We start from the raw sequence: 41,223 nt of genomic DNA on the forward strand, positions 1-41,223 counted from the left end.
AATTACGCAACAAAGCCTTTTCGCACCGCTCACAGGAGCGTCAAAAACGTTACCTGAGATGCTTCCGGTATTCCTAGCTGGCGGGGTGTTATCACCTCCACCTTCCCCACCGCCACATGCGCTTAAGATAAGCGACGTAACAATAAGACCTAATGTTGATTTCAGCGTATTTTTAGTGAACATAGTATTCTGGCAGAGTATATTTTGCCGCGATTATATTATCGTCTAAAATTTTCTCAACATGACATAATAACTACTTGTAAAGTACAATTTAGCTAAATCAAAAGGTGAAAGGTTTGTTTTTTATCACTCTAGAAACACACCCTATGCCTTTAGCCAGTCATTAAGAAGGAATGAACTAAAATAACATGCAAAAAAAACAAATAAATATTATGATCTAATTCTTATTTTTATCCATTAACCGAATTTTATTGATAATTTATGTATTTGAAAATAAATAGCCATTTAAGTCGCCGCACCCTTTCCTTTGGCCTTTTGATGGTTTTTTTGATCGTTTCAACAGCTATATCACTAAGCTACAACCATTCAAATACTGATAAAAAACAGGCATCTAAAATAGCCAAGCCCAAAAACATTCATATTCCAACTACAGCTCCGACATCTGAAATGGTTTCAGGGGTTGTGAAATACTCTTTTGTCAGTTCCATACTATCCTCTGGTTTGACGAACAATGAATTAAAATCACTATTGAGTCTATTAGGTGATAATTTTGACATTATTAAATCAGTTAACAACGGTGATAAGTTTTCAATAAAAACCCAACATGATGGTACAAACACAGAATATGTCAGTGCTTTTTACTATTTAGGCAGTGATATAGAATTTTTTGCTATGAGAGGGGCGGATGATAATATCTATAACGAAAATGGATATAAAATAAATAATGATTATGTATTCCCTCTTTCTCAGCATTATCGAGTAAGTTCATCATTCGATTTAAACAGGAAACACCCTATAACGAATCGAATTGCACCTCATTTTGGAACGGATTACGCGACACCTATTGGCACAGAGATTCATTCGTTGTCCGACGGTGTCGTTTTGAAGTCTCGATATAACCGTTTCGCAGGTAACTACCTAACCATAAAACACACTGATGGCAACTATGCGCGCTACCTTCATCTTTCAGAAAGACATGTCTTAGTTGGGGAATACATCACTAAAGGTCAGATAATCGGTCTTACTGGTAATTCAGGCCGAACAACTGGACCTCACTTGCATTTAGAGTTGTCGGTTGCTGGAGTACCGGTTAACTTCGAACAATATATCAACGCAGACAAAAGCTACAACGACCAATTTATATACATTGCTCAAGCTGAACGTAAGCAGCTAATAAAAAGCCTAGCTCAATCGGTACAATCAAACCAACCTCCAACATAGAGTTCCCTAGTAATATTCGATTTACTTTTGAGGCAAACCAAGCAAATACTCGCATTATTTGTGTCCAAATAGGCGACTCAAATAACGCGTTCTCTCACTAACTCATTTCAAGTTGCTAGCAGTTGAATCAAAGGCTTAGCCGCATAAGTACCGCGTTCTAAATTGTAACTTAATAGTCAATTTCAATTGAACTCCCAAGAATCTTTGCGCAAATGTCTTTTTCTGTAGTTCTTCTAGGCGATATAGCGCTTTACACGCCCTAGCGAACCCTTACAATGTGCAGCAAATATATTTATCAAGGTTTATCTCTATGTCTATTCAATGGTTTCCGGGTCACATGCATAAAGCCCGCAAAGAAATCGAAGAAGTTATCCCACAGGTTGATGTGATCATCGAAGTACTGGACGCTCGTATCCCGTTCAGTAGTGAAAACCCAATGATCTCTTCACTGCGCGGCGATAAGCCTTGTGTAAAAGTGTTGAACAAGCGCGACCTTGCCGATCCAGAGCTTACTGAGCGTTGGATTGAGCACTTCGAAAAAGAGCAAGGCGTTAAAGCGATTGCGATTACCACCAGCGCTAAAGAAGAAGTTAACCACGTTATGGAGCTAGTACGTAAATTAGCACCGCATCGTGAACAAATGGGTAAGAACATTCGAACGATGATTATGGGTATCCCTAACGTGGGTAAATCAACCATCATCAACTGCTTGGCCGGACGTACGATTGCGGTAACGGGTAACCAACCGGCAGTAACTCGTCGCCAACAACGTATCAATCTGCAAAACGGCGTGATCCTTTCAGATACTCCTGGGATCCTTTGGCCTAAAGTAGAGAATCCACACAGTGGTTTCCGCCTAGCCGCTACTGGCGCGGTGAAAGATACGGCAATGGAATACGACGAAGTAGCATTCTACACAGTCGAGTACTTGGCTAAGCAGTACCCTCACCTGTTGAAAGAGCGCTACCAAATTGAAGAGCTGCCTGAGTCTGACATCGAATTGATGGAAGCAATTGGCCGTAAGCGCGGTGCACTTCGTGCAGGCGGTCATATAGACATCCACAAATGTTCTGAAATCCTTCTTCATGAGCTTCGCAACGGTACTTTAGGTAAAGTAACGCTAGAGCTACCAGAGATGATTACTAAAGAGTTAGTCGAAGTTGAAGAAGCGGCGGCACTGAAAGCTGAACAGCAGATTAAGAAGAAAGAAGAGCGTCGCAAGCGTTACTTGAAAAACAAACGCTAACGTCTTTAAACGAACGTTATTTTCACGCTCTAGCCACGAAAAGTTAGAGCGTGAGCATAAAAAAGCCCTACAGTTGATGTTAGAACTAACATATTGTCACATAAATAAAAACTTCCATTTACAAGTACCAAACTCGTAGACATACTTGCACAAAATTAATGCGACACAGTAGCGATTTACCTCCAATGCGTTCATACCCCGGATTTCAAAACCAACGATTTAAGACTTATTTCGACAATGAAATCTATCTACCGTACGTAAAATTCATTTATGTACCTATCACCATTTTCTTTACTTTCATTATCTCCGATTACATCAATTTCGGTACACAATGCATTTTCCCTGTAGTTTTAAGAACGGTACTTTTCGTCATCATGATGTTCGTTGCAGCTTACTGTATCAAACATAAACCGAGCCACTTACAACAGCTCGAAGCTTGTCTTCTGATCATCAGCGCCCTATTTCTCGTCTATGTTGGCCGTATCGCCATTGATTTTGGGAACTTGGATTACCAAGGTGGCATCATCCTCGTAATGATCTATGTGGGGACATTTTCTAGAATGTCCGCTCGATACAGTTTAAGCGCACTGACCATTATATTCTTGTGCTATATCGTTGGCTTGGCGCCATCACTTTACGCAGCAGAGCCTAGTCACGAAATAGAAACGATTTCCGTATACGCTTCAGCTTATATTCTTATTGCAGCCTCTTGTTTAAGACGAGATTTCGAAGTGCACAAACGCTTTACTCAATCCGAGCAGCTTCGTAAACAAGCCATTCAGCTACGTAAACAATCTAACCTGTTTGAAGCTCTCTCTTATCAAGATGCACTCACCGGATGTTACAACCGCTTATACCTGCATCAGGTTATCGAACCGAACATTGACCGCCAGCTGTCGATGACCGCAATCATGATCGATGTAGACCACTTTAAATCAATCAATGACACCTTCGGACATCAGACCGGTGATGCGGTCATCAAGGAATTAGCCGAGGCAATCCAAAACGCGTTGCCAGAACACAGCACCTGCTTTAGGTACGGAGGTGAAGAGTTTTTGATTATTATTCAGAACGAAAGTGAAGCTGGCATCAGAGTGCTCGCCGATGATCTACTAGCATGTCCAACTCAGCTTAGGTTTGAGGTGACCGTTTCAATCGGTATCAAGCACGCCACACAAGCATTGGGGTCGGTTGAACAGCTCATTAATGACGCAGACCAAGCTTTATACTCATCGAAGAAGAAAGGCCGAAACTGCGTCTCTTGGTCTGAATAGACCTATTCGGATCTCAAAGCAACAGCATTCAAAGTAACAACAACATAACCAAAAAGCCCTCAAACTGACTCAGTTTGAGGGCTTTCATATCTTTATTTATAAGAAGGTTTATACAAAAATCTTCTTACAAAGGAAACTCGCGACAGTGATACGTTTATGAATACGCAATACTCGCAGTCTTGTGTTCAAGCTCTTGTGGAGAAGCCCAAGAAATCACTTTCTCTTTGACTTGGCTACCACATGGCGCGTTCCAGGTTTGCTCAAGTTCTTCTTTGCCACCAATCGCCTGATAAAAAGCGATGGCTTGGTGGTTCTCGGACATCACCTCTAGGTAGAGCCCCGAATCAGAATAATATTGCTGTAACCATTTAGTGAGTTCAGACAATAGGCGCTTACCTACACCTCGACCTCGATAATTGCTGTCGACATGTAACGCATCAATGAAGGTTCCGCGATCAAAGTTGTGATTTCCGAACGCACAGACAAAACCAACCAGTAAACCACCTTCTTCAAGCAATAAAACATGTTGGTTGAAAGGAGGATTAATCAAACGAGTCTGCCAAATAACAGATCTGTCCTCCAAAACATCATTTTCTAAGTAATCATCAGCAAGAATGCCACGGTAATATAGCTTCCAGCTATCCGCGTGTAATTGGGCAATCCGCTCATAATCTTTATATTCAGCTACCTTAATTTCCATTTATTAGCCCTTAGTACTTCCATTTATGACTTGCTACTACATTTCACACTACCTTTATACAATATTTAAGCAAAACATACTAATACACGTTTACACTTTCAATATTGACTTACACGTGTACGCTGATATTCTAGCGCACAGATGTAAGCCCAATGGAAATTTGCTAATGAATAGTGCTGACAAACCATCAACAAAAAAGCCACCATTAATCTGGCTCAATATTTTTGTTTTTTCTTCTAGTATGCTGCTTGCTGTTGTTGCGGCTCCCGTTTATGGCTACTTTTTTGGCTATGGTATGGAGCACTGGATATGGCTAGCGATCTGTTTTACTTTTTGTAACCTCTCTATCACGACAGGCTATCACCGCTTATGGTCTCATAAAGCGTTTGAAGCGCATTCAAGCCTAAGATTCCTGTTTGCTTTGGGCGGTGCATTTGCCCTCCAGAACAGCGCGCTACACTGGTCTTCTGACCACCGTGTGCACCACAAGCATGTCGACAACAACGACAAAGACCCATACTCAGCCAAACGTGGCTTCTGGTATTCACACATTGGTTGGATGATCCGTAATTACAACACAGCAATGTATACTGATTACGAGAACTGTCGCGACCTGAAGAAAGACAAGATCTTGATGTGGCAGCACAAGCACTACGTTCTGCTAGCGTTGCTCATGAACATTGGTGTTCCTATTGCATTAGGCGTAATTTACGGCGATGTGATTGGTATGTTGTTAATCGTGGGTGCGGTTCGTTTGGTACTTAACCACCACACAACCTTCTTCATTAATTCTCTTGCTCATATCTGGGGTAGCCAACCTTTTACTGACAAAAACACAGCTCGTGATAACGGTGTGTTAGCAGTACTCACTTTTGGCGAAGGCTACCATAACTTCCACCACATCTTTGAGAACGACTACCGTAATGGCATTTACTGGTGGCAATACGATCCAACGAAATGGTTGATTAAGAGTGCTTCATTGATGGGCCTAGCGAGTAAGCTTAAGAAAACGCCTCAAGCGCGCATTGAAAAAGCAGAAGCGACAATGCTACTTAAGCGCACACAGCAAAAAATCATGCACCGTGCCGACAAGCAACAAATCGCAGACAAGCTTCAGCAAGAGTTCGATGCACTCGTGTCAAATATGAACGAATATTACGAAGTTAAAAAGCAACTACTTGAAAGCAAGCGCGAAAACGTTGTGAAAAAATACGAACACTCTGTACTTAAAGTTCGTTACCAACAAATCAAAATGAACTTCGAACAACAGAAGAAAAATTGGGCAATGACAGTGGAACAATATGCTTAAGACAATACCATACGCTTAACACCCAAATAACAAAGCTGCTTGCTTCTTATGCGAAAGCCCTCATATTGCCATGAGGGCTTTTTTAATTCACAGTTCTAATTAAATTTATGAATTTTAAGTCTTTATTCTAATTACAGACACTAGTTCCAAATGTCACACTTCCAATGCAACAAGATGTCACTACAGAACCCTTCCTGTGACAAGTGTCACTTACAGAATGATATCCATCTCATAACATGCGCGTCCCAAAATTCTTTCAGCAATCAGCGGACCCATTTTATGAAAATGTTAAAAACATCTATCGCTTTCGCCATCTCTTCTGCGCTTTTGATTGGTTGCAGCAGCGACACTGATTACATTCAACCTGAAGAAGTAAAGATCGCTACTTATAACTTGTCTTTTGATCGTGCCACCTTCCAAGACCTTGTAACGGAAATGCAGATTGAGCCAAGTGTTCAAGCAACGCTAGTAACCGATTATTTAAACAATACGATTGATGCCGCTGACAAAGAAACAGCTGCTAAAGTTATTCAGATCCGCAACGTAGCAGCCGTGATTCAAAAGAATCGCCCTGATGTGCTTATGATGGCTGAGTTTAACAACGACGGAACAGGTACTGACAAATCAGCGCTCGAAGGCTTCCAGAAAAACTACCTTTCTGTCGCTCAAAGTATTGAAGGTGCAGGTGGCGACGCGAACCTAGAACCAATCTCATATCCGTATTTTGAAAGCTATTCGACCAATACCGGTTTGCTGAACGAATTTGGTTTTGATTTAGACAATGACGGCACTCCTGGGACATTGCCTGGAGATGCTTGGGGTTTCGGTTTCTATCACGGACAATACGCCTTCGCTCTAATGTCTAAATACGAAATCGACACGGCCAACACTCGTACATTCCAAGAGTTCAAATGGAAAGATCTTGAAGGTGCAACCATCCCAACAATCACAGTGTGTGATGATCCTAGTAAGTTCCCTATCGGCATGGACTGTGGCGACGAGTGGTACACAGCTGAAGAGTGGGCAGAAGTTCGTCTATCGTCAAAAAACCACGTTGATGCTCCAATACTTATTCCTACCAAAGATGGAACAGAAACCGTTCACTTGCTGATGTCTCACCCTACTCCTCCTGCTTTTGATGTGGGTAAGAACATTGAGCAGAATGCAGCAGAAGTCGACTTCTGGCACCAATACATCCAAAACAAATCGTTCATCTATGATGATTCTGGAAAAACTGGCGGTTTAGAACAAGGCAAACACTTTGTCATGATGGGTGACCAAAACTTAGATCCGGTTGATGGCGACGGTATTAGTTCTGTGATGCAAGACTTGCACAACGACTCGTTAGTTAACCAAGAAGTCACTAACGGCAGTTTATACCCTACAAGTTATGGTGCTGCTGAACATGCCGTTGATAAATCATCGTTTCACCCCCAGCCAAACCGCATTACTTCTACATTCGGGCTTGCTGTTGATTACGCTCTGCCTTCTTCAACTCTGAACATCGTTGATTCTGGTGTGTATTGGGCTGCTTCGTACGAAGAAGGGCGTAAGCTATTCAATGACTCAAGAATTGGTGACTATGGTAACGGAAAGGATGTCTCTTCAGATCACCGTATGATCTGGGTGAAAGCGGACTTCAGTAACTAACCCATTCAATTGAGATCTAAGAAGCCCTCATATTGCTATGAGGGCTTTTTTATGAGCGAAACCGATTGTCACTAGCTTTATGTTCTCAAACTCGAATTGTGGATGCTAAGAACCATAGTTATTGGATTCCAGAGCTCTTTCTTCAATCTGAAATATGACTATATTACTGGAACTTATCGAGTTTACAGCTTAGAAATTGAAAATGAGCAAACTGACTATTATTGCAACGATCGTCTCTAAAGAAGACAAAACTGAGCTTGTTAAATCAGAGATGATTAAATTGATCGATAAAACCCGTGTTGAAGACGGCTGTATTAACTACGATCTGCACCAAGATAACAACAACCCTGCTCACTTTGTTTTTCATGAGAATTGGGAGTCGGAAGCTCACTTAGAGAAACACTTAGCGAGCCAACACATCGCTGACTACATGGCTGCGACTGAAGGTTGTATTGAAACCTTTATGCTTAACAAAATGACGCATATTGCTTAGCCAGTCACTCCATCCTGATTCAATAAAAAACCCTGCTCTGATTGCAGTGTTTATTTTTTCTACAAGCTTATATCTGCTCATTCTAATAATGAAAAAACCCGCCAGAGTAGCGGGTATGGTCAATAATCATGACTGTCAACGACAGATAGGTAACAACCATCAATCCAATATTGAGTACCACTTTACAGTGGCACTCTGACATTTCTTTTGCTGATCACTAGCACGGGGGACTAATTAAAAGCACGAGCCAAAATGCCATTCCCTTGATATTGGTAAACACTTGAATTACTACTTACAAAGACCGACTCTCCGGGCTTAAGAGAAACTGACCGTCCTTCTGAAGTGACGGTCGCCTCTCCTTCCACACAGAACAAGATCTCTGCGCTACGTAGATACTGTGACTTGCTCTCATCAGTCGCAGACAAGATATCAAAGCCAAAGTCATCCACTGGAATCGGATAGCTCATTTTGCCCTCTTTCAATACAGGCTTAAGGCGGATATCTTCTGGCTTAATCGGCTCAAAGATTGTGTTGTCGATAAGCTCAGGGACATCGATATATTTGGGAGTGAGACCGGCACGCAACACGTTGTCTGAGTTTGCCATGATCTCTAAACCCGTACCTTGAACATAAGCGTGTGGGGTCTCTGCGAATAGGAACATCGCTTCACCCGGTGCCAGTTCAACCGTGTTAAGCATCAATGGTGCAAACAAACCAATATCACCTGGATAATGCTGTTTGAACTCTTTGCTGTATTGCAGAGCTTCACGCCCCATAACCGTTTTAGCTGGTCGCGCATGCGCCGCATAAAGTTCATTAAGCGCAGACTCTTTACGGTCACTCTCAAGCGACATAATTGCGCTAAAGAAAGACTTCAGAGAATCACTGTCGGCATTGGCTTTAAGTACATTAAGCTCAATCGTTAACGAAGGGATATCCACTTCTTCGAACAAGGCAATAATATCGTCGATTGGACGAAAGCCATTCATCGCTTTGTAGAACGTCAACGCATAAACAAGTTCAGGCTTATGGTTTGGATCTTTGTAATTACGATTAGACGCATTCAAAGGGATACCAAGTGAATTCTCTCGCTCAAAACCTAACTCAGATTTACGCTTATTTGGGTGAACCTGAATCGACAACGGTGTTTCTGCTGCCAACACCTTAAATAAGAAAGGTAGTTCACCGAAACGTGCCGCCGTGTACCCGCCTAAAACATCGGTTTTGTTTTCATCAATCATGTGGGAAAGCGGCTCACCTGTGTCGCCTACTTTTGAGCAACCATTAGGATGAGCACCCATCCAAATTTCTGCTTGAGGTTCTTGGTTCGGGTTCACAATACCGAATAGTTGATTAATGGAGTCTTTGCTGCCCCATGCGTAGTTTTGGATAACGTTGTCGAGTTTAAATAGAGACATAATTACTTCTCATTAAAAATCTGGCCGCCAAGCTTGAGCGTGGCAGCGATATTACGGGCACTGCGAGTCAGATTTTGGCTCGCTTCTGATAAAACTTGGTCTAAGGACTGAGGTGAACGTACGGTTCCAAATAAGCTAGACATTGAGTCATAAAGCTTTTCAACGTCTTTGCCCAAAGAGCCAGCAATACCAATGGTTGGAATGTTCTGCTTAAGAGCTCGCTGTGCGATACCAAAAGGTGTTTTTCCTTGCAGAGTTTGGTTATCCATCTGTCCTTCACCCGTCACGACCAATGAAGCGCCTTCAAGTACCTTATCCGCATCCAACGCATCCAGTACCATCTCGATACCCGCTTTAATTTGGATATTGAATGCCAGGCTTAACCCTAGGGGTGTGCCACCAGCAGCACCAAAACCCTTGCTGTCGCGATGATTAACGCCTGTATGGGTTTGAGCAATATCGGCAAAATGTCCGATAGCAACATCAAGTTGTTGGACTTGAATTTGTGACGCCCCTTTCTGAGGACCAAACACAACACTTGCTCCGCTTTCGCCACACAATGGATTATTCACATCGCAAGCGACCACGAACGTGACTTCTTTGCATCTGGGGTGCAGCCCATCAAGATCGATGCTTGCTAGCTGACTTAATTCGGCGCCGCCACCAGATAACTCGTTGCCTTGCTTGTCTAATAACTTGCCTCCCAACGCTTGTAAAATGCCTGCACCTGCATCGTTAGTTGCGCTACCGCCCAAGCCGATAATGATTTGTTCAACGCCTTGATCTAACGCATCTTTAATCAATAGCCCTGTGCCAAACGAAGATGCGGTTAAAGGTGATCTTTCTTCTACCGTTAATCGGTCTAAGCCCGACGCTTGAGCAAATTCCAACAAGGCAGTTTTCACCTTAGTTCCATCAAAAGTCTGCTCTAACGATGCCCAGTAAGCCGCGCATTCACGTCCGATAGGATCCGTCGTTTGCAAGCTTTGCTTGTTACCATTGAGCGCTTCTAGCAACACATCTACCGTGCCTTCTCCGCCATCGGCGAGTGGCATTTTCACAAACTCTGCATGAGGGAAAACGTCGGCAAACCCACGCTCAATGCAAGACGCAACTTGATGAGCGTCGAGTGATTCTTTAAATGAATCAGGGGCAATTACAATTTTCATTGTCGTTCACCATTCCCGCCCACCAAGGTGAGCGGGTGATTAAAATTAGAATTTGATTTGGAATGTTTTTGCTTGGCAAGATGCCAATTCACCAAAAGATAAGTCGCCAAAAGACAAGTCACCGAAAGTTTCAGTTGCCATATCACCTTCACGAACGCGCTCGTCCATGCTTGTCTCTTTCCAGCTTGAAACCGCTTGAGTGAAAGAGATTGAATCCGATACTGAACCCGTTTCTGCTGGGTTGTAGACACGCATGATCAACGCATCTTCGTCTTCAGCTTTCTTCAGTACGCTTAGTACCGCACCTGCTTGTTGCTTCGATAGCAAACTGAAGCTCATTGGTAGGTTTTGCTCGCCTACGTTTAGCTTCATCGCGTTGTAAGGGATCTTGTTGTAGCATTCGATTTGAGTGACATTGTCACGTGCTTGCGCCATGATATTCGCGTCAATGTGGTTACCAGAGAAACCACACAGTGTGAATTCACATACCAACTTGCCGCGCACTTGTGAGTCTGGTGTCGGGATCTTAATACCTGAAGGACGACCCGGACGAAGCAATAGCTCTTCTTTACCCAACACGCCGATACCACGGAATAATGTCAGTGCGAAGGTATCTCTATTCTCATCGCCTTGAGATGCAATCACTTCAAATTCACGCAGACCATTCGACATAATAGCCATGCCCGCGTTGCCGTTTTCTAGCGCTGCAAAGTTCATTAACTGATACACAGGAACTGGTGCTTCTTTCCACTTCTCTTCTTCCCAAACCGCCATTGCAGGATCGTTAGTTGGTCGAGTAATACAACCGAATTGGTTATCAGCAACGACAGTTTCAGAAACAAATGGCGTTGGTACCAACACACGTACACGGTGGTCGTCGGCTTGGTTGTCTAGTTCCATGCGGACTTCGATGCGGCGAGAGCCTTGTTTCAATACCACTTGGCATTGCGCTTCAACAAAACCATTTTGACCCGTGCGCTCTTCACGCTCTGCAAGGTTTGCAGGCACGTTCATGCGGAAAGCGATGTTCGCTACTGATTGGAAGCCTTGGTGGTCAATCGATGTTTCTACCGGGAATTCGTCTGAATACAGTAACCACTCTTGACGAGATGGAGAGTAATCGTACTCATCACCGTCATCAGAACCGTCTTCTAAACGAAGTACTTGGTCGAATACTTGCTCTGTCTCTTTATCGAAAATAGTCAGAGTACCGTTGTCATTTACATTGATTCGGTAGTACTCGTTCTCTAGCAAGTATTCTTTTTGCTCAGCAACTTTTACTGCGCCCTTCTCGTTAGCTTGAATGTGTAACGTGGTGAAGCCCATCGCTGGCACAGTGCGTTTGATTTGAATATCAAACTCCATGAATGGGTCGTAGTTACCATAGTGAACGATTTGACGGTCTACTTTACCTGGGTCAATTTGGCGCTTGTCTTGAATGAAGTACTCAACTGGGGTTTCGTTTTCATCAAAGATTGAGAATTCTTGAGCACGGATAGTAATGGTTGTGTTCACCACTTCTTCACGCTCGTACGGAGAAAGGTTAAACATCGCCAATTTGTCGCAACCTTCGCGATCCGGCATATGGTCAACGATTTTACGTTTGTAGAAGTGGATTAGGTTTGTCGCCATGTCGTCCGCAAGGATGTAACGGTTTAGGATTTCAGCGTGAACTTTGTCTGAACAACAGCAACCAATCGAGTCATGAGCGTGGTTCTTCATGCTCTCTTTCCACATTTTCTCAATCAAACCGTGGTGGTATTCGAAACCTAATGTCCAAGCGATAGACGCTAGAGGTTCTAAGATGTTTACAATCTTGTTTTCGATTTCCGCGTGGATCAGTTTGATGTCCATACGAGTCGAAGAGATCGTACGGTGAACACGCATGTATTTACCGTCGTTGAATTCGCCTTTGATTGTGTCGAGTTGATCGCGTGCGGCTTCTACTTTTTCGAATACTTCTTCAAAGCGACTCATTGAGAATTCGCGATCTGGGTAGATTTCACGAAGCTTGTCCATCACTTCAAAGATGTCTTTTTGAATCGGCATTTGATCGTGGCCGTTCGGCAATAGGATGTCTTTCGTTACCGATGGTTTTTCTAGCACTGGGAAGTACTTATCTAAACGAGCACGCAGACCTTCTTCATCTTGTGGAAGATACTTACCAATCGCGTAACCCAAAGGAAGCACTTGTGCCGTTACTTCACTGCCGTCGTTAGACTGCCATAAGAATTCTGTTTTGTTGGTGCCATGACGCTCTGAACAACCACGCCAGAACATTGCACGTGTAATGTCAAAACCGTTGTAGATCATCGGCAGTTGAGAACTCATGCTGAATGAATCTGGTAGGTAACCAATCTTCATTGCATCGCCAAATTTCATACAGTCACGAATACCATACATCATGTTACGCACAATCGACTCACCAGAAACTTGCATTGTGTCGGTTTGAGAATACCAAGGGCCAATAATAAGCTTGCCCGCTTCAACCAATGCTTTTACGCGTTCTGTGTTCTCTGGTTTGATCGCAAAGTAGTCTTCTAGAACGGCTGTTTGACCATCTAGAACGTAGTATTTGTATTCTGGATCGTTCTCCAGACGGTTCATGATTTCTTCCATGTTGTTCACAAGAAGAATGCGAGACTCTTCTGTTGTGAAATACCATTCACGATCCCAGTGCATGTGTGGAGTAATATGTACGCGTGATGTAGTCATAATCATTTACCTAAATGTGTCGCTTCGAGTAAATCTAAAATTCGAACTCAAATACGACTAAATTAAAGTTTTTCAAGGGGTTAAAATTGGCTGCCACTAAATTTAGGGTGCAGAAAACCACGCCCAGAATCTGTGTGAATAAAACCGTTAAGAACACAGGTATTTAGGACAGCCAAGTTGTTCGTTATTTTTTATATGGTGTTTTTAATTACGAGCTAGAAGTGAGCTCAAAATTCAGTTAGTTCTGTGTTGCAGTACTTGCTTCAAACTTACCCTTTTTTACAGCGTGACCACGCCACATCAGAAGAGTAACCGTTGAAATCACTGTGCCGACAATCGCAGCACCGAACCAGATTGCAGCAGCAGAGAATGCGCCTAGACCTGAGTCGTGTAACAAGAAGATAGAGAAGATACCCGCGCCTGGAGTCGATAAACCAATACCTGCCGCACCAACCATTGCACCTGTAACAACAGAGCCTAATAAGAATGAGCCGATTACACGGATTGGATCTTCAATCGCCATTGGGATTGCACCTTCGGTAATACCCGCAAGGCCAAGTAGCCATGTCGATTTACCGGTTTCAATCTCAAAGTCTTTGAATAGGCGTGGAGCAATCATGGTTGAAGCCGTTACAGTGAACGCCGATACCATTTTTACTGAGCCAAAAATTGCGTAAGGACCATAAACACCGTTCGCCATTGCACCTAAACAGAATGCGTAAGCAGCTTTGTTTACCGGACCACCTAAGTCGAATGATACAAACAGACCTAGAATCGCACCCAGTAACAATGCATTAGTGCCTGACATACCGTTCAACCAGTCCGTTAGACCTTGGTTTAGGAACGCTACAGGTTTACCGATAACAAACAGCATCAAGCTACCTGCCACCAAAGTACCGATCACAGGGTAAAGGTAAAAAGTTAGGAAGCCGTTAAACGCAGGGCCTAAGCGAACATGCTCTTTTACCCAACGCATCACGTAACCAGCAATCAAACCACCAACAACACCGCCTAGGAAACCAGAGCCAATGATGTTTGCTGCAATACCTGCGGCAAAACCAGGACCCAGTGCGGGTTTGTCTGCCAATGAGTACGCTGTGTAAGCCGCCAGTACTGGCACCATTAATGTACCCAGTAGGCCGCCACCTAGTTTGCGATACATCCATAGCCAAGAATCTTTTGTTGCGTAGAGCTCTTGCAGGTCAAAAATTTGCGCGATAAGAACAGCAACCGCAAGAACAGTACCACCAGCAACGATAAGAGGAACTGCGTAAGAAATACCAGAAAGCAATGCTTGTTTAAGCTCAGTTTTCAACGGCAGTTTCTTCGGTTTGTCATCGGTAGCCACTTTACGTTCTGCACCGTTACCTTTTTTCGACTCTTCAATCGCTTCATTAAGAATGCGTTCACCGTGCTTAATCGGTTCTGCAACTGGGGTTTCAACACGAGGAATGCCATTAAAGCGCTCAGATTCTTTAATCGCAACTTCAGCAGCAAACACACACGCTACAGCATTATTAAGTTGTTCCGCAGTTAAGCGATCTTCAATACCGTTTGCGCCCTGCTTTTCAACATGAACCTTGTAGCCAAGCTTTTTGCCTGCTTTTTCTAGGTATTCTGCCGCCATATAAGTATGAGCAATACCTGCAGGGCAAGCAGTAACACATACAATTGTCGGCGCATTTGTATCTAAGTTGTCTTGTTTTTCTTCTTGTTGGTTGTCGCCATCAAGAAGCGCAAAGATTTCTTCAGCCGTTGTCGCTTTTAATACTGCTTCGCGAACATCGTCGTCAACCAATGTCGTTGTCAGTGCAGTGAGCAGATGCATGTGGGTAGAACCCGCTTCTGCATTTGGAATCGCAATTAGGAAGATAAGATTGACATCTTCGTCTTCATCCAAGCCTTTCCATTTCATGTCTTCTTTAAGCGTTGCTACAGCGAAGCCAGCTTCTTTAACCGCGTCTGTCTTGCCGTGCGGTACAGCTAGGCCTTCACCAAGCGCTGTCGGGCCTTGCTCTTCACGAGCAAATACTGCATCAAGATACTCTTGCTTGTTATGCAGCTTGCCTTGCTGATCCAGTTGGTCAGCAAGTGCGTAAATCGCTTCTTCTCGACTGCTAAACGTAGTTTGCAGATTTACGAGCGACTTATTCGTTAGAGTAGTAAGTTTCATAACCTTTGTCCCATAGTCACGGATTAGTACGACAGTCGTCCCTGTCGACGAGAAGAATAATACAACTTCAAGACATTTAATCCGTGATCACGATCTCATCAATACATATTTGTATTTAATTTGTATTTAAATAGTATTGGTAAATCCTTTAAGAAAGCTTGTTATGTATCGTTTAATTTGTATTATATGTACTACAAAATACCGATACGTTGCTCACACTAACCTTTAAAGCAAGGCTTATATAGAGCAAATTTACGTATTTAAGGTACAGGTTGTTAATCAAAGTCTAGTTGTCCTAGCGCACAAATGAGGCAAAAATGGCAAGACTCCCGATGTATCGCCAAATCGCCGATGCAATAAGAGAAAAGATCAGTTCTGGTGAATATAAAGTTGGAGAAGCACTTCCAACAGAAGCACAGCTACGTGAAGTCTTTTCTGTCAGCCGTGTCACCGTAAGACAAGCACTCAAGCTACTGATCGAAAACGATGAGCTTGAAAGTGTTCAAGGCAGCGGCACTTATGTGAAAGAGAACAAGATCAATTACGACATCTACAAACAGTCGAGCTTTCAAGAAAAGTGGGCGCATTTAGATGTGGTTACACACAGTGAGGTTTTGGCCTTTGAAATGAAACCCTGCTCTTTGGCGATGTCTGAACATCTAGATATCAAAGAAGGCGAATTGGTTTTCTACGTAAAGCGTGTTCGTTTCATAGACAACAACCCAATCACGGTTGAAGAAACCTGGTTGCCCGTTGCCCTATTCCCGGATCTTACCTATCAAGTGATGCAAACATCAAAATACGACTTTATTGAAAACACCAAAGGCATGGTGATTGATAGAAGTGAGCAAGAACTGGTTCCGATTCTTCCACCTGAAGACGTGGCTAAACAGTTGGATATCGACCCTGCTCAACCGATTATTGAAAAGCGCACTCGTGGTTATCTTGCCAATAATACGGTATTTGAATACAGCCGAAACTACTTCACATCTAACGATTACCGATTCACTTTGGTCGCAAGACGCCAAAGATAAAGCTCAATCAAGTATTGCTATGACTAACACAGAGGACGCCCGTCCTCTGTGAAAGCCCTCATTCCCTAAACAACAAACCTCAGTTCTACCACTCCAAATATTCCTAAACCAATATCAAACAACCTCACGAAAGATCATTCACATTCATTGAAATATTCCGAGCGTCATTTGGCCATAAAATGAACGCCAAATTACAAGAACAACAGTCGACAGGAATGTAGATGAATACCAAACAACTTGAGGACGCGGTAAGTGAAGTGACCTTGTTCAACCAGCACCTACACTTAATCCAATCCGTCCATACCATTCCGACACCAAAAGTAAATTGGGAGTCGATTGCCATGGAACCTGCGCCTGCAATGCCAACGGTTCGCTTCGATCATAAAGTCAAAGCCATGGAAGCGCTTGATGAATACAAGCCATACTGGCTCGATATACTGTTGGGTAACAAATCTAAGTTTCACACCCTCACAAACAATGTCGAGCGAGCAGCAGAGAAAGACATCGAACAATATAAAACGGAATTTGTACATTGGGTTCAGAACTGCAGCTATTGGGCAAAAGGCAATCAATTGTCGAAAGGCGTTTTGAATAACGATAGCGAATCAAAGTTGTCTGCTCTTTCTGAAGCTCAGCAGAACCCAATGAACGCGGCAGTGGTCGACACCAAACTGATAAACCACAACTTTAATACCTACAAGAATGGTCACCTGTTAGAAATCAACATTCAGGTTAATAAGCGCAGCGTCATTCCTAAAGAGAAAAAGGTATTGTGCCAAGGCGAAGTAAAGTTAGAAACCTTATCCCTTTCAGAAAGCAATACCTTATATCGTGAGTACGTGTGCAGTTGTATTCTTAAATGTGCGCAGGACTCTTTCAATGTCTTACCCGAGACAAGCGTCGTGATCAATGTTGAACAGGTTTCAGCAGACCATTCCAACGAAACCATTCTTTCGTGTCATATCGAAAAAGGGTTGCTGGAATTCTTATTGATTGAAGATGACAAACCCTCTGAGATCCTTGAATTCTTTGTGCATATTGAAGATTTCAACCCTCATAGAGGCAACGGGTTTTCCGCGATCAAAACCATCTTCTCGCCTTTGCCTATCGCGTCGTAACGCACTCGACCCTACGGTTCAATCATTGACTACTCATCACGACTAACCCTTGGTTGGTCGTGTTCAATCACTTATATACCTAACCATTATGTCGATAACCGCTATTTCAAAATCAACACACCAAGTAAGAGACACAGATTTATCCAAACGCAATTTCAACCCGTTGCCTCTAGTTGCGATGGTTCTGTCTGTGCAGGTATTCGCTGAAGAAACGGTACTGAAAGAAGAAACAACTCCAATTGAAGAACCTACGCTTACAGAACAGCACGAGCTTACAGAAGAGCAAACCTTCCAAGACGAAGCGATACTGGCAGAAAAGTCAGAATCGGAACAAGAAGATGAGTCGCCCTTCACTACGTTAACCAAACTGGGTTTTATCTACTCTCAAAACACCAGTTCATCGTTATCTATCAACTCTGGAATATCCGTTGGCTACAAGAAAGAAAACTGGGGGCAGCGCGTTCAGTTCGACACCTACTATACCGATGCTGAAAATGATGAAGATGGTACTAATCGCTATACCACCAACTATGGCATCAGTTATGACTTGAACGAAGTCACCTATTTGGTTGCAACAACACGTTTTGAACACGACCACTTTGGCACCTATCGTAAGCAGTTCATTGCTGCTACCGGACTAGGTCGTCACTTTTACGATACCGAAAGAATTAAGCTTCAAGGATCGGCGGGCCCGGGTTATCGAATCAGTAAACGACAATCCTCCGATGAAGAGTTCCCCAATAAAGAGAACTATGAACTGATCGTTAATGCTAGTGTTGATGGCTCGCTAACGCTCACAGAAACGTTCTCTATGGGTGCAACTGCAAACATGGCTTACGGTGAAGAGAACACCAACTACAACCTTAAGGGCTACCTAAAGAACATTCTGATGGGCAATTTGGCGCTAACCTTTGATACCGAGTACATTTACAACACGACAGTTGCATCAGACCAAAGCAACGCCGAAATCTACAGCTCAATGAACCTCAACTACGACTTTTAAGAAAGTTTCCCCCATCGAACATGCAAAAGGATTTGCATGATCGTCCAGGCTCCCATCACTCCGTAATTTGTTCATCAACCTATATTCCTGCCGCCTATTTACTTAAGCACAACCGCTAAGCCGTTATTTGATTATATAGAAAACGTTAATTCTGTTTTGCGTAACGCCCTGTTTATCTACAAACCTTGGTGTAATAGATTGGGCTCAAGCAAACAAAAGGAGCGAATACATTATGTTATCTAATCAACTAGAGCGTGCACGCGCCATCGATTTACCGACACGCGAAGCGATGCTTCAACGAGCTCCTTCTGTGCAACAATTTTGGGACAACAATAAAAGTTTGTTCAGTGAAGCTTGGAAAGAGTGGGAAGTGAGTGCCGAAGGCAACCAACTGAATTTCGATGATTCAATATTAGACGCTCGTCTGCGTAAGGCTGTTAAACAAGCGTGGCAAGACCCAACAAAAGAAATCGCAGTACAAGACTTGCTCGAAGAAGTCTCACCTGGTGTGTTTAAATTCCAGTTTTTTGACCCGGAGCGTTTGGCCGGACTGCGCGATTACTTAGAACAAGTATCTAAGGCTCAAATCCCGTTACGCCCGCCTTATGGCATAGTGCTCAACCGAGGTGGTGCAATGCTGGACAGCCGATCTGAAGGCTACTTAGCAGCGCCGAGTTTTCAAACGTTTTATCGTGATTTGCTCGACAGTTACATGCGTCCAATTGCTCGCTTGTTGTTCCCAGAAATTATGGGCTATGATACGCAAACTTTTGGATTCTCAATTCAGTATCAAGCGAACAAAGACACCTCTTTGCGCCTTCATACTGATGCGTCTTCTGTCACGCTCAATATCAATCTGAATTTACCCGATGAAGCGTTTTCAGGCTCTGCACTCAACTTTTATGACCCTATAACGGGCAAAATGAATGAGGCGACGTTTACCCCCGGAATGGCAATGATCCACCGAGGAAACGTAGCACACGCGGCATTGCCAATTACCAGTGGTGAGCGTTCTAACTTCGTGTTGTGGCTTTATGGTGATCGAGGTCAGATCCCACGGCACAACTCGGCATTGGAGCCGATAGACGCTCATCAGCGTTGGGCGGTACCAACGGTTATGACAGATAACTTTGCTCCGTTCTAAATAATTTCGCTCCGTTTTAATCGGTTCGATTCAGATTAGCTTGTTCAGACGGCTAATACAGTAAATAACAAAGCGCCCACCATGAATAATGGTAGGCGCTTTTTCGTTTCTTCAATTACGTGAACTGTAAACCGATTAGATAGACTATGCTGGTTTGGTTCTCAATCGAGTCAGCACATCCATTTGCTTTAGGTTCGCCATACCGACATACGCGACAGGCACTAAAAACAACGAGAAGAAAGTTCCGACAGACAAGCCACCGACCAGTACTAATCCAATATTGATGCGACCTAATGAACCCGGACCATCAGCCAGAGCTAAAGGCAGTGAACCTAGGATCATCGTTAATGACGTCATCAAGATAGGACGCAATCTCGAACGTGCACTGCTGATCGCCGCTTCCTGCGCGCTGGCGCCAGATTTACGTTTCTCGTTCGCGAACTCCACCAGCAAAATACCGTGTTTAGTCACTAAGCCAACCAAAGTCAGCAAGCCAATTTTTGAGTAGATATTAAGGCTTTGTCCAAATATCGATAACGTCAGAATCGCGCCCACGATACACAGTGGAACCGTTAGCAAGATGATCATTGGATCGACAAAGCTTTCAAATTGCGCCGCTAGAATCAGGAAGATGAAAATCAACGCCAATACAAACAACACCTGTGCACCGGCTGTTGAATCAACGAGGTCTTTTACACTTCCATTGAATTCGTAGCTCTGCGCTGGTTTCAATAGACTTGGAACGGTGTCATCAATATAAGCTTTCACATCACTAGCCGTATATCCAGGCATTAAATCTGCGGTAATCTCAGCGCTGTCTTTACCCATGAATGTCTTGAAGTTCGATTCTGATGTCACTTGTTTAATCGATACAAACTGAGATAAAGGAAGCCTTTGACCCGACTGTGAATCCACATACAGCTTATCAAGCACCTTGAAATCACCAAGATCACTCAGATTTACTTGCACTTGAATTGGGTACGTATAGCCGTCATCCGCTTGTAAATCTGCCGCTTTCACTGAACCTAAGAAAGTAGATAGCGCATTGGTGACATTACTGTAATCTACACCAGACAACACAATCGCATTGCGGTCAATCGACAAGTCATAACGCAATTGGTCACGCAACATTGAGTTTTTAATGTTGGTCACGCCTTCGTATTTCTCTAGAGCTTCTACTACTTCGTTCGCCGTTTCCGACAATACCGTGGTATCACGGTTAACCGTCGTTAACTCAAGGATCATATTAGTTGCAATGTTCAAGTTATCAGCAGAGCGAACCTTGAAAGACATGCCGTAGGCAGAGACTGAACTTTGCGCTTTAGCAATAAATTCATTCACCAACTCATCGGCAGATTGGTCGCGCTCTCCCCAGGGTTTTAATAGAACGTGGTTGGTCGGAGTGCCTTCAATGTAAGACAGGTTAGCTTCCACCGAGTCATCACCTTTGAACACGCTGTTGAGTTGTTCATTGTTGTCGAGATGATACTGACGTCCGACACCTGTAGGAGGCGTTGAAGTGACCTCAACAAAGCCAGTATCTTCCGTTGGTAGCAGCACTTGAGGCATCTTCCAAACCGCCAAAGCAGACAGTGCAATCAGCATCAAAGCGATACCACTCATCAGAGCTTTACGCTCAAACCATTTGCCTAGCTCATTGGTGTACACATCAGAGAGAATATTGAGTTTCGCATCGACCTTTTGGTACCACTTTGCGGGTGTTGAAACCGGCTTCATCAAATAGGCGCTCATCATTGGCGATAGCGTCAATGCCACAAAACCAGAGATGATCACCGCTGCCGCAAGCGTGAAAGCAAATTGTCTAAATAGGTCGGCGGTTAAGCCTGCCATTAGTCCAATTGGCAAATACACAACAGCTAAGGTAAGCGTCATTGCAATCACAGGGAATACGATCTCTCGACACCCTTTGATTGCTGCATTAAATGGGGTTTCACCCTCTTCAATATGTCGGTAGCAGTTTTCAGCGACAACAATCGCATCATCGACTACCAAACCAATCGCAAGGATGATCGCCAAAATCGTCAGTACATTGATACTAAAACCAAGTACATGCATCACTGCAAATACCCCAATCACACACACGGGAATGGTGATGATCGGAATCGAAGCCACACGAACAGAGCCTAAGAACAGAACCACGACAGCAGAAACGAGAACAATCGCTTCGACCAAAGTCATGAAGCCTTCATCAATCGCCGTTTTAATAAAGTCAGCTTGGTTGTAGACCATTTTCATTTCAATGCCTTCTGGCAACTGAGGTTGAATCAAGTCGATTTGCTTCTTTACTTTATTGGCGACGGTGACTGGGTTTTCACTTTTCAGTGGCAGTACCTGAATCGACATCGCAAGGTTGTCATCTACACGAAGAATACTCGGTGTTAGGCTTTCTTCCCCCATTTTGACTTCGGCAATATCACCGATACGAATGATCTTGCCGTTATCGACACGAACCACCAAGTCTCGAACATCATCAACGCTGGTCACTTGGTTGACTGGGTTAATTGAGAAATCTCGTACCTGACCTTTGATGGTGCCCGCGGTAAACGTCGCGTTGTATGAGCTTAATGTGCCCACAACGTCTGACGCGCTCATGTTAAGTGCCATCATGCGATCGGGTTGTAGCCAAACACGCACCGCCTTTTCACTGCCGCCGTACGGGCCCCAAATACCACCGACACCTTGAATATGCTTAAACTGCGGCACGACTTGTTGGCTAATGTAATCGTACATGTCTTGCTTAGACATCTTGCCAGTGTTCACAAAAGTAATGATATTACTCGGCATACTGGTGTCAGAAGAGTCGTCTGTGACCGTTGGCTTATCGGTCATACTTGGCGGGAAATCACCAATCGCTTCGACACTGCTGCGCAAGTTGTTCATCAGGCTTGTGTATTCAACTTCATCAATGTCGTCTTCAAAGATGATTTTAAGATTACACGTTCCTTCCTGACAGTCGGTGGTCATCGTTTTCACGCTATCAAGACCCGTTGCCGCAGTGATCAGTTTGTCTGCCACGTTACGTGACATAAACTCAGCACTCGCCCCATTAATCGCAGCCGTTACCGTTGCAGAAGGTGTTTTGTGATCAGGGAAATACTGAATCGATAATTTCTGAAATGACAACAGCCCAAGTAACACAATAGCGATACTCAGGACGGATGCAAAAACAGGATGCTTAATACAAATCTCAGGAAGCTTCATTCTCGTTCTCCTCGGTGGTCGCTTCCTTGCCTGAATTTACGGTATTTTTTGACTCATTAGTGGGTGCGCTTTCGACTTGCTCTTGCTTCACGTCGTTCGTTTTTGGAAGTTCTGTACTCGCTTCTTCGAGCAGTTCAGCTTTCACTTTTGGTGATTGCTTTGTCCAATCGACAGAAGGCTCGATTGGATGCTGTTCTTGGACTGACTTAATGGCTTTCACCTCAGCGTTTGGATTCATCACCTTAACCAGAGATTCAGCTTTGAGGTTCTGCTGTCCTGTTGCGACAACGCTTTCTCCTAGCTCAAGTCCCTTCTCGACCACCACATACCCATCATTAGTATTTACACCTAGCTCAACAATTCGTTGTTCGATGTTGTTACCGTTTACCACCCATACAAAGCGCTTAGTGTCCTTTGCTTGCACCGAGTTTTGAGACACGACCATTTGCATTGAATCTTCGCTGGTCATTTGACTCAACTTGGCAAACATACCCGGAACTAAACGATGTTTAGGGTTAGTGACATGCGCATGAACCTCAACACGACCGGAGCTTTCGTCAACGGCTGGCGCGATATAATCAACCACACCTTCGAACGATTCCTCGGGAAATGCGTCCACTTGAATCAAGACACTCTGACCGAGCTTTGCATTACCCAAGTCAGACTGGCCAATCGCGTATTGCACTTCAACAGGATCAAGTTTGATCAAGCTAACCAATGCCGTCGAACTGTCGATTTTACTTCCAACCGAATGGCTGAAGTTAGTTAGCTGCCCGTCAAATGGGGCAACCAACAGGTAATCGTTCATCAGTGCTTCTTTCTGACGGAAATCGGCCGCCGCTAGATTGGCTTGCTCTTTTAGCTCTTCTACGTCTTGTTGAGACATGGAATCAGGTTGCTTCTTTAGTAACTCACGCACTCGTTTTAACTTCGATTTCGCTAGCGCGAGTGAGCTTCTTGCTTTATCAAGATCGGCTTTAGCTTTGGTGTTATCGAGCTGAGCGATCAGTTCGCCTTTTTTAACAGAATCACCATCTTTGAAATGAATCGTAAGTATTTTGTCGGAAGCACTGAAAGTAAGCGCTGCAGAGTCTGTGGCTCTAATTTTGCCGACTTCTCGAATTGATGAGGTAAAAGCCTGTGTATGCGCTTTTTCGACCGTGACGGGCACCAATGGTGAGTCTTGTGCTAGCGTCGGTGTTGTATTTAAGGCGAATAGAGCCAAAGCAATGGTTTTACTAAGCTTTTTAAATTTCATGTTCAATAACCATAAGTCGCCACAATCATCTGATTTGAAGCGTTTTTCTGTGCAGCCGTTGTTAGCTAAATAAGCATCCAGCTATTTATATCAATGCTAACAACAGCCATAAGTTCGGAATAAGGCTCAATATTGCTAGTGAGCCTTACGATGTTTTTACTTGGCTAAACCAAGAACAAAGATGAATAATTAGGGTTTATGACTACCCGCTAAAAACGATGCTGATATTGAACACCAACGAGCAAAGCATCGGCGGTGACATCAGCGGATATATTGGATTGGCTTCCCGGAATGGTTGTTAAACTCTCATCAACGTGTTGCGATTCACCAATGATGAACCCTGCACCTAAATCAACAGAACTAGCGGCTGTAAGATGATAAGTGCCGCCCACGGTTAACCAGTGACGATTTACATCAGGGATAGATAAGGACGTCAGTTCATCGGTTGGAGAGATGTCATACATGTAGCCCGCTCGCAGAATGATGTCTTTTGACATGGTGTAAGTGCCGCCAACCGAAACGTGTCCCGCGTCTTTCCATTGGTAATCTTTAATAGAATCGTCATATGAATCAGACGTTAACGAGTCAAATTCAGACCAATTCACCCATTGCAGACTGTAGTGGAAAGCCCACTGTTCGTTGAGTTGGTGCCAGCCAGAAAACTCTAATGTGTCTGGCAACGGAACATTCATTTTGTCAGCCGCAACTCCTCCTTTCGTGATGTCACCTTCTACTTCGATATCTGGGCTATAACGGTAGGTAATACCAAATTTATTGCGTTCATTAACTTGATACGTTGCACCAACATTAGCGCCTAATCCGAAGCCGTCAGCGTCTACATTCAGAAGATTTTTACGCGAGATTTCGCCCTCTCCGTAGATAACATCAATACCCGCGCCTAAGTTGATTTTTTCAGACAACTCATAAGCAACAGCAAAACCAACATTGATACTTGAGAGTGCGGTTTTTCCTCCAAACTCATCCGCTTCAAACGAATCATCAAACTCAACATCCGTACCGAAATTGGAATGGACGGTTGCGCCCAAAGTAAATTTGGAACCTTGAATTGGATGCACGTAATGGATATTCGGTACTAGCGTACCCGCGCTGAGTTCTTGGTCACTGATTGATGTCGTATCACCTATCAAAGGTGTGTAACTGATATTCGATACATCAATCCCACTATCAATATAGATAGCGCCTACCGACAACATAGGTTGTTCGATGTAAGCCATCGCAGCACTGTTCTTAGCAACAATCGCTGCGCTATCTGCCATTACCGCGTCACCTGCGAATGCACGACCTAACCCTGTTGCTGACTGCGCGTTAAGTTGGAAGCCAGCTGCGTTAGTTAAACAAGGGATCAGAGCAGCTGCAGTGCCCAATAAAAGTTTATTCTTCATCTTGAGGCACCTCAGTTTCGATATGATCTTCGTTGTTTATAACTACGACTGAGCCGTCACTCATTACCATTGAAGCAACAGCAACTTGTTGAGTGTCCACAGCTTCAAGTACGTCAGACATGTTTTCTCCCTGCATACCCGGTAGCCCGTCTTCATCAACAGGACCTTCATACGGGAACAAATACGTACCGTGCCCACCAGTGGTGGTTCTAACAGCGCCACGTTTTGCATTTTTATCGTCTGATGTCCTTGTTACTGGGTCTAGCCCAAGTGCAGTAATAAGTGGTTCGGTACCAGTGCGAATGTTATCTGGTGCAGAGTTTGGAATAACGCTGTCTGACACGTAATCAACGCCGACATCACAGGTTTCACCACAATCTCCAACGGCAGCTAACAAAAGCGTTGGTTGATTAGCGTTTACTTGACGGGATATGAAGCTGGCAGGATCCGCACTATCAATCGTTGCTTGAACACCTTGTTTAAGATCGGTTACAACTAAATCAAAAATGTCATTCTCTAACTGACTCACAAGCAGCGCGTTATCAGTTGAAAGTGCTACGAACTCTCTAAGTGCTTCAATACATTGTTGATTCGTCGCTTCTGCTGTACATATATCGGGTATGACAGTTTCAGCTATACCTCTCTGAACATCTGGAGACTTCTTAACACCTTCAGACATTTCAGGGCCTAAGGTTTGAGAAGACAAAACCAAATTCGTTAGTCCCTGTCCCGGAACAACAAAGTTCACCGTGTTGAATGCAAAATCAGTGTTAGCTGGGAAACCATCTTTAATTTGGCTAAATTCACTGACCATCACCGACATGATTCCACCCAAGGATTGTCCAATTAAGTGAACATCATCTTTTTTCACCCAATGCTCTTGGCTCAACGCGTAACGAAGCCCCAAAAAGTCAGACACCGATTGCTGGAGGTTAGAACGAAGCGCTAAAGGAGAATCAATATTGATGAAGAACGCCTTGTTTGCTCTAGCGGAGATTTCCACATGTTCCGGGCTTGAGTCATAACGCATTCGCTCTCCGTGGTACGGCATGTCAATCGCAACAACGGCATACCCTTTTTTTGTATATTCCGCAGCCATTAAAGAAGCAGTACCGCGCTCCGCTGTCACACCGTGAATAAAGATTGCTGTAGGTAGCTGACTTCTTTTATCCCAGCCATCAGGGACATAGATATCTGCAGTTATATCTAACTCTTCGGTTACCTTCGGAGTTGGATCTCTTTCCGTAGGAAAACTATCATCGGTATTTGTAATCCACTCGTAAAGTGGCGGACAATTATCCTTCGGCTCAAATTCATCAATAATACACTCTGACTCTCTCGCTTTAGTAAAAGGTAAATAAGATGGGATTTTAAGTTGCTTGGTATACCAGTCGTAATCCTTCTTTCTTTCTGTAATCGGATTTAATTGACCAGTAAACGAAGTTCCAAATGACTCATGGTTGTATTTCATCGCATCAAGCTGAGAATAAGCGCTCTGAGTCTTAAACTGTGCCGCATAGACCGGAATACCTTTTCCAGAATATATGTCTTCATATGAGCTTATAGCGCTTATGACTTGTGTATGAAGATCTTGTTCTTTGTCGCTCTCGAATTGTGTATCCGAATATAATAGTTGCTCAAAGCTAGAATCGGCTTTTAAAGGCTCACCAAATTCAGTTTTGACTCCATCAGTAACAACAATTGAATAAACCCTGTTTTCAAACAACCCTGATTCACATTGAATTTTGATATTTGAACCATCGGCCGATATTCGAGTATCAACTTCATCGCCTGTTATTTCATCAATTAATACAACATGCCCAGCTAAGGTTTCGTTATTGAGTGGATAACGTTTATCTGAATTAACACTTTGTAGAGGAATTAAAATCGGTTCTGCACAAAGGCCCCAGCCGTCTAATGCTGCGTATGAATTATTGTAATCTTGATAGTAGACATCGCTAGTCGATGACATTGTTGCGACGTCTTCACCGACTCCGGTAATGGTTCCGTCCTCGTCATACCCATAGCCATCGTTCGGTTTTGGTAGTTCGTTAATATTGTAAGGAACCAAAACTGAAACAGGTTCTTGAGTAGAGTCTTCAGACTGACAGCCGAGTAAGGCAAGCGTAATTAGTCCACATAAATATGGCTTATTGAATTCTTTCAAAACAGCTCCTTCGTAGCTTTCGCATTTAACTGGTGTGGTCATGCGTTTTATTGTTATTTGAGTTGCCGGTTGAGTCGGAAGTAAGGTCGACTTTTATTCGCAGAGAGCAAGGCAACACAAAGATGGAATGACACGTTGATAGAACTACGTAAGAAATTTGAGCACTTTACCCACACCCACTAAATCAGCGTCACCAGTTAATGATCTAATAGCTACTAACACCAAGCACCTGAAACCGCATTAAACAACCTAAAAAAGGTTTATAAGGAAATCTAATCAGGTAAATAAAATCATTTAGGTCAGTGACTTAAACATCAAAGACGGTGAAATCAGTAAGTTTATATTTGTAGTGATATTTGTTATATTTAGGTTAGAACGCTTATAACAATGAGAACCCAGATGTCTGCTGAATTTATTATCAATGATGATATACAGGTCAATTTAGAAGAGAGTGAAATCCACCACTTTAAGACAGGTCGTACGTACCCAATAGGTTCTAATGAATCAGAGCTACTTAAGTTTTTTATCTCTAGACCTAATGAAGTGATCACTCGCCAAGTTCTGATAGAACAGGTGTGGGTGTCGAAAGGTATCTACGTTGAAGATGGCAGCTTAATGCAAACTATCTCTATCTGCCGAAAAGCGTTAGAAGATAAAAGTGGGATGATTATTGTCACTGAACGCGGTAAAGGGTACCGATTTGCAGGGCAAGTAACACAAGACAAAGAGCGCGCATTACGCAAGATGCAAGCGCAGCCAAAACCAGAAGTAGAACAACCGACAGAGGCCTCAGTACAAGGCAGCACAACGACAGAACAAGCAGCCCCAACAAAGAAGGCAAACAAAGCATTGGCGCTGATTGCTTTATTTATAGTAACCGCTGGCTTATCCCATTACCTGTTTTCTTATTTAGATAGAAACAACTTAGGTGAAGAGCTCGCTGGCCAACACTTTATCTCTTGTAAAATAGCAACCGACGAGTTCACTTTCAAAGAGCTCTACAACGTTACTCTTTACGAATATAAGGGTCGCAAAATCATCATCGATAATTCAGGAAAATCTTTGAGCTTCCCTAGCGAATTTAAAGGAGTTACTTGTGAATAAAGAAAAGCAGATATTTGTTGTCGTCGCACTATTGGGTGTTTTAGTCGGCTGGCTCACAACCTTTATTCCTCAAACTCACCTTAAAGGTCACTATTTGGCCAACACAGCATCGGTGGTCAATCTGCCTGAGAGAATAATTTACAATCAAGCTTCTGTGAATATTGAGTTTAAGAAGAATAATAGCTATGAATTGTTATATGTCTCTACCAAAGAAGCCGGCTTTACATCGTCAGGTACTTACGTTGTCACCCAACACGATATTTCATTAGATGAGACTCAACACGAGCAGATCATTCCAAATAGAGAACTCACGTTTTACGAGAAAGTGATGATCAGCGAAGGTGCCGTGCTCTCTTCGGACGCCATGACCTATATTCCATTAAATGATGAAGAACTCTTACTCGTTACTCAGCGTGGCATGATTCATTTTTGTAAAAAGGTAATATGTGGCGAGCTGCCAACGTATTCGAATGCGGAGCCTGAACTGAACATCAACTAATCGTACTATTCACTAACAAACTGATATTCGAAACGACTGTGTTACTGATTTCTGACGCTTACTTTTTTCATCATCAAGTAGGCGTCAGATCTTATCCCTTCGATAAAAGAAACACTCTCAGATATAAAAAACACTCTTCTCTAAGGTAAAAGCACCTTCCTCGAATGTAAGAAACAGCCCTTTCTCTTTGATTTACTCCACTAAGCTAGAAAAATCATAAATTTATAAATCAAGCCCTCTATATGCAACCTCTCACAACAAAAGTGATCCAAGCTATATTCTATCGAACGATATGATTTGTTTATTAACATCTAAACAACAGTAGTTATGCATGATTTACAACCACAATTAACATCGTAAAAAATGTTTGTCTTAGATCATATCAACCTCAACTATGCCTCGTGCCACAGTGCAGTTTTCTGTACATTCATTGTCATATTCTGAAACACTTTCTTATATTTTTTAAACTTTGTGGAGATTTCTATGTTAGAGCTCTTGATCGGATTAGTGATTACCATCGCTGTTGGTTACTTTATTGTGAAAGGCTATAAAGCAGCGGGTGTATTATTAACTGCTGGCCTTGCCCTACTTCTTATTACTGGCCTTATTGGTCACACAGTTTTACCAGCTAAGGTAGCTTCAACAGGTAACATGGTTACCGACTCACTAGAATTCGTTAAGTACATGCTTCAATACCGCGGGGGCGGCCTAGGTATGCAAATCATGCTTTTGTGTGGTTTCGCTTCATACATGACTCACATCGGCGCGAACAACGTGGTAGTAAAGCAATTTTCTAAACCACTTGCAGCGATCAAGTCTCCTTATGTACTTCTTGTTGCGGCTTACATCGTAGCGTGTCTAATGTCTCTAGCAGTAAGTTCTGCAACAGGCCTTGGTGTTCTATTGATGGCGACCCTATTCCCGATGATGACGGCAATGGGTATTTCTCGCCCAGCAGCAGTTGCAGTTTGTGCATCTCCTGCAGCAATCATTCTTTCACCAACCTCTGGTGACGTGGTTATCGCAGCTGAAAAATCAGGAATGTCTCTTGATGTGTTTGCCGTTCAAACGGTACTGCCTGTTTCTATCTGTGCAATCATCGTAATGGCAGCAGCCGCTTTCTTCTGGAACAAGTATCTGGATAAGAAAGAAAACACACCAATGGAAAAAGTAGACGTTTCTGACATTGAAACAACGGCTCCCGCTTTCTACGCAGCACTGCCATTCCTACCTATCATCGGTGTATTCCTATTTAACGGCCGTACGATTCCGGGCCTTTCACTTGATATCTACACCATCGTAGTGGGCTCTATCTTCGTGGGCGCTATCATCGATTACGTTGTGAAGAAATTCGATGGCGAAAAGACGCTAGAAGATCTAGACTCTTGCTACCAAGGCATGGCAGAAGCATTCAAAGGCGTGGTAATGCTGTTGGTTGCGGCGGGCGTATTTGCTCAAGGTCTAATGTCTATCGGTGCGATTGATAACCTAATCGGTCTTGCTGAATCGGCAGGCGCAGGCGGTATCGCGTTAATGCTTATCCTGACAGGTCTAACGGTTGCTGCTGCTATCGCGACAGGTTCTGGTAACGCGCCATTCTATGCATTCGTAGAACTCGCTCCTTCACTGGCAGCGAAAATGGGCTTGAACCCAGCGTTCCTAATCATCCCAATGCTTCAAGCATCGAACTTAGGTCGTACCATCTCACCAGTATCTGGTGTAATCGTAGCGACTTCTGGTATGGGTAAAATCAGCCCATTTGAAGTAGTAAAACGTACTTCTGTACCGGTAATCTGTGGTCTTATCACGGTTATCTTCGGTACGCTTGTTCTAGTACCAATGGCAGCTTAATTCTCAGTAAAACAGATATGATAATTGAGATATAAAATGCCCTAACAAAAAGGCGCTGAACTTAATAAGTTCAGCGCCTTTTTAATGTCACATGTTCAATATCATTTTAAACGAGCAGTACAGCTTGAAATAGTTTTATTTCAAAGGAACAAGCCCTACTTCATTTCACCGTAGCGTTCTAGATACAAAACCGTCGCCGCCGTACGTGATGGTACTTGCAGCTTCTTCAGCAAGCTTTTCATATGTACCTTAACTGTCGATTCAGAGATAAACAGATGATCAGCAATTTGCTTGTTACGGTACCCTTTGGCAACTTCTTGAAGGATCTGAGTTTCACGTTCAGTCAGTTGGTCAAAAATGTCATTACGACTGTCTGCGTCGTTTAGGTAACGAGAAACGACACTGCTGTAGGCTTTATCGCCGCCATGTGCTTGCTTTAGCAATTCAATAAGTTCATCGGGTTCGGTGTCTTTCAACAAGTAACCATCAGCACCCGCTTTTACGATAGCTTCGATGTCTGCAGGGCTATCCGATACGGTTAAGATAACAATGTTAGCACTTGAGCCATCGGTACGAAGTGCTTTTAGGGTATCTAATCCTGACATCCCTTTCATATTAAGATCCAGAAGGATCAAATCAGGTTCTTCTTCGTGAGCAAGGGCGACCGCTTCAGTGCCATTGCTTGCTTCTGCAATCACTTCGAATTCATCTTCAAAGCTTAGTAATTGGCTTATACCTCGGCGCATCAATGGATGATCATCAACCAGCATTACTTTACAAATCGTCAACTTTAACTTCCTTCAAACTTTTATATTTCAATATGACTGTACAGCCTTCACCTTGAGCCGCTTCAATCGTTAAGTCGCCATTCAGTCTTGCCGCACGCTCCTGCATAATGCTCATCCCGTAGTGGTTCATTCTCGAACTGCCAGGGTCAAAGCCATCTCCATTATCTTTGATCACGACTAATACTTCACCATCTTCATCGATACAGCATACATCTATCAAGTCGGCATTGGCGTGTTTTATTGCGTTTATTGTTGCTTCACGAATCAATTGAAGCAAGTGAACTTGGCTGTGGGCATCAAGCTCAATCGATGACAGATTATTGGTTAAATTAATCTTGGCATCCGTTCTTTCGCTGAGTTGCTCGAGCATGGTGCTCAATGCATCTCCGAAGTTACCCTCTTTAATGGATAACCTAAATGTAGTGAGCAACTCTCTTAACTGAGTATAAGCATCGGCCAAGCCGTTACCTATCTCTGAAGCAATCTGCTCTGATTGCTCGCGGTGTTTTTGCTCTGGTAACTTACCAATCACACGCTTCAATAAGGTCACTTGGATTTTCAGATACGAAAGTGATTGAGCAAGTGAATCATGCAGCTCACGGGCAATTGTCGCACGCTCTTCCATAATAATAAGCTGCTCAGCTTTCTTTTGCGCGCGATTATAATAGATTGCTCTCGATAACAGTTGAATAAAGCTCTCTATTAACGTTTTTGTTGAGTGCCCATGATGATATGAGCAATACAGATAGCCCAAAATGAGTTCGTTATCATCCAGCTTCATCTCGAATTTTTCATAATCACGGTTCGAGTCATAGCCCTCATCCATAATCAATGAACGACCTGAATTATCAACTATCTCTAATCTTAATGACTCAATCCCTTCTAAGCTGACTAAGTGCTGCAAGATAGCCCGAAAGTTTTCAGGTGCAATCCGCGTTACCGTGAGTTCTTGAGAAGAATAGTAAAGCGCTTGTAATGATTGGTTAGCGTTTTGCAATTCAATCGTTTTGGCATCAACGACATCTTCGAGGTTTCGATAAAGCACACCCAAATCTTTGGCCATTGAGTTGAACGTTTTGGTCAAAATACCGAGTTCATTGCTGTTCGTGACTTCCAACTGAACCTCAAAGTCACTGTTCTTTATTCGCTGACTTGCTCCAACTAACGCATGAAGAGGTTTAACAACTTGTTTACGTACGAAGTGAACAACAAAAAGAGATATGACGAGAATACCACCTAGCCCTACGCCACCAGCCCACGCTAATTTAATCAGCTTATATTCTGAAAACTCTTGAAGCTTGAAAACAAAGTGGTCTATCTCGTTCACGAAGTTTTCAACCAACACCAAATAGTGCTTTCGATCTTCGCTATTCAAAACACGTTTCAGCTCGTGCCAACGGCCAATAATTAAATAGTAATCTTCTGTGATGTCTGTCGGAACTTCCCAACTAACGAGTTCAGCCATAGAGGGCGAATACAGAGACTTTTCGAATTCGTAAATGTGTGAATTGTAATCAACTGATTCTATTTGAATATCATGCGCCAAACGATAGCTCTGCATACGCATCGAACCCGCCACGTTTACTGCTTCTGCATCATTCAAACTCGACGCCAAAGTAAAGATAGCAAAGCCAGTTGTAGCAACCGACAGCAGCAGTATAGACAGCAAGGATTTTGCTATTGTGCTAGTGACAGATGAAACCGGTTTTATAAGCAAAAGAGTCTTCCTAGTGAGAGGTGAATAGCCAGCAAGATCGTATTGTCACACATCAAAAATCATAGCTCCATTCAATATGTGATCACTCGCTTTGTAATTTATTGATCTAAGACAATATATGCCCCTAATTAGCCCTTAGGGGGTATTTATACAATTGTTTCTAAAACTACACTACTTGTGAGGACTAATTACAAGATATTAATAGAATAATGACCTACAATTACAACATCTTAGCAACATCCATAGGTATCTAGTGGTAGATCTATCAAAACGCCGTCTATTTTCAAGACGAAAAGTTGACTCAAGCCAGATTCGTTTGCCTTGGATTAACAACCTAGAAAGCTTTGCAGATGACTGCACTCGCTGCGGTAAATGCACCGAGAGTTGTGAGACTAAGATAATCATTGTAGGCGATGGTGGATTTCCTACCGTCGATTTCTCTATCGATGAATGTACGTTCTGCTATCAATGTGCAGATGTTTGTCCTGAACCTATTTTCAAGCCAAAGCAAGGAGAGCCTTGGCAAGCAAAAGCACGTATTTCTGATAAGTGTTTAGCGCAACAAAATGTTGAATGCCGAAGCTGTGGTGACATGTGTGAACCTATGGCCATTCAATTTCAACTTAGAGCAGGCAGTGTTGCTCTACCAAAAATCGAGTTAAATGAGTGTAACGGTTGTGGAGCCTGCGTAGCAGTTTGCCCTACTTCAGCTATTCTTGTGAGTAATGCATAAAACAAAAATAACGAGAGCAATTTATGGCACTAAATGAAGTGCATATATCAAGTTTAGTCGTGCATGTGAGCCCAGAGCATCTGGTCGAGATCAAAGCAGAAATCGAAAAGTTTGATAATGCAGAGATCTACGGGGACAGCCCTGAAGGCAAAATCATCGTGGTCCTAGAAACCGAAAACCAAGGTTTTGTAACGGACACCATCGAAGCAATAAATAACATTAAGAACGTTTTAGGGACAGCTTTGGTTTATCACCAAATCGAGACTGAGCTCGACGAAACGGATTTAGAAACTGGAAGCAACAATTCTCAACTTGAGGGTGAAGTATGAAAATGACAAGACGTGCGTTTGTGAAAGCAAACGCGGCTGCATCAGCGGCAGCCGTTGCCGGCGTAACACTACCAGCAACAGCAACCAACCTGATTGCTAGCTCAGATCAAACAAAAATCACGTGGGATAAAGCGCCTTGTCGTTTTTGCGGTACGGGTTGTTCAGTACTAGTAGGTACTCAAAATGGTAAAGTGGTCGCAACTCAAGGCGATCCAGAAGCACCAGTAAACAAAGGCCTTAACTGTATTAAAGGCTACTTCCTTTCAAAAATCATGTACGGCAAAGACCGTCTTGAACAGCCTCTTCTTCGTATGAAAGACGGCGAGTTCCACAAAGATGGTGATTTCACACCAGTATCTTGGGACCAAGCTTTCGACGTAATGGCTGAGAAGTGGAAAGCTGCACTGAAGAAGAACGGTCCAACAGGCGTTGGTATGTTCGGTTCAGGCCAGTGGACTGTAATGGAAGGCTACGCAGCCGTTAAGCTGATGAAAGCAGGCTTCCGTTCAAACAACATCGATCCAAACGCTCGTCACTGTATGGCTTCTGCTGTAGGTGCATTCATGCGTACCTTCGGTATCGATGAGCCAATGGGTTGTTACGATGACTTTGAACACGCAGACGCATTTGTACTGTGGGGTTCAAACATGGCAGAAATGCACCCAGTACTTTGGACTCGTATTACAGACCGTCGTCTAAGCCACCCACACGTTAAAGTAAACGTACTGTCTACTTACTACCACCGTTCATTCGAGCTTGCAGACACGGGTTACATCTTCGAACCTCAATCAGATCTAGCGATTGCTAACTTCATTGCAAACTACATCATTCAAAACGATGCGGTTAACTGGGACTTCGTGAACAAACACACGAACTTCAAGCAAGCAACAACAGACATCGGTTACGGTCTTCGTGATGATGATCCTCTACAGAAAGCCGCAGCAAACCCTAACTCAGGTGCAATGACTGCAATCACTTTCGAAGAGTACAAAGCGTCTGTTGCTGAATACACCGTTGAAAAAGCATCTGAAATGTCAGGTGTCTCTCAAGATGACCTGATCAAACTTGCTAAGCAATATGCCGATCCAAACATCAAAGTAATGTCACTTTGGACTATGGGTATGAACCAACATACTCGTGGCGTTTGGATGAACAGCCTTGTGTACAACATCCACCTTCTTACAGGTAAGATTTCTACTCCAGGTAACAGCCCATTCTCACTAACTGGCCAACCATCTGCGTGTGGTACAGCTCGTGAAGTAGGTACGTTCTCTCACCGTCTTCCGGCAGATATGGTTGTTGCTAACCCTAAACACCGTAAGATTTCAGAAGAGATCTGGAAACTTCCAGAAGGCACTATCCCTGCTAAACCAGGTGCTCACGCTGTTGTTCAAGACCGTATGCTTAAAGACGGCAAGATCAATGCGTACTGGGTAATGTGTAACAACAACATGCAAGCGGGTCCAAACATCAACACGGAACGTCTGCCAGGTTACCGTAACCCAGACAACTTCATTGTTTGTTCAGACCCATACCCAACAGCAACAGCTCAAGCAGCTGACCTTATCCTTCCGACAGCAATGTGGATCGAGAAAGAAGGTGCTTACGGTAACGCAGAACGTCGTACACAAGCATGGTACCAACAAGTTAAAACCGTAGGCGAAGCTAAGTCTGACCTATGGCAAATCATGGAGTTCTCTAAACGCTTCACTGTTGAAGAAGTTTGGGGCCAAGAGCTTCTTGCTAAAGCACCTGAGTACCGCGGTAAAACGATGTACGACGTGCTTTACAAAAACGGTAATGTTGATGCTTTCCCTCTGTCTGAAGCTCAAGAGCTTAACGACGATGCACAAGCTCAAGGTTTCTACGTACAAAAAGGTCTATTCGAAGAATACGCAACCTTTGGTCGCGGCCATGGTCACGATTTAGCACCATACGACACTTACCACAAAGTACGCGGCCTACGTTGGCCTGTTGTTGACGGTAAAGAAACACTATGGCGCTTTAAAGAAGGTTCAGATCCATACGCTAAGAAAGGTTCTGACTGGGACTTCTACGGTAAGCCAGATGGCAAAGCACTGATCATCAATGCTCCATACGAAGCGCCACCAGAAGTGCCAAATGATGAATACGATATGTGGCTATGTACTGGTCGTGTTCTTGAGCATTGGCATACAGGTACTATGACTCGTCGTGTACCAGAACTTTACAAAGCAGTACCGGATGCACTTTGTTACATCCACCCTGCTGATGCTAAAGCTCGCGGCCTTCGCCGTGGTGACGAAGTTCTTATTGAGAACAAGCGTGGTGAAGTTCGTGTTCGTGTTGAAACTCGCGGCCGTAACCGTCCACCACAAGGCTTGGTATTCGTACCATTCTTTGATGCAAGAATTCTGATCAACAAGCTGATCTTGGATGCAACGGATCCTCTGTCTAAACAGACGGACTACAAAAAGTGTCCAGTTAAGATCACTAAGGTAGCTTAAGCGTCTGAATTACTGACACATTAGTATTTTAGAAACTTAGAACCGAGTTCTTACGTATTTAATATTGGGCTACTGCTTTCTATAAAGTTTGAAAAAAGTAGTCCTCTCAAAGAATTAGCCTTTAGGCGGAGAAATTAACATGAAAAAACTGATTACTGCCCTACTATCAGCTGGTCTTTTGCTAGCTGGTGCAGTTCAAGCTGAAGCTGAGCTGGATAACCCAGGCGGCATTGGTGGCGTAGAGTCTCTACGTGGTGTGAGTGAACTAGAAACAACTCGACCAGCAGATGACTTTAAAAAGTTCCCTCGTGACCAAGTACTCGAGAGTGACTATGTATACCAGCCACCACTGGTTCCTCATACAATTCGTAGCTATGAAGTATCTCTTAACGCGAACAAATGTCTTTCTTGCCACAGCTGGAAGAACGCAAAAGAGATGGGTGCAACTAAAGTGAGCGTAACGCACTACATGAACCGTGAAGATGCGGTACTAGCTGACGTTTCACCTCGTCGTTACTTCTGTCTACAGTGTCACGTTCCTCAAGCGAATGCTAAACCATTGGTTGAGAACGAGTTCAAACCTGTAGATTCACTGCGTTAATCGTAGCCGGAATGTAAGAGAGGCTATACATGATAAAATTACTTAAAGCGTTTTGGAAAAGACTAGCGACCCCAAGTAAAGCAGCGGTAGGCGTTGTGTTATTTTTGGGATTCTCTGGTGGTCTTTTGTTCTGGGGTGCATTCAACACAGGTATGGAGGCAACCAACACGGAAGAATTCTGTTCTGGCTGTCACGCACCTATCGTTGCTGAAATCCAAGAAACAATCCACTACTCTAACCGCTCTGGTGTTCGTGCTATCTGTTCAGACTGTCACGTACCTCATGAATGGACAGATAAGATTGTTCGTAAGGTTCAAGCATCGAAAGAGCTGTATGCACACTTCATTGCGAAAACCATCAACACCGAAGAAAAGTTCAAAGCACGTCGTGCTCACCTAGCGGAACGCGAATGGGCTCGATTGAAAAAGAACGATTCACTTGAGTGTCGTAACTGTCACCAGTTCGATTACATGGATTTCTCTGAACAAAGCCCACGTAGTGCTAAACAGCACTCGACAGCACTGGCTTCTGGCGAAAAAACGTGTGTAGATTGCCACAAAGGTATCGCACATAAACTACCAGACATGCATGGCGTTGAAGGCTGGCAATAAGGAGCTATTGAATGAGTACTTTAGAGAACGTAATTTGGCATATCCTAGGTTACAGCGCTATGCCAGTTATCATTCTTGGTGGCTTCGCAGGTGTTGCAGCCGTATCTCTTTGGATTTTATCTATGGGTAAAGACAAAGAAATCGATTAGAAATCGAAATTTCTTCAACTTATACCAATTGTTTTTTAGATGAGTTGACACTAAAAAGCCACTGAATTCAGTGGCTTTTTTATTGTCTATAACTTTTCAGTAAACATTCCCTTGCCCAAAACATCTGCCGTTCCGGCGTTATCTTAACAACTCTACTCTCTCTAGTTGCTCTACTAGCTCTTCAGAACCACTTCCAGTTTGAGCAGTTCTCTCATTTCACCTCCAATTTACTTGAGGTTAGGTATATCTACAGATAAATACCTTGGAGTGAGACACCATGACCACGAATCATCCCCTAACCACGCTATTTCTATTGGGTAGTCTTACCTCGCTCACTGGCTGCGCTTCTTTATCGCCAGCACCACAAGCCAATTTAGACAACACGATTGAGATTCCCGAACAATGGGAAAGCACTGAACGATACGTCAACACGACAATGTCGACACAATTGCTCTCGCTATTCAACAATCAAGCTCTCGACGAGTTGGTCAAAGAGGCTCTAAGCAATAACCACGACCTACATAAAACCGCACTTCGATTACAACAAGCAGAACTATTAGCCAAGCAAAGCGACCAGTACCTTCAACCGACATTAAGTGCAGGTTTCCAGGCCTCTAGACAAAAAACGAATCAGATTGAGAACAATCACAAACTGTCTCTGGATCTAAGCTGGGAGTTTGACGTTTGGGGACGCTTAGCCGATGCAGCAAGCGCTGCTAACGCAAAGCAACAGGCAACGCAACTCGATTATGTTTACGCACAAAACTCACTTGCAGCTCGCGTAATAGAGGCTTGGCTTGATATCGCTTACCGAGCGCGAGTGATAAGAGTCGAGCAACACTGGTTACAAAGCCTTTCAAATACTGAAGACATTGTACTTGAGCAAGTGCTCGACGGGTTTAAAGAACAAGCAGACCTCGACACAGCACGAGCTGCAACATCTAGAGTGAGGGCAAGTTTGGCCGCCAAAGAACAAGATCAACTTATTGCAATCAGAGGCCTTAATACCTTGCGAGGAAAGAGCGACACGCAGCTTAACCAAACCATTTTCACGATCCCAGAAGTCGAAGCTCCACCATTACGTCTCCCTGGAGAAATGATTGGTTCACGCCCAGACCTCCTTGCCGCTTACCAACAAGTCCTCGCAGCCGACAAAAGCGCAGCAATGGCTTACAAAGATCTGCTTCCTAAGTTCACGTTCTCAGCCTCAGTTTATCGTAGCGGTACATCACCAAGCCAGCTTATCGATAACCCTTCACTATGGAACCTTATCGGGGGGATCAGCGCACCTATTTTTGACCAATCGTCCCTACAGACCCAAGCCAAAATCGCCCAACTTCAAGCAGAAGAAAGCTTTGTCGACTACCAAAAGAAACTATTGATTGCCATCAGTGAGGTAGGAAATGCACTAGACAAAGAGTTCTACCTCAAACAACAAGAACAGCATTATCGAGATGCTTTTACATTCTCTAAGGCTAGTATGAAAAACTATCAGAATCTCTATCAAGAAGGTGCCAGTGACGTGTTGGCACTACTTATCGCCCAACCATCTATCTACCAATCTAAAATTCAATTGCTTGATACTCAGCGTACTCGGCTCTCAAACAGAATTACCTTAGGTTTAGCATTAGGGATGGGGGTTTAAACATGAAAGAAGCACTTGTTACGGTTCTAGGCTTACTCAGTGTGGTGGCAACCGCAATGTACGTCATGAAGGCAATCCCCGAAGAAACCGCGCAGGCATTGGAAGCCCAGTCTAGCCAGTATATTAATGTCACAACGATCGACATTACCGCAGGCCAACACCACTCCACCATTGAAGGTTATGGAGAGGTTATCCCAGAAGAAACTTTAACACTCACGAGTCAGGTATCGGGTGTGGTGCTTTGGAAAGAGAAACATTTCAAATTGGGCGAACAAGTATCTAAAGGCGATCTTCTACTTCGCATTGACGATTCAAGTTACAAAGTACTACTCGCTAACGCGAAAAAAGACCTTGCCAACGCACAGCTTGCGTTTCTTCAAGAACAACGCAAGCATCAACGTGCACAAAAAGAGTGGAAAGCCTCAGGTATGGCAGAAGCGCCAAGCCCTTTAGCTCTGCGAGAACCACAGTTTAAAGCTGCAAAGGCACAGTTAAATGCCACACAACAAGCCGTTGAAGACGCAAAACAGCAACTTGCCAAGACTAGTGTCCATGCCCCCTTTGACGGCATTGTCAGCCAAAGCAGCGTCACCACAGGCAGTGTCGTAGAATCAGGAACTTCATTAGGCCAAATCAAATCAATTGAAACCGCTGAAGTGCATCTAGCGCTCACTGAAGATGATTGGCAACAACTCCCAACCAAGCTAAGCACACTGTCGGTGATCCTGCAGTCCGAATCACATCCTAGACAGCAATGGGCGGCACAAGCCAGCAGCCTTTCATTGCTCGTTGATCTGAAGTGGCATAGTGAAT

The 41,223-nt window shown here is 43.6% G+C and carries 33 protein-coding genes; 21 read left to right on the plus strand and 12 right to left on the minus strand.

The window, feature by feature from the left end; genetic code table 11:
- Positions 1-183: hypothetical protein (locus tag BCT49_RS25970; protein WP_206747743.1), on the minus strand; the 183-nt coding region annotated here is incomplete at its 3' end.
- A 258-nt stretch (positions 184-441) separates the two neighbouring features.
- Here BCT49_RS25970 and BCT49_RS01140 point away from each other — a divergent pair.
- The 3 genes from BCT49_RS01140 to BCT49_RS01150 all read left to right on the plus strand — a co-directional run bounded on the left by BCT49_RS01140 (position 442) and on the right by BCT49_RS01150 (position 3,921).
- A complete protein-coding gene (locus BCT49_RS01140) occupies positions 442-1,401 on the plus strand; it encodes a peptidoglycan DD-metalloendopeptidase family protein (RefSeq protein ID WP_102433824.1) in 960 nt (319 codons plus the stop codon).
- Positions 1,402-1,711: 310 nt separating this feature from the next.
- Positions 1,712-2,647 carry a ribosome biogenesis GTPase YlqF gene (gene ylqF / locus BCT49_RS01145; protein WP_029224358.1) on the plus strand — a complete coding sequence of 312 codons (936 nt, stop codon included), beginning with the start codon at positions 1,712-1,714 and terminating at the stop codon, positions 2,645-2,647.
- Between the two features lie 185 nt (positions 2,648-2,832).
- Positions 2,833-3,921: a GGDEF domain-containing protein gene (locus BCT49_RS01150; RefSeq protein ID WP_102433825.1), complete on the plus strand. Its 1,089-nt coding sequence runs from the start codon at positions 2,833-2,835 to the stop codon at positions 3,919-3,921.
- Positions 3,922-4,075: 154 nt separating this feature from the next.
- On the opposite strand, the gene BCT49_RS01155 is transcribed toward BCT49_RS01150, so the two are convergent.
- The gene (locus tag BCT49_RS01155) at positions 4,076-4,621 is read right to left on the minus strand and encodes a GNAT family N-acetyltransferase (RefSeq protein ID WP_102433826.1); all 546 of its coding nucleotides are present in this window, start codon (positions 4,619-4,621) and stop codon (positions 4,076-4,078) included.
- A gap of 166 nt (positions 4,622-4,787) precedes the next feature.
- Here BCT49_RS01155 and BCT49_RS01160 point away from each other — a divergent pair, with 166 nt between their 5' ends.
- From BCT49_RS01160 to BCT49_RS01170, 3 genes are all read left to right on the plus strand, one after another.
- The gene (locus BCT49_RS01160; RefSeq protein ID WP_102433827.1) at positions 4,788-5,930 is read left to right on the plus strand and encodes an acyl-CoA desaturase; all 1,143 of its coding nucleotides are present in this window, start codon (positions 4,788-4,790) and stop codon (positions 5,928-5,930) included.
- Positions 5,931-6,209: 279 nt separating this feature from the next.
- On the plus strand, positions 6,210-7,580 hold the full coding sequence (locus tag BCT49_RS01165; RefSeq protein WP_102433828.1) for an endonuclease/exonuclease/phosphatase family protein: 1,371 nt from the start codon (positions 6,210-6,212) through the stop codon (positions 7,578-7,580).
- Positions 7,581-7,782: 202 nt separating this feature from the next.
- Positions 7,783-8,073 (plus strand): putative quinol monooxygenase, encoded by a 291-nt coding sequence (locus BCT49_RS01170; protein WP_102433829.1) that lies wholly within the window; start codon positions 7,783-7,785, stop codon positions 8,071-8,073.
- Between the two features lie 230 nt (positions 8,074-8,303).
- Here BCT49_RS01170 and manA read toward each other — a convergent pair whose 3' ends face one another.
- The 4 genes from manA to mngA all read right to left on the minus strand — a co-directional run bounded on the left by manA (position 8,304) and on the right by mngA (position 15,548).
- Complete coding sequence (gene manA / locus BCT49_RS01175) at positions 8,304-9,491, minus strand: mannose-6-phosphate isomerase, class I (protein ID WP_102433830.1); 1,188 nt, start codon at positions 9,489-9,491, stop codon at positions 8,304-8,306.
- Between the two features lie 2 nt (positions 9,492-9,493).
- The gene (locus BCT49_RS01180; RefSeq protein WP_102433831.1) at positions 9,494-10,660 is read right to left on the minus strand and encodes a glycerate kinase; all 1,167 of its coding nucleotides are present in this window, start codon (positions 10,658-10,660) and stop codon (positions 9,494-9,496) included.
- A gap of 45 nt (positions 10,661-10,705) precedes the next feature.
- On the minus strand, positions 10,706-13,375 hold the full coding sequence (mngB, locus tag BCT49_RS01185) for a mannosylglycerate hydrolase (protein ID WP_102433832.1): 2,670 nt from the start codon (positions 13,373-13,375) through the stop codon (positions 10,706-10,708).
- Positions 13,376-13,613: 238 nt separating this feature from the next.
- Complete coding sequence (mngA, locus tag BCT49_RS01190; RefSeq protein ID WP_004731291.1) at positions 13,614-15,548, minus strand: PTS 2-O-a-mannosyl-D-glycerate transporter subunit IIABC; 1,935 nt, start codon at positions 15,546-15,548, stop codon at positions 13,614-13,616.
- A gap of 317 nt (positions 15,549-15,865) precedes the next feature.
- On the opposite strand from mngA, the gene BCT49_RS01195 reads away from it, so the two are divergent.
- From BCT49_RS01195 to BCT49_RS01210, 4 genes are all read left to right on the plus strand, one after another.
- The gene (locus BCT49_RS01195; RefSeq protein WP_102433833.1) at positions 15,866-16,582 is read left to right on the plus strand and encodes a GntR family transcriptional regulator; all 717 of its coding nucleotides are present in this window, start codon (positions 15,866-15,868) and stop codon (positions 16,580-16,582) included.
- 221 nt (positions 16,583-16,803) lie between these two features.
- Complete coding sequence (locus tag BCT49_RS01200; protein ID WP_102433834.1) at positions 16,804-17,700, plus strand: hypothetical protein; 897 nt, start codon at positions 16,804-16,806, stop codon at positions 17,698-17,700.
- An 88-nt stretch (positions 17,701-17,788) separates the two neighbouring features.
- Complete coding sequence (locus BCT49_RS01205; RefSeq protein ID WP_425336954.1) at positions 17,789-18,703, plus strand: DUF481 domain-containing protein; 915 nt, start codon at positions 17,789-17,791, stop codon at positions 18,701-18,703.
- A 232-nt stretch (positions 18,704-18,935) separates the two neighbouring features.
- The gene (locus tag BCT49_RS01210) at positions 18,936-19,847 is read left to right on the plus strand and encodes a 2OG-Fe(II) oxygenase (protein ID WP_102433835.1); all 912 of its coding nucleotides are present in this window, start codon (positions 18,936-18,938) and stop codon (positions 19,845-19,847) included.
- Between the two features lie 144 nt (positions 19,848-19,991).
- On the opposite strand, the gene BCT49_RS01215 is transcribed toward BCT49_RS01210, so the two are convergent.
- From BCT49_RS01215 to BCT49_RS01230, 4 genes are all read right to left on the minus strand, one after another.
- A complete protein-coding gene (locus BCT49_RS01215; protein ID WP_102433836.1) occupies positions 19,992-23,069 on the minus strand; it encodes an efflux RND transporter permease subunit in 3,078 nt (1,025 codons plus the stop codon).
- On the minus strand, positions 23,056-24,327 hold the full coding sequence (locus tag BCT49_RS01220; protein WP_102433837.1) for an efflux RND transporter periplasmic adaptor subunit: 1,272 nt from the start codon (positions 24,325-24,327) through the stop codon (positions 23,056-23,058). The genes BCT49_RS01215 and BCT49_RS01220 overlap by 14 nt, the downstream gene beginning before the upstream one ends.
- A gap of 209 nt (positions 24,328-24,536) precedes the next feature.
- On the minus strand, positions 24,537-25,730 hold the full coding sequence (locus BCT49_RS01225; protein WP_102433838.1) for an outer membrane protein transport protein: 1,194 nt from the start codon (positions 25,728-25,730) through the stop codon (positions 24,537-24,539).
- Complete coding sequence (locus BCT49_RS01230; protein ID WP_102433839.1) at positions 25,720-27,939, minus strand: lipase; 2,220 nt, start codon at positions 27,937-27,939, stop codon at positions 25,720-25,722. The genes BCT49_RS01225 and BCT49_RS01230 overlap by 11 nt, the downstream gene beginning before the upstream one ends.
- 357 nt (positions 27,940-28,296) lie before the next feature.
- Between BCT49_RS01230 and BCT49_RS01235 the strand changes: the two genes are divergently transcribed.
- From BCT49_RS01235 to dcuC, 3 genes are all read left to right on the plus strand, one after another.
- Positions 28,297-29,001, plus strand: a complete 705-nt coding sequence (locus tag BCT49_RS01235) for a winged helix-turn-helix domain-containing protein (RefSeq protein ID WP_102433840.1) — start codon at positions 28,297-28,299, stop codon at positions 28,999-29,001.
- Complete coding sequence (locus BCT49_RS01240; RefSeq protein WP_102433841.1) at positions 28,994-29,500, plus strand: hypothetical protein; 507 nt, start codon at positions 28,994-28,996, stop codon at positions 29,498-29,500. The genes BCT49_RS01235 and BCT49_RS01240 overlap by 8 nt, the downstream gene beginning before the upstream one ends.
- Positions 29,501-29,983: 483 nt before the next feature.
- Positions 29,984-31,351, plus strand: coding sequence for an anaerobic C4-dicarboxylate transporter DcuC (gene dcuC, locus BCT49_RS01245; protein WP_016785306.1), 1,368 nt, complete (start codon positions 29,984-29,986; stop codon positions 31,349-31,351).
- Between the two features lie 155 nt (positions 31,352-31,506).
- Here dcuC and BCT49_RS01250 read toward each other — a convergent pair whose 3' ends face one another.
- Together BCT49_RS01250 and narQ are read right to left on the minus strand one after the other, a co-directional pair.
- Positions 31,507-32,139 (minus strand): response regulator, encoded by a 633-nt coding sequence (locus BCT49_RS01250; protein ID WP_102433842.1) that lies wholly within the window; start codon positions 32,137-32,139, stop codon positions 31,507-31,509.
- The gene (gene narQ, locus BCT49_RS01255; protein WP_102433843.1) at positions 32,126-33,856 is read right to left on the minus strand and encodes a nitrate/nitrite two-component system sensor histidine kinase NarQ; all 1,731 of its coding nucleotides are present in this window, start codon (positions 33,854-33,856) and stop codon (positions 32,126-32,128) included. Before narQ ends, BCT49_RS01250 begins: the two co-directional genes overlap by 14 nt.
- A 253-nt stretch (positions 33,857-34,109) precedes the next feature.
- Between narQ and napF the strand changes: the two genes are divergently transcribed.
- The 8 genes from napF to BCT49_RS01295 all read left to right on the plus strand — a co-directional run.
- Positions 34,110-34,589, plus strand: coding sequence for a ferredoxin-type protein NapF (gene napF / locus BCT49_RS01260; protein WP_102433844.1), 480 nt, complete (start codon positions 34,110-34,112; stop codon positions 34,587-34,589).
- A 23-nt stretch (positions 34,590-34,612) separates the two neighbouring features.
- Positions 34,613-34,918, plus strand: coding sequence for a chaperone NapD (locus tag BCT49_RS01265; protein WP_102433845.1), 306 nt, complete (start codon positions 34,613-34,615; stop codon positions 34,916-34,918).
- Positions 34,915-37,404, plus strand: coding sequence for a periplasmic nitrate reductase subunit alpha (gene napA / locus BCT49_RS01270; RefSeq protein ID WP_102433846.1), 2,490 nt, complete (start codon positions 34,915-34,917; stop codon positions 37,402-37,404). Before BCT49_RS01265 ends, napA begins: the two co-directional genes overlap by 4 nt.
- A 139-nt stretch (positions 37,405-37,543) precedes the next feature.
- On the plus strand, positions 37,544-38,005 hold the full coding sequence (locus BCT49_RS01275) for a nitrate reductase cytochrome c-type subunit (protein WP_017088904.1): 462 nt from the start codon (positions 37,544-37,546) through the stop codon (positions 38,003-38,005).
- 29 nt (positions 38,006-38,034) lie between these two features.
- Positions 38,035-38,616 (plus strand): NapC/NirT family cytochrome c, encoded by a 582-nt coding sequence (locus BCT49_RS01280; RefSeq protein WP_009845456.1) that lies wholly within the window; start codon positions 38,035-38,037, stop codon positions 38,614-38,616.
- 11 nt (positions 38,617-38,627) lie between these two features.
- Positions 38,628-38,765 carry a TIGR02808 family protein gene (locus tag BCT49_RS01285; RefSeq protein ID WP_017097480.1) on the plus strand — a complete coding sequence of 46 codons (138 nt, stop codon included), beginning with the start codon at positions 38,628-38,630 and terminating at the stop codon, positions 38,763-38,765.
- A 436-nt stretch (positions 38,766-39,201) separates the two neighbouring features.
- Complete coding sequence (locus BCT49_RS01290) at positions 39,202-40,410, plus strand: TolC family protein (RefSeq protein WP_102433849.1); 1,209 nt, start codon at positions 39,202-39,204, stop codon at positions 40,408-40,410.
- A 2-nt stretch (positions 40,411-40,412) separates the two neighbouring features.
- Positions 40,413-41,223, plus strand: an 811-nt coding sequence (locus BCT49_RS01295; protein ID WP_102433847.1) for an efflux RND transporter periplasmic adaptor subunit, incomplete at its 3' end; no start/stop codon positions are given.

The organism is Vibrio lentus (assembly GCF_002875945.1).
In the GTDB taxonomy this organism is placed as follows: domain Bacteria; phylum Pseudomonadota; class Gammaproteobacteria; order Enterobacterales; family Vibrionaceae; genus Vibrio; species Vibrio apostichopi.

Coding starts and splice junctions, on each gene's coding strand:
- BCT49_RS01140 (WP_102433824.1), top strand. CDS start 442: ATGTATTTGAAAATAAATAGCCATTTAAGTCGCCGCACCCTTTCCTTT.
- ylqF (WP_029224358.1), top strand. CDS start 1,712: ATGTCTATTCAATGGTTTCCGGGTCACATGCATAAAGCCCGCAAAGAA.
- BCT49_RS01150 (WP_102433825.1), top strand. CDS start 2,833: ATGCGTTCATACCCCGGATTTCAAAACCAACGATTTAAGACTTATTTC.
- BCT49_RS01155 (WP_102433826.1), bottom strand. CDS start 4,621: ATGGAAATTAAGGTAGCTGAATATAAAGATTATGAGCGGATTGCCCAA.
- BCT49_RS01160 (WP_102433827.1), top strand. CDS start 4,788: ATGAATAGTGCTGACAAACCATCAACAAAAAAGCCACCATTAATCTGG.
- BCT49_RS01165 (WP_102433828.1), top strand. CDS start 6,210: ATGAAAATGTTAAAAACATCTATCGCTTTCGCCATCTCTTCTGCGCTT.
- BCT49_RS01170 (WP_102433829.1), top strand. CDS start 7,783: ATGAGCAAACTGACTATTATTGCAACGATCGTCTCTAAAGAAGACAAA.
- manA (WP_102433830.1), bottom strand. CDS start 9,491: ATGTCTCTATTTAAACTCGACAACGTTATCCAAAACTACGCATGGGGC.
- BCT49_RS01180 (WP_102433831.1), bottom strand. CDS start 10,660: ATGAAAATTGTAATTGCCCCTGATTCATTTAAAGAATCACTCGACGCT.
- mngB (WP_102433832.1), bottom strand. CDS start 13,375: ATGACTACATCACGCGTACATATTACTCCACACATGCACTGGGATCGT.
- mngA (WP_004731291.1), bottom strand. CDS start 15,548: ATGAAACTTACTACTCTAACGAATAAGTCGCTCGTAAATCTGCAAACT.
- BCT49_RS01195 (WP_102433833.1), top strand. CDS start 15,866: ATGGCAAGACTCCCGATGTATCGCCAAATCGCCGATGCAATAAGAGAA.
- BCT49_RS01200 (WP_102433834.1), top strand. CDS start 16,804: ATGAATACCAAACAACTTGAGGACGCGGTAAGTGAAGTGACCTTGTTC.
- BCT49_RS01205 (WP_425336954.1), top strand. CDS start 17,789: ATGTCGATAACCGCTATTTCAAAATCAACACACCAAGTAAGAGACACA.
- BCT49_RS01210 (WP_102433835.1), top strand. CDS start 18,936: ATGTTATCTAATCAACTAGAGCGTGCACGCGCCATCGATTTACCGACA.
- BCT49_RS01215 (WP_102433836.1), bottom strand. CDS start 23,069: ATGAAGCTTCCTGAGATTTGTATTAAGCATCCTGTTTTTGCATCCGTC.
- BCT49_RS01220 (WP_102433837.1), bottom strand. CDS start 24,327: ATGAAATTTAAAAAGCTTAGTAAAACCATTGCTTTGGCTCTATTCGCC.
- BCT49_RS01225 (WP_102433838.1), bottom strand. CDS start 25,730: ATGAAGAATAAACTTTTATTGGGCACTGCAGCTGCTCTGATCCCTTGT.
- BCT49_RS01230 (WP_102433839.1), bottom strand. CDS start 27,939: ATGACCACACCAGTTAAATGCGAAAGCTACGAAGGAGCTGTTTTGAAA.
- BCT49_RS01235 (WP_102433840.1), top strand. CDS start 28,297: ATGTCTGCTGAATTTATTATCAATGATGATATACAGGTCAATTTAGAA.
- dcuC (WP_016785306.1), top strand. CDS start 29,984: ATGTTAGAGCTCTTGATCGGATTAGTGATTACCATCGCTGTTGGTTAC.
- BCT49_RS01265 (WP_102433845.1), top strand. CDS start 34,613: ATGGCACTAAATGAAGTGCATATATCAAGTTTAGTCGTGCATGTGAGC.
- napA (WP_102433846.1), top strand. CDS start 34,915: ATGAAAATGACAAGACGTGCGTTTGTGAAAGCAAACGCGGCTGCATCA.
- BCT49_RS01275 (WP_017088904.1), top strand. CDS start 37,544: ATGAAAAAACTGATTACTGCCCTACTATCAGCTGGTCTTTTGCTAGCT.
- BCT49_RS01280 (WP_009845456.1), top strand. CDS start 38,035: ATGATAAAATTACTTAAAGCGTTTTGGAAAAGACTAGCGACCCCAAGT.
- BCT49_RS01285 (WP_017097480.1), top strand. CDS start 38,628: ATGAGTACTTTAGAGAACGTAATTTGGCATATCCTAGGTTACAGCGCT.
- BCT49_RS01290 (WP_102433849.1), top strand. CDS start 39,202: ATGTCGACACAATTGCTCTCGCTATTCAACAATCAAGCTCTCGACGAG.